This window comes from Rhodoferax sp. GW821-FHT07F03, from assembly GCF_059418745.1.
Map to the genome: position 1 here is coordinate 115,344 of NZ_JBWKQM010000014.1, position 55,407 is coordinate 170,750.

The 55,407-nt window shown below is 63.7% G+C and carries 54 protein-coding genes (2 of these 54 running past the window's edge); 20 read left to right on the forward strand and 34 right to left on the reverse strand.

What is annotated here, in order from left to right:
- The 3 genes from AC07R0_RS21120 to AC07R0_RS21130 form a co-directional block, all read right to left on the reverse strand.
- Positions 1-57, reverse strand: partial view of a hypothetical protein gene (locus AC07R0_RS21120; protein WP_495106326.1) — the start only. 318 nt of this gene lie to the left of the window's left edge; only the first 57 of its 375 coding nucleotides appear in the window; the start codon lies at positions 55-57; its stop codon lies off the left edge, out of view.
- A gap of 198 nt (positions 58-255) precedes the next feature.
- Positions 256-645, reverse strand: coding sequence for a Cu(I)-responsive transcriptional regulator (cueR, locus tag AC07R0_RS21125; protein ID WP_495097896.1), 390 nt, complete (start codon positions 643-645; stop codon positions 256-258).
- Between the two features lie 14 nt (positions 646-659).
- Entirely contained in the window at positions 660-3,050 is a 2,391-nt protein-coding gene (locus tag AC07R0_RS21130; protein ID WP_495106327.1) for a heavy metal translocating P-type ATPase, read from the reverse strand.
- Positions 3,051-3,223: 173 nt separating this feature from the next.
- Between AC07R0_RS21130 and AC07R0_RS21135 the strand changes: the two genes are divergently transcribed.
- On the forward strand, positions 3,224-3,430 hold the full coding sequence (locus AC07R0_RS21135; RefSeq protein WP_495106328.1) for a heavy-metal-associated domain-containing protein: 207 nt from the start codon (positions 3,224-3,226) through the stop codon (positions 3,428-3,430).
- Between the two features lie 13 nt (positions 3,431-3,443).
- Here AC07R0_RS21135 and AC07R0_RS21140 read toward each other — a convergent pair whose 3' ends face one another.
- Both AC07R0_RS21140 and AC07R0_RS21145 read right to left on the reverse strand, forming a co-directional pair.
- Positions 3,444-4,865, reverse strand: a complete 1,422-nt coding sequence (locus AC07R0_RS21140; protein WP_495106329.1) for an MFS transporter — start codon at positions 4,863-4,865, stop codon at positions 3,444-3,446.
- A 106-nt stretch (positions 4,866-4,971) separates the two neighbouring features.
- Entirely contained in the window at positions 4,972-5,904 is a 933-nt protein-coding gene (locus AC07R0_RS21145) for a CysB family HTH-type transcriptional regulator (protein WP_495106330.1), read from the reverse strand.
- 442 nt (positions 5,905-6,346) lie between these two features.
- On the opposite strand from AC07R0_RS21145, the gene AC07R0_RS21150 reads away from it, so the two are divergent.
- Positions 6,347-8,392 (forward strand): SPFH domain-containing protein, encoded by a 2,046-nt coding sequence (locus AC07R0_RS21150; protein ID WP_495106331.1) that lies wholly within the window; start codon positions 6,347-6,349, stop codon positions 8,390-8,392.
- Positions 8,393-8,526: 134 nt separating this feature from the next.
- Here the strand turns inward: AC07R0_RS21150 and AC07R0_RS21155 are convergent, their stop codons facing one another.
- From AC07R0_RS21155 to AC07R0_RS21170, 4 genes are all read right to left on the reverse strand, one after another.
- Positions 8,527-9,267 (reverse strand): amino acid ABC transporter ATP-binding protein, encoded by a 741-nt coding sequence (locus AC07R0_RS21155; protein ID WP_495106332.1) that lies wholly within the window; start codon positions 9,265-9,267, stop codon positions 8,527-8,529.
- Positions 9,264-9,956: an amino acid ABC transporter permease gene (locus AC07R0_RS21160; RefSeq protein ID WP_495097764.1), complete on the reverse strand. Its 693-nt coding sequence runs from the start codon at positions 9,954-9,956 to the stop codon at positions 9,264-9,266. The genes AC07R0_RS21155 and AC07R0_RS21160 overlap by 4 nt, the downstream gene beginning before the upstream one ends.
- Positions 9,957-9,972: 16 nt before the next feature.
- Entirely contained in the window at positions 9,973-10,668 is a 696-nt protein-coding gene (locus AC07R0_RS21165) for an amino acid ABC transporter permease (RefSeq protein ID WP_495097763.1), read from the reverse strand.
- 68 nt (positions 10,669-10,736) lie between these two features.
- On the reverse strand, positions 10,737-11,564 hold the full coding sequence (locus AC07R0_RS21170; protein WP_495106333.1) for an ABC transporter substrate-binding protein: 828 nt from the start codon (positions 11,562-11,564) through the stop codon (positions 10,737-10,739).
- A gap of 228 nt (positions 11,565-11,792) precedes the next feature.
- On the opposite strand from AC07R0_RS21170, the gene cysK reads away from it, so the two are divergent.
- Complete coding sequence (gene cysK, locus AC07R0_RS21175; RefSeq protein ID WP_495106334.1) at positions 11,793-12,767, forward strand: cysteine synthase A; 975 nt, start codon at positions 11,793-11,795, stop codon at positions 12,765-12,767.
- 45 nt (positions 12,768-12,812) lie between these two features.
- Here cysK and AC07R0_RS21180 read toward each other — a convergent pair whose 3' ends face one another.
- From AC07R0_RS21180 to msuE, 8 genes are all read right to left on the reverse strand, one after another.
- Positions 12,813-13,166: a FlxA-like family protein gene (locus AC07R0_RS21180; RefSeq protein WP_495106335.1), complete on the reverse strand. Its 354-nt coding sequence runs from the start codon at positions 13,164-13,166 to the stop codon at positions 12,813-12,815.
- A 51-nt stretch (positions 13,167-13,217) separates the two neighbouring features.
- Entirely contained in the window at positions 13,218-13,970 is a 753-nt protein-coding gene (locus AC07R0_RS21185) for an ABC transporter ATP-binding protein (RefSeq protein ID WP_495106336.1), read from the reverse strand.
- A gap of 16 nt (positions 13,971-13,986) precedes the next feature.
- Positions 13,987-15,303, reverse strand: a complete 1,317-nt coding sequence (locus AC07R0_RS21190; RefSeq protein ID WP_116607054.1) for an ABC transporter substrate-binding protein — start codon at positions 15,301-15,303, stop codon at positions 13,987-13,989.
- A 41-nt stretch (positions 15,304-15,344) separates the two neighbouring features.
- Complete coding sequence (locus AC07R0_RS21195) at positions 15,345-16,358, reverse strand: branched-chain amino acid ABC transporter permease (protein WP_495106337.1); 1,014 nt, start codon at positions 16,356-16,358, stop codon at positions 15,345-15,347.
- Positions 16,355-17,251 carry a branched-chain amino acid ABC transporter permease gene (locus AC07R0_RS21200; protein ID WP_490590732.1) on the reverse strand — a complete coding sequence of 299 codons (897 nt, stop codon included), beginning with the start codon at positions 17,249-17,251 and terminating at the stop codon, positions 16,355-16,357. Before AC07R0_RS21200 ends, AC07R0_RS21195 begins: the two co-directional genes overlap by 4 nt.
- Positions 17,251-18,225 carry an ABC transporter ATP-binding protein gene (locus AC07R0_RS21205; protein WP_495106338.1) on the reverse strand — a complete coding sequence of 325 codons (975 nt, stop codon included), beginning with the start codon at positions 18,223-18,225 and terminating at the stop codon, positions 17,251-17,253. Before AC07R0_RS21205 ends, AC07R0_RS21200 begins: the two co-directional genes overlap by 1 nt.
- Before the next feature lie 117 nt (positions 18,226-18,342).
- Positions 18,343-19,473: a dimethylsulfone monooxygenase SfnG gene (gene sfnG / locus AC07R0_RS21210; RefSeq protein ID WP_495106339.1), complete on the reverse strand. Its 1,131-nt coding sequence runs from the start codon at positions 19,471-19,473 to the stop codon at positions 18,343-18,345.
- A gap of 28 nt (positions 19,474-19,501) precedes the next feature.
- The gene (gene msuE, locus AC07R0_RS21215) at positions 19,502-20,077 is read right to left on the reverse strand and encodes an FMN reductase (RefSeq protein ID WP_495106340.1); all 576 of its coding nucleotides are present in this window, start codon (positions 20,075-20,077) and stop codon (positions 19,502-19,504) included.
- A 462-nt stretch (positions 20,078-20,539) separates the two neighbouring features.
- On the opposite strand from msuE, the gene AC07R0_RS21220 reads away from it, so the two are divergent.
- Positions 20,540-20,914, forward strand: coding sequence for a nuclear transport factor 2 family protein (locus AC07R0_RS21220; protein ID WP_495106341.1), 375 nt, complete (start codon positions 20,540-20,542; stop codon positions 20,912-20,914).
- Positions 20,915-21,050: 136 nt separating this feature from the next.
- On the opposite strand, the gene AC07R0_RS21225 is transcribed toward AC07R0_RS21220, so the two are convergent.
- The 3 genes from AC07R0_RS21225 to AC07R0_RS21235 are packed head-to-tail and all read right to left on the reverse strand — an operon-like array spanning position 21,051 to position 25,014.
- Entirely contained in the window at positions 21,051-22,484 is a 1,434-nt protein-coding gene (locus tag AC07R0_RS21225) for an LLM class flavin-dependent oxidoreductase (RefSeq protein ID WP_495106342.1), read from the reverse strand.
- A gap of 3 nt (positions 22,485-22,487) precedes the next feature.
- Positions 22,488-23,741, reverse strand: coding sequence for an SfnB family sulfur acquisition oxidoreductase (locus AC07R0_RS21230; RefSeq protein WP_495106343.1), 1,254 nt, complete (start codon positions 23,739-23,741; stop codon positions 22,488-22,490).
- 25 nt (positions 23,742-23,766) lie between these two features.
- Positions 23,767-25,014: an acyl-CoA dehydrogenase family protein gene (locus tag AC07R0_RS21235; RefSeq protein ID WP_495106344.1), complete on the reverse strand. Its 1,248-nt coding sequence runs from the start codon at positions 25,012-25,014 to the stop codon at positions 23,767-23,769.
- A gap of 23 nt (positions 25,015-25,037) precedes the next feature.
- Between AC07R0_RS21235 and AC07R0_RS21240 the strand changes: the two genes are divergently transcribed.
- The 3 genes from AC07R0_RS21240 (at position 25,038) to gfa (ending at position 27,308) form a co-directional block, all read left to right on the forward strand.
- Positions 25,038-25,226, forward strand: a complete 189-nt coding sequence (locus tag AC07R0_RS21240; RefSeq protein WP_495106345.1) for a hypothetical protein — start codon at positions 25,038-25,040, stop codon at positions 25,224-25,226.
- 219 nt (positions 25,227-25,445) lie between these two features.
- Positions 25,446-26,552 (forward strand): S-(hydroxymethyl)glutathione dehydrogenase/class III alcohol dehydrogenase, encoded by a 1,107-nt coding sequence (locus AC07R0_RS21245; protein WP_495076624.1) that lies wholly within the window; start codon positions 25,446-25,448, stop codon positions 26,550-26,552.
- Between the two features lie 186 nt (positions 26,553-26,738).
- Positions 26,739-27,308 (forward strand): S-(hydroxymethyl)glutathione synthase, encoded by a 570-nt coding sequence (gene gfa, locus AC07R0_RS21250; protein WP_495106346.1) that lies wholly within the window; start codon positions 26,739-26,741, stop codon positions 27,306-27,308.
- 6 nt (positions 27,309-27,314) lie between these two features.
- On the opposite strand, the gene AC07R0_RS21255 is transcribed toward gfa, so the two are convergent.
- Both AC07R0_RS21255 and AC07R0_RS21260 read right to left on the reverse strand, forming a co-directional pair.
- Complete coding sequence (locus tag AC07R0_RS21255; RefSeq protein ID WP_495097746.1) at positions 27,315-28,313, reverse strand: GlxA family transcriptional regulator; 999 nt, start codon at positions 28,311-28,313, stop codon at positions 27,315-27,317.
- On the reverse strand, positions 28,310-29,101 hold the full coding sequence (locus AC07R0_RS21260; RefSeq protein WP_495097745.1) for a hypothetical protein: 792 nt from the start codon (positions 29,099-29,101) through the stop codon (positions 28,310-28,312). Before AC07R0_RS21260 ends, AC07R0_RS21255 begins: the two co-directional genes overlap by 4 nt.
- A 32-nt stretch (positions 29,102-29,133) precedes the next feature.
- Here AC07R0_RS21260 and AC07R0_RS21265 point away from each other — a divergent pair, with 32 nt between their 5' ends.
- The 4 genes from AC07R0_RS21265 (at position 29,134) to AC07R0_RS21280 (ending at position 32,507) form a co-directional block, all read left to right on the forward strand.
- Positions 29,134-29,853 (forward strand): alpha/beta fold hydrolase, encoded by a 720-nt coding sequence (locus AC07R0_RS21265; protein WP_495106347.1) that lies wholly within the window; start codon positions 29,134-29,136, stop codon positions 29,851-29,853.
- 218 nt (positions 29,854-30,071) lie between these two features.
- On the forward strand, positions 30,072-30,476 hold the full coding sequence (locus tag AC07R0_RS21270) for a (R)-mandelonitrile lyase (RefSeq protein WP_495106348.1): 405 nt from the start codon (positions 30,072-30,074) through the stop codon (positions 30,474-30,476).
- Complete coding sequence (locus AC07R0_RS21275) at positions 30,473-31,903, forward strand: MFS transporter (RefSeq protein ID WP_495106349.1); 1,431 nt, start codon at positions 30,473-30,475, stop codon at positions 31,901-31,903. Before AC07R0_RS21270 ends, AC07R0_RS21275 begins: the two co-directional genes overlap by 4 nt.
- A 124-nt stretch (positions 31,904-32,027) precedes the next feature.
- Positions 32,028-32,507 (forward strand): VOC family protein, encoded by a 480-nt coding sequence (locus AC07R0_RS21280; RefSeq protein ID WP_495106350.1) that lies wholly within the window; start codon positions 32,028-32,030, stop codon positions 32,505-32,507.
- A 17-nt stretch (positions 32,508-32,524) separates the two neighbouring features.
- On the opposite strand, the gene AC07R0_RS21285 is transcribed toward AC07R0_RS21280, so the two are convergent.
- The 6 genes from AC07R0_RS21285 to AC07R0_RS21310 form a co-directional block, all read right to left on the reverse strand.
- Complete coding sequence (locus AC07R0_RS21285; RefSeq protein ID WP_495106351.1) at positions 32,525-33,442, reverse strand: LysR family transcriptional regulator; 918 nt, start codon at positions 33,440-33,442, stop codon at positions 32,525-32,527.
- Positions 33,443-33,742: 300 nt separating this feature from the next.
- Positions 33,743-33,886: a hypothetical protein gene (locus AC07R0_RS21290; protein WP_495106352.1), complete on the reverse strand. Its 144-nt coding sequence runs from the start codon at positions 33,884-33,886 to the stop codon at positions 33,743-33,745.
- Between the two features lie 244 nt (positions 33,887-34,130).
- On the reverse strand, positions 34,131-35,279 hold the full coding sequence (locus tag AC07R0_RS21295; RefSeq protein ID WP_495106353.1) for an ABC transporter ATP-binding protein: 1,149 nt from the start codon (positions 35,277-35,279) through the stop codon (positions 34,131-34,133).
- Positions 35,280-35,286: 7 nt separating this feature from the next.
- Positions 35,287-36,174, reverse strand: a complete 888-nt coding sequence (locus tag AC07R0_RS21300; RefSeq protein ID WP_495106354.1) for a carbohydrate ABC transporter permease — start codon at positions 36,172-36,174, stop codon at positions 35,287-35,289.
- 19 nt (positions 36,175-36,193) lie between these two features.
- A complete protein-coding gene (locus AC07R0_RS21305; RefSeq protein ID WP_495106355.1) occupies positions 36,194-37,090 on the reverse strand; it encodes a carbohydrate ABC transporter permease in 897 nt (298 codons plus the stop codon).
- 1 nt (position 37,091) lies between these two features.
- Positions 37,092-38,456 carry an ABC transporter substrate-binding protein gene (locus AC07R0_RS21310; protein ID WP_495106356.1) on the reverse strand — a complete coding sequence of 455 codons (1,365 nt, stop codon included), beginning with the start codon at positions 38,454-38,456 and terminating at the stop codon, positions 37,092-37,094.
- A 283-nt stretch (positions 38,457-38,739) separates the two neighbouring features.
- Here AC07R0_RS21310 and AC07R0_RS21315 point away from each other — a divergent pair, with 283 nt between their 5' ends.
- Both AC07R0_RS21315 and AC07R0_RS21320 read left to right on the forward strand, forming a co-directional pair.
- Positions 38,740-40,200 carry a DUF3500 domain-containing protein gene (locus tag AC07R0_RS21315; RefSeq protein ID WP_495106357.1) on the forward strand — a complete coding sequence of 487 codons (1,461 nt, stop codon included), beginning with the start codon at positions 38,740-38,742 and terminating at the stop codon, positions 40,198-40,200.
- Between the two features lie 22 nt (positions 40,201-40,222).
- Complete coding sequence (locus tag AC07R0_RS21320) at positions 40,223-41,533, forward strand: HupE/UreJ family protein (RefSeq protein WP_495106358.1); 1,311 nt, start codon at positions 40,223-40,225, stop codon at positions 41,531-41,533.
- 25 nt (positions 41,534-41,558) lie between these two features.
- Here the strand turns inward: AC07R0_RS21320 and AC07R0_RS21325 are convergent, their stop codons facing one another.
- The gene (locus AC07R0_RS21325; RefSeq protein ID WP_495106359.1) at positions 41,559-42,749 is read right to left on the reverse strand and encodes an acyl-CoA dehydrogenase family protein; all 1,191 of its coding nucleotides are present in this window, start codon (positions 42,747-42,749) and stop codon (positions 41,559-41,561) included.
- Positions 42,746-43,909 carry an FMNH2-dependent alkanesulfonate monooxygenase gene (gene ssuD / locus AC07R0_RS21330; protein WP_495106381.1) on the reverse strand — a complete coding sequence of 388 codons (1,164 nt, stop codon included), beginning with the start codon at positions 43,907-43,909 and terminating at the stop codon, positions 42,746-42,748. Before ssuD ends, AC07R0_RS21325 begins: the two co-directional genes overlap by 4 nt.
- A gap of 349 nt (positions 43,910-44,258) precedes the next feature.
- Here ssuD and AC07R0_RS21335 point away from each other — a divergent pair, with 349 nt between their 5' ends.
- The 7 genes from AC07R0_RS21335 (at position 44,259) to AC07R0_RS21365 (ending at position 51,301) form a co-directional block, all read left to right on the forward strand.
- Positions 44,259-45,458 carry an acyl-CoA dehydrogenase family protein gene (locus tag AC07R0_RS21335; RefSeq protein ID WP_495106382.1) on the forward strand — a complete coding sequence of 400 codons (1,200 nt, stop codon included), beginning with the start codon at positions 44,259-44,261 and terminating at the stop codon, positions 45,456-45,458.
- Positions 45,455-46,576, forward strand: a complete 1,122-nt coding sequence (locus AC07R0_RS21340) for a sigma-54 interaction domain-containing protein (RefSeq protein WP_495106360.1) — start codon at positions 45,455-45,457, stop codon at positions 46,574-46,576. Before AC07R0_RS21335 ends, AC07R0_RS21340 begins: the two co-directional genes overlap by 4 nt.
- A 148-nt stretch (positions 46,577-46,724) precedes the next feature.
- Positions 46,725-47,201 carry a rhodanese-like domain-containing protein gene (locus AC07R0_RS21345; protein WP_495097729.1) on the forward strand — a complete coding sequence of 159 codons (477 nt, stop codon included), beginning with the start codon at positions 46,725-46,727 and terminating at the stop codon, positions 47,199-47,201.
- Entirely contained in the window at positions 47,201-48,121 is a 921-nt protein-coding gene (epsC, locus tag AC07R0_RS21350; protein ID WP_495097728.1) for a serine O-acetyltransferase EpsC, read from the forward strand. The genes AC07R0_RS21345 and epsC overlap by 1 nt, the downstream gene beginning before the upstream one ends.
- On the forward strand, positions 48,118-48,387 hold the full coding sequence (locus AC07R0_RS21355; protein ID WP_495097727.1) for a helix-turn-helix domain-containing protein: 270 nt from the start codon (positions 48,118-48,120) through the stop codon (positions 48,385-48,387). Before epsC ends, AC07R0_RS21355 begins: the two co-directional genes overlap by 4 nt.
- Before the next feature lie 79 nt (positions 48,388-48,466).
- The gene (locus tag AC07R0_RS21360; protein WP_495106361.1) at positions 48,467-49,396 is read left to right on the forward strand and encodes a family 2A encapsulin nanocompartment shell protein; all 930 of its coding nucleotides are present in this window, start codon (positions 48,467-48,469) and stop codon (positions 49,394-49,396) included.
- 15 nt (positions 49,397-49,411) lie between these two features.
- Positions 49,412-51,301, forward strand: coding sequence for a family 2A encapsulin nanocompartment cargo protein cysteine desulfurase (locus tag AC07R0_RS21365; RefSeq protein WP_495106362.1), 1,890 nt, complete (start codon positions 49,412-49,414; stop codon positions 51,299-51,301).
- 56 nt (positions 51,302-51,357) lie between these two features.
- Here AC07R0_RS21365 and trhA read toward each other — a convergent pair whose 3' ends face one another.
- The 4 genes from trhA to AC07R0_RS21385 all read right to left on the reverse strand — a co-directional run.
- A complete protein-coding gene (trhA, locus tag AC07R0_RS21370; RefSeq protein WP_495097724.1) occupies positions 51,358-51,993 on the reverse strand; it encodes a PAQR family membrane homeostasis protein TrhA in 636 nt (211 codons plus the stop codon).
- 103 nt (positions 51,994-52,096) lie between these two features.
- Positions 52,097-53,308, reverse strand: coding sequence for an MFS transporter (locus tag AC07R0_RS21375; RefSeq protein ID WP_495106363.1), 1,212 nt, complete (start codon positions 53,306-53,308; stop codon positions 52,097-52,099).
- A 75-nt stretch (positions 53,309-53,383) separates the two neighbouring features.
- Entirely contained in the window at positions 53,384-54,832 is a 1,449-nt protein-coding gene (locus AC07R0_RS21380) for an efflux transporter outer membrane subunit (RefSeq protein WP_495106364.1), read from the reverse strand.
- Between the two features lie 15 nt (positions 54,833-54,847).
- A protein-coding gene (locus tag AC07R0_RS21385; protein ID WP_495106365.1) for an efflux RND transporter permease subunit crosses the window boundary here: on the reverse strand, positions 54,848-55,407 show its 3' portion. The gene runs 2,680 nt beyond the window's last position; 560 of the gene's 3,240 nt are visible here — the last part of the coding sequence; its start codon lies off the right edge, out of view; the stop codon is at positions 54,848-54,850.

Genomic DNA, 55,407 nt, shown 5'->3' on the forward strand with positions numbered 1-55,407 from the left:
GATGCCATCGGCAAACGAGCGTTTAACGTGGAATTCGGTGCGTGGATTAGTGCGCATATACAGATATTTACAAATGACACTGGATAGTGCAACCCGGTGCTCCAAAGTTCCATCAGCAGGATTGGGTATTTTTTGTAGGACAGTGTGCCGAGGATCGCGGCTGTGCAGCGCTTGATGGGCTTCCTGGTGCAATCAATTTTGTAGCTACTGGCGCAAGTAATACCTGCGCTAGAGGCTTAAAAAGCTTGTAGAAATTTAGCCTTTGTCCAGCTGCTCCAGGATGGGGCATTCGGGCCGGTCGTCGCCATGGCAGCAGTGCACCAGGTGCTCCAGCGTGGCTTTCATGGCCAGCAGTTCCTGGGCTTTTTGTTCCAGCTCCTGGATATGCGCCTGGGCCAGGGCCTTGACCTGGCGGCTAGGGCGCTTGCGGTTCTGCCACAGGCCTACAAGTTCGCCGATCTGCGCGATCGAGAACCCCAGGTCGCGCGCCCGACGGATGAACTGCAGGGTGTGCACCTCGGCCTCGCTGAACTGGCGGTAGCCGGCCTCGGTACGGTTGGGTTCGGGCAGCAGGCCTACTTGCTCGTAGTGGCGGATCATCTTGGCCGACACGCCCGAGGCCTTGGCGGCCATGCCGATGTTCATTGCGATGGCTGTATTCATGCTTTTTTCTCCGTGGATGCAGCGGGCCGCCAGCGGCTCAGCAGCAGGGCGTTGGCGACCACACTCACGCTGCTTAGGGCCATGGCAGCGCCAGCCACCACCGGGTTCAGCCAGCCCAGGGCCGCCAGCGGTATGCCGACCACGTTGTAGGCAAAAGCCCAGAACAGACCGCGCCGGATGGTGGCATAGGTGCGCCGCGAAATGTCCAGCGCGTCGGCCACCAGGCCGGGGTCGCCATGCATCAGGGTGATGCCGGCCGTTTCCATGGCCACATCGGTGCCGGTGGACATGGCGATGCCCACGTCGGCCGTGGCCAGGGCCGGTGCGTCGTTGATGCCGTCGCCCACCATGGCCACTACCTGGCCAGCGGTGCGCAGGGTTTGCACGGCGGTGGCCTTGTCGGCGGGCAACACCTCGGCCTGCACCTGCTGTATGCCCAGCGCCTGACCCACGGCTTCGGCGCTGCCGCGGTTGTCGCCGGTCAGCATCACCGTGGCGATGCCCTGGGCATGCAGGCGGGCCACCGCCGCACGGGCCGTGGGTTTGATGGCATCACCAAAGGCCAGCAGGCCCAGCAATGTAGGTGTGCTGTCTTGGCGCAGCAGCCAGGAAATAGTGCGTCCTTCCGCTTCCAGGCCTTGGGCCTGTGCCGCCAAGGGGCCTAAGTCCAGCCCTTGCAGCAGGCGGCTGCTGCCCAGCTGGTACAGCTGCCCGTCCACCACGGCTTCGACCCCGCGCCCCGGCAGCGCGCGGGCCTGTTGGGCAGCGGGCACCGGCAATTGCTCGGTCTGTGCCAGGCGGTCTACCGCGCGGGCTAGCGGATGTTCGCTACTGTGCTGCAAGGCGGCGGCCAGGGTCAATACCTCGTCGCGGCTCTGGCCGGTGGCGGGCAGCACCGCCACCACAGAGGGCTGGCCCTGGGTCAGAGTGCCGGTCTTGTCGAAAGTGACGGTGGTGACAGCGTGGGCCACCTCCAGTGCTTCCGCGTCCTTGATCAGAATGCCGTGCCGCGCGGCCACACCGGTGCCCGCCATGATGGCCGTGGGTGTGGCCAGGCCCAGCGCGCAGGGGCAGGCAATCACCAGCACCGCCACAGCGTTCAGAATCGCTTGGGACGCGTCGGCGCCCACCAGCAGCCAGCCCACCAATGTCAGCAGCGCAATGCCCAGCACCACGGGCACAAACACCGCGCTGACTTTGTCCACTGTGCGCTGGATCGGTGCCTTGGCTGCCTGGGCAGATTCCACCAGGCGGATGATGCGGGCCAGCCGCGTTTCCGCACCCAGGGCCCGGGTGGCTAGCGTCAGCGCGCCCTCGGCGTTGATGGCGCCGCCGGTGACATGGTCGCCCACGGTTTTGGCTAGGGGGCGGCTTTCGCCGGTGATCAGCGACTCGTCCACATGGCTGCTGCCCTCGACTACCTCGCCATCCACGGCAATGCGTTCGCCGGGGCGCACCAGCACCCGATCGCCCAGCACCAGTTGGTTTACCGGCAGCTCCAGCAGCTCGGTGCCGCGCTGCACCCGGGCCGTGGCGGGGCGCAGCGCATTCAGCGCACGGATGGCGTCGGCGGTCTGCCGCTTGGCCCGGCCCTCCAGCCATTTGCCCAGCAACACCAGGGTGATGACGGCGGCCGAGGCTTCAAAGTACAGGTGCGGCATGCCGTGGCCCGCATGCTGGAACAGCAGGTAAACCGACAGGCCATAGGCGCTGCTGGTACCCAGCGCCACCAGCAGGTCCATATTGCCGGTGCGCGCGCGCAAAGCACCCCAGCCGGCACGGTAAAAGCGTGCGCCCAGCCAGAACTGCACCGGCGTGGCCAGCGCCCACTGGGTCCAGCCGTCCAGCATGGCATCTATGCCCAGCCAGCCGAGCAGCATGGGCAAGACCAGGGGCAGGGTGAGTACCGTGGCGACGGCTACCGGCCACCAGTCCGGCAGTCGCCTGGCAGGTGCGGGTGCGGCCAGGTCTTTGGCGGTGTAACCGGCTTTGGCGATGGCGGCTTTCAGCGCCGCTGGCGTCACGCTGGACAGGGCCTGTACGGTGGCTTTCTCCGTGGCCAGATTCACCGAGGCGGACAGCACGCCGGGCAGCTTCAGCAAGGCTTTCTCGACCCGGCCCACGCAGGACGCGCAGCTCATGCCTTCAATCTGCAGGCTGCTTTCGGTGGTTTGCACCGCATAGCCGGCACGCTGCACGGCCGCTGCCAGCGTGGCGGTGCCTACCGTGGCGTCGGCCTGCACCGAGGCTTGTTCGGTGGCCAGGTTGACGCTGGCCTCGTGTACGCCCGGCACGGCTTTGAGGGCTTTTTCCACCCGCGATACGCAGGATGCGCAGCTCATGCCGGCAATGCCGAGTTGAAGGGGGGCTGCTAGGGTGGAAGACATGGTGCTTGTGTGTGGTGGAATCGGCTTCATGTTGAAGCTTCCCACCATGGCAATGTCAAGGATTTGTTCAGGAAATCAATGCAGCCAGGGCGGTTACTGAAAAATCCGGCTTGACCTTGCCATCGTGTGAAGGTCCACAGTATGCCCATCTATCCACTAACGAGGAACATTCCATGATCAGCTTCGAAGTCCAAGACATGACCTGCGGCCACTGCGCCAGCACCATCACCAAGGCCGTGCAGGCCACCGACCAGGCCGCCCAGGTGCATATCGATCTGTCGGCGCACCGCGTGGACATTGAGAGCCGCGAAGCCGATGTGCAGGCCCTGCGGGAGGCCATCAGCGACGCGGGCTATACGCCGGTCCCGTTAGCGGTCTAGTAATCGCGTCGTTTCAGCGAGCCCACAGTCGGGCAAAGCTGGCGATGGACGCCAGGCCGGCTGATGCGGCGCCCAACGACAGTGCCCAGGTGGAGCCTTGCATGCCGGCCAGGCTGAAGCACAAGGCCACCAGGGCGGCACCGACAGTCTGGCCCAGCAGCCGCGCCATGCCGATCACGCCGCTGGCGCCGCCGCTGCGCTCGGGTGGCGCGCTGGACATCAGAGCCTTCAGGTTGGGTGACTGGAAGAAGCCAAAACCCGCACCGCAGAGTGCCATGCGCAGCACGATGTCAAGCGTGTGCGGGTTGTCCGGCAGCAGCGCCAGCGACGCCATGCCCAGGGTTAGCAGCGCCAGGCCCACGCCGCCCAGCAGGCCCGGCGGGTAGCGGTCAGACATGCGGCCCGCTATCGGCGCGGCCAGTGCCACGATCACTGGCCAGGACATCATCAGAAAGCCGGTGTCGATCGGGTTGCGGTGCAGCACCTCTTCAAAGTAGAAAGGTAGCGACACAAAGGCCAGGCCCTGGGCCGCGAAAGACGCCATGGCGGTAATGGTGGACAGCGCAAACATCGGCCGGCGGAACAGATCCACCGGCAGCATGGGTGCGGGGTGGCCGGCCTGGCGCCGCAACAGCAGCAGGCCGGTGACCAGGCTTAGGCCCAGGGGCGGCAACACCACCGTCGCTGCCTCACGCTGGGCGGCTGAGCCCAAGGCGAAGATCAGCGCCGAGAAGGTCACGGCGGTCAGCGCGGCGGCCAAGGGGTCAAAGCCATGGCCACGCCGGGGCGATTGCGGCAGCGAAGTGAACGCAAACGCCAGGGCCAGCAGGCCAAGCGGCACATTGATGGCAAACAGCCAGGGCCAGGACGCCACCGCTAGCACCAGCGATGCCACCGCCGGGCCCAGGGTGAAGCCTACGCCGACCACCAGCGCGTTCATGCCCACACCACGGCCCAGGCGTGCGGGCGGGTAGATCAGCCGTATCAGCGCGATGTTCACGCTCATCACCCCGGCGCCGCCCACGCCCTGCAAGGCGCGCGCAAAAGCCAGCTGGGGCAGGGTGCTGGCAAACGCGCAGGCCAGCGAAGCGGCGGTAAACAGCGTCAGGCCGCCGATGAAGATGCGCCGTGGCCCCACCAGGTCGCCCAGGGCGGCAAACGGCAGCAGGGTCGCCACTACCGCCAGTTGGTATGCGTTGATGATCCAGATGGAGTTGGCCGCCGGCGCGTGCAAGTCCGCCGCGATGGCCGGCAGGGCGGTGTTGGCGATGGCGGTGTCCAGCGCGCTGAGCACCACGCCCAGCAGGATGGCTACTAGCGCCAGCACCTCGTGGCTTTTGGGTTGGCTGATGGCGGCTGTGTGTGCCGTGGGTGAGGTGGACGACAGGTCGGACATGGGCGAAATCAGGAGGCCCCGCAGCGCGGCCGAGGGCATGGGTAGCGGGCTTGACTAAGTAGTAACCCGAATGCAGCCGATACTAACGGCAAGCCGTAAACAGTATGGGCCGCTAGGGTACTCGCGGCTCGCGGGCCAACGGAGATCAGCCGGCGAAGTTGTTCTGGCCCAGTGCCTGTTCCACCACCTCCCGCGTCAGCGTGGGAGCAAATGAGGCGATGAAGGCGTACACATAGCTGCGCAGATAGCTGCCCCGGCGCACCGCCAGCTTGGTCAGGTTGATGCCGAACAGCTCGCCCGCGTCGATGGCGCGCAGCGACAGGTCGCGTTCTGCCTCGAAGGCGATGGACGCCACGATGCCCACGCCCATGCCCAGCTCTACATAGGTTTTGATGACGTCGGCATCCATGGCGGCCAGGGCGATGTGCGGCGTCAGTTGCTGCTGGGCGAACGCGTCGTTGATGCGCGTGCGGCCGGTAAAGCCGTTGTCGTAGGTGATCAGCGGGTAGGCGGCCAGGCGCTCCAGCGTCAGCGGTGCGTCCAGCAGCGGGTGACCGGGTGGCACGATGACCGAGTGCGTCCAGCGGTAGCAGGGCAGCACCACCAGCTCTTCATACTGGTCCAGCGCCTCGGTGGCAATGCCCACATCGGCCTCGCCGGACAGCAGCATTTCTGCCACCTGGCCGGGCGAGCCCTGGTGCAGGTGGAAGGTCACGCTGGGGAACAGCGTGCGGAATTCCTGCACCGCCGCCGGCAGCGCATAGCGGGCCTGGGAATGGGTGGCGGCGATGGCCAGTTGGCCGTTTTGCTGGGACATGTATTCCTCGCCGGCGCGGCGCAGGTTATTGCTGTCCAGCAGCATGCGTTCAATGATGGGCAGCACATGGCCGCCAGGGTCTGTCAGCCCGGTGAGCCGCTTGCCGGCGCGCACGAACAGCTCAATGCCCAGCTCTTCCTCCAACTCGCGGATCTGGCGGCTCACGCCGGGCTGCGAGGTGTGCAGCACATTGGCCACTTCGGTCAGATTGAAACCGCGCCGCACCGTCTCGCGCACGGAGCGTAATTGCTGAAAATTCATGGAGAAAAGCCCTGCCTGATAACCAAACCAGCGGCGATTATTTGGTGTAAATATTATTTCTCAAAAGAATAAATTGTTTATTTCATATAGTTAATCGATCTATTGAGTTGGTGTGAGTAGAACTTCGGGGTCTTCTCAAAATGGTGGATGGGTAGAGCCGGAGCTGACGGGATAGGGCGGCAAACTGTGCATACTAAGGTCAGCACATGATCGTTCCGCAGGCCAAGTATTCGAATAGTCGCAAGAGCACACTGAAAACCTGTCAGTACAGGCTGTTTTCCAAGCGCTTGCCAAAGCCTCGATATTTTCCCTCTAGCGGGGGCCTACCATTTGGGGTGAACCGCGAAGCTGCGTTCATCCACCTTCGTCCATCTAGACATCCTGGAATGGGTGTCTCAGAAGGCTCCGAAACTCTCAAGAAATCCAACCAAGAAAGATGAATATGGACATGGGTGATGTCGTTTTTAACCATATAGGCGTCGTGTTAACCGTTGCCGTAATACTGGCATTCTTTGCGTTCTACAAGTGGACCTTTCGGCTCTTTGGCGTGGTGATCGTGCCTGACGATTCCATTGGCACTATCACCAAAAAATTTGTGCTGTTTGGCGCCAACCGGGAACTGCCTCCAGGAAAAATTGTGGCGCTCATGGGGGAGGCGGGCCTGCAAGCCGATACCCTGGCGCCTGGGTTGCATTTTTTCTTGTGGCCCTGGCAATACACCATCGAACTGGTGAAGTTTGTGATTGTTCCCGATGGCAGTATTGCGGTCATCGAAGCTTGCGACGGGACACCATTGCCCGACGGACGGGTGATCGCCAAGCAGGTTGTGTGCGACAACTTCCAGGATGCACGTGCGTTCCTGGTCAATGGCGGTGAGCGCGGGGTACAGATGTCGGTTATTCCGCCTGGTGCATGGCGTATCAACACTTTGCTGTTCACGGTGCACATCGACACCATGACTGTGATCGAACCGGGCAAGATTGGTATTGTTGAGGCGCGGGATGGGCAGGCGCTGTCTGGCGGTCGCATTATTGGTAAGCAAGTTGCCTGTGATTCGTTCCAAGATGCACAGGCCTTCATGAGTAAAGGTGGTGAGCGTGGCCCCCAAATGACCATCATTCCGCAAGGCAAATACCGGATCAATCCACGGTTGTTCAAGGTTTCCATGGCTGCGGTGCAGGACGTGCCAGACAACAAGGTTGGCATCGTGACGACACGTGAAGGTGCGTCCTTGAAGACCGGTGAAATCGCTGGCTCCGAAGTGCCCGGCCACAACTTGTTTCAGGACCCCCAGGCGTTTGTGGACAACGGTGGTACCAAGGGCCTGCAGGAGCAGGTATTGCTTGCCGGACGCTACTTCATCAACCCCATGTTTGCGACTGTCGAGATCATCGACATGACTGAAGTGCCTATCGCGTCGGTCGGCGTTGTTGTCGCATTCGTTGGCAAGGCCGGTGACGATGTGACGGGGGTCGAATTCAAGCATGCCAATATGGTGCGCCGCGGTGAGAAAGGTGTCTGGGTAGATGTTCTCGATCCAGGAAAATACGCAGTCAATACCTATACCCACAAGGTGCGGGTGGTCCCGACCGCGAACGTCGTACTGAACTGGGCGACCGGCAAAATGGAAGCCCACAAGCTGGACGCCAACCTATCCACCATTTCGGTTCGTTCGGCTGACGGTTTCACCTTCAACCTGGATGTCAGCCAGATCATCCATATTCCGCGTAACGATGCCCCCAAGGTCATTGCGCGCTTCGGCAGCATGGAAGCGCTGGTGACACAGGTACTGGAGCCCACTATTGGCAACTACTTCCGCAATGCTGCGCAGAGTTCCGACGTCATCGACTTTCTGAAGAAGCGTACAGAGCGCCAAGCCGATGCCAAGGAAGCTATTGCCCGCGCATTGAAGGACTACGACGTGGGGGCTGTGGAGACCCTGATTGGTGATATCAGCCCGCCTGCTGACCTTATGAAAACCTTGACCGATCGCAAGATCGCCGAACAAGAGAAAGTTACCTACAACACCCAGATGGAAGCCCAGGGCGTGAAGCAGCAACTGGAGCAAGCCACCGCACTGGCCAACACCCAGGCGCAGGTTGTAGACGCTGAGCGTAAGGTTGCCATTGCCGACTTCTCTGCCCAGGCCGCCGTGAAGACGGCTGACGGCGCTGCGCGGGCGAAAAAGATCAATGCCAGCGCGGACGCAGAGGTGATCCGGGTAACCGGCGAGGCCGAAGCCGGCAAAACGCTGGCGGTCGGGCAGGCGGAGGCGACGGTGATCAAGCAGAAGATTGACTCCATGGAGTCCGGCAACTATGCAATCGTGCAGGTTGCACAGGCACTGGCTTCCGCAGGTGTGAAACTGGTACCCGAGGTAGTTGTGAATGGAGGGTCGAAGGAAGGCGGCGGTACCTTGGTGGACGTGTTGCTTGCAGGACTGGTGAGGGATCAGCGCACGGGGCATATAGCCCATACGGGCTCATAAATTGGCGGAATGCATGTGTAGCCTGCATCTGCGCTGCGGGACCGGGATTTAATCGAGAGAAATGTGCCGCTGGCGCAGATAGTACCTGTGCAGTATGCTATTTATTTAATAGCTAATCCTTGTGCATATGCCGCTCACGCTGGCGTATACGGCGAGCGGATATCGGCCAGGAACTGCTGGGCGCGTGGGTGCTGCGGCTGGCTGAAGAAGCTGTGCGGGTCGGCGCGCTCCAGCACCCGGCCGGCGTCCATGAACAGCACGCGGTCGGCCACCTCGCGGGCAAAGCCCATTTCGTGCGTGACGCAGACCATGGTCATGCCGTCCTTGGCCAGGGCGCGCATGACTTGCAATACCTCCCCCACCATCTCGGGATCGAGTGCGCTGGTGGGTTCGTCGAACAGCATCAGCGGCGGCTGCATGGCCAGGGCGCGGGCGATGGCCACGCGCTGCTGCTGGCCGCCGGATAACGCGTTGGGGTAGGCATCGGCCTTGTGCGCCAGGCCCACGCGGTCCAGCAGGGCCAGGGCTTCTTCCCGGGCAGCAGCCGGGCTCAGGCCGCGCAGGCGTACCGGCGCCAGTGTGCAGTTCTGCAGCGCTGTCAAATGCGGGAACAGGTTGAACTGCTGGAACACAAAACCTATGCCGGAGCGAAAGCGGTTCAGGTCCACGCCCCGGCGGTGGATGTCCTCACCGTTGATCAGAATCTGGCCAGACTGGATGGACTCCAGCCGGTTCAGCGTGCGTATCAGCGTGGACTTGCCTGAGCCCGACGGGCCGCAGACCACCACCACTTCACCACGTTCTATGGTTTCAGAAACGTCTACCAGCGCGTGGTAATCGCCATACCATTTTTGGACTTGTTGGAACTGGATCATGCGCTTGCTTTCACAGAGAGGGTGCTGCGCCGTTCCAGCCAGAAGGCGAAGCGCGACAGGCCGAAGCACAGCACAAAATAAGTCAGGGCCAGCAGCGTGTAGACCTGGGTGCTCTGGGTGAACACCTGGGTATTGATCTGCGCGGCAATAAAGGACACCTCGGTCAGGCCGATGATGTAGCCCAGCGAGGTGGCCTTGATAGAGTCCACAAACTGGTTCACTAGCGAGGGCAGCATGTGGCGCAGGCCCTGGGGTAGGATCACCAGGCGCATGGCGGCCAGGTAGCTGAAGCCCAGCGAACGCGCGCTCTCCATCTGCCCCTTGGGCACGCCAAGCACACCGGCCCGCACGATCTCGGCCAGGTACACGCCGTCGAACAGCACCAGCGCCATCAGCATGGTGCTGAACTGCTCGGTCTTGTGGCCGGTGATGCTAGGCAGGAAGAAGTAGGCCCAGAAGATCACCATCAGCAGCGGCACACTGCGCACCAGGAACACCAGCGCGGTAATGGGCCAGCGCAGCCAGCGCCAGGGGCTGACGCGCGCCAAGCCCAGCAGCAGCCCCAACGGCAGGGCCAGCAGCAGCGCCAGCGCCGCCAGTGAAACGGTCAGCGCCAGGCCGCCCAGAGGCCCGTTCGGGTACTGGCCGACCAGAAAGTAAATCCAGTAGGTTTGTATCAGTTCCAACATGCTTGTGGTCGCCTGCTTATATGGAACGCACCGGGTAGCGGTGCTGGTACCAGACGCCCAGGCCGGTGATCAGCAGCGCCACCGCCAGGTAGGCGCTGGTGGTGAAGGCAAAGGCCTCCATGCTGCGAAAGGTGGCCGATTCAACCTTGGCCGCCTGGTACATCATCTCGGCCACGCCGATGACGGTGGCCACGCTGGTGTCCTTCCACAGGTTCAGTGTTTGCGACAGCAGTGGCGGTATGGTCACGCGCAGCGCTTGCGGCAGTACTACCAGGCGCATGGTGGCGATGAAGCCAAAACCCAGTGCGCGGCTGGCCTCGGTCTGCACCGTGGGTACGGCGCGTATGCCGCTGCGTATGTTTTCGGCCATATAGGCTGCCGTGTACAGCGTCAGTGCGACGATGGCGCTCAGCGCCTCGATATTGCCGGCGTACAGCCATTCCTTTACCGGGTCGGGCAGCAACTCGGGTGCGCCGAAGTACCAGAACAACAGGTGCGCCAACAGCGGCACGTTGCGGATGCTCTCCACATACAGCCAGCCCAGGCTGCGCAGCAAGCGAAAGGGCGACAGGCGCAGCAGGGCGACCACCATGCCCAGCGGCAGCGCCAGCACCAGGGTGATGCTGGCCAACTGCAGTGACAGCACGAGGCCACTGAGCAGCCAATCGTGGTACTGGCCGGTCAGCAGCAGGTTCAGATCAAAATTCAGCATGTGCAGCTATAAAAAGAATCCGCACCACCCCGTGCAGAGGTGGTGCGGACAGGCACGAAAAATCGCGGTTAGATTTGGTCGCTGTCGATCTTGAAGCTGCGCTTGTCGAACTGCAGCTTGGTGGCGGGGCCATACCATTTGACGAACAGCTTGTCGGCTTCGCCCGAGCTTTCCAGTTCACGCAGCACGCCGTCCACCGTGGTCTTCAGGCTCTTTTCGCCTTTCTTCAGACCCAGGGCCAGGGGCTCCACGCTGATGCTTTGCGACAGGATGGCGTAGTCCTTCTTGGCTGCACCCAGCTTGGCGTAGTCGTTGACCAACGAGGCCTCGTCATTCACATAGCCCACGCCCTTGCCCTGCTGCAGTGCCAGAAAGGCCTGCTGCGTGGTTTCAAAGGTCACCACATCCACGCCAGGCACGGCCTTGCGGATGTTCGGCTCTTGCGTTCCGCCCTTCACGGTCAGCACCTTCTTGCCGCCCAATTGGGGCAGGTCGTTGATGCCGCTGGCGGTCTTCACCAGCACCTTCTGGCCGGTGACGAAGGTGGTGAGAGAAAAGTCCACCTGCGCTTCACGTTCCTTGTTATGCGTCAGCGACGCGGCCAGGATGTCCACCCGGCCTTGCTGCAGCTCGGGAATACGCGCAGCCACGGCCAGCTGTTTGAAGACTGGCTTGACGCCGATCTTCTTGGCGATGGCATTGGCGATGTCTACCTCGTAGCCGACGATCTCGCGGGTCTTGGCATCGACAAAGCTGTTGGGTTCGTCGGTGCCCAGTACGCCGATGACCAGCTCGCCTTTTTTCTTGATGTCATCCAATTGGTCGGCCATTGCGGCGTGGGACAACAGGGTCGCAGCGAGTGCGGTGGCAATGATTGCGGCGGGACGGAATGGCATTGTGTGGTTCGCTCAGAGAAGTAATGAGGAGGCCGACTGTAGGCATGCCGCTACATGCTGTGAACGAATGAATGGCGATATTCAAGATGGAAAAACGCATAAGCGATGTGGCAATAGGCCGTAGTCAGGTTCTCATGCATACAGCTTGTATGGAACTGATTTTTTCTTCGTTGGAGCCACCACGCTTTGATCCTAAAGTGGTCTTTTTCACCACGGAGCACGCCCACCATGACCGCGATTTACGCAGACAACTCCTTGTCCATAGGACGCACACCGTTGGTCCGCCTCAAGCGCATTACCGACGGTGCCAAGGCTACGGTGCTGGCCAAGATCGAGGGCCGTAACCCTGCCTATTCGGTCAAATGCCGTATCGGCGCGGCGCTGATTTGGGACGCGGAAAAGCGCGGTTTGCTAGGCCCCGGCAAGGAAATTGTGGAGCCCACCAGTGGCAATACCGGCATCGCCCTGGCGTTTGTGGCGGCAGCCAAAGGCATTCCCATCACCCTGACCATGCCCGAGACCATGAGCATTGAGCGGCGCAAGATTCTGCTGGCCTATGGCGCCAAGCTGGTGCTGACCGAGGGCGCCAAGGGCATGAAAGGCGCCATCGCCAAGGCCGAGGAAATAGTGGCCAGCGACCCCAAATACGTGCTGCTGCAGCAGTTCCAGAACCCGGCCAACCCGGCCATCCACGCCACCACCACCGGCCCTGAAATATGGCAGGACACCGATGGCCGCATCGACATCCTGGTGTCGGGCGTGGGGACCGGCGGCACCATCACCGGCGTGTCGCGCTACATCAAGCAGATCCAGGGCAAGGCCATTATTTCGGTGGCCGTGGAGCCATCGGCCAGCCCGGTGCTGACGCAAAAGCGCGCCGGTGAAGAGCTGAAACCCGCGCCGCACAAGATCCAGGGCATAGGCGCGGGCTTTGTGCCGGATGTGCTGGACCTGTCGCTGGTGGATGCCATAGAGCAGGTCAGCAACGACGAGGCGCTGGACTATGCGCGGCGGTTGGCGCGCGAGGAGGGTATCTTGTCCGGCATTTCCTGCGGCGCGGCGGTGGCCGCTGCTGTGCGCTGGGCCAAGAAACCGGAGAGCGAGGGCAAAACCATCGTCGTGGTGCTGCCGGATTCGGGTGAGCGCTATCTGAGCTCGGCCTTGTTTGAAGGTGTGTTTGACGCGACTGGCGCCGCTGTATAGCCGCTGCTGAGGGATCGGCTCTGAGGCTGGGGCCTCAGATATGCCTCAAGCGTAGGTGTCGATCAACTCACCCAGCCCCGGCGTACGTTTTTTGGGCGCAGTTGGCGCTTGCGCAGCAGCGTCGGCTGCGTCTGGCTTGGAACTTTTCTGGATTTTCAGCGCGTCAGCTTGTTGGCGCTGTTGCTGCAGGGCGGCGATTTGCGCCTGCAGCATCTGGATCTCATTCTGCAGCAACTGGCTTTGGGTTTCCTTGGCCTTGGCATCCATGTCGCTGGCGGCCAGGTTTTTCAGCTCGGTCGTCACTGCCTGGATCTGCTTTTGCAGCTTGGCGATGGCGTCAGAAGTCCCGCTGCCTGACGAGGCGGAGGACGACGTTGCGCTGATGGATGAGACGTTCATGCTTACTTTATCGGCCGCCAGCGCGCGGACTTGAGGAAGAAATGGGCGGTATTAGCCTGCCAATTCCTCCGCTATGGCCTCACCAAAGTAGAACGACTGGATATCGGAGCGCTGCCGTAGTTCTGCGGTGGTGCCCGTCAGTACGGCTACCCCTGTGTCCAGTACCGTGGCCCGGTCTGCATATTGCAGGGCGACAGTGGAGTTCTGCTCGGCAACCAGAATGGTCAAGCCCTCGTCCTGGTTCAGCCGTTTCAGTTGCCGGAAGATGTCTTGCACCACCAGCGGCGCCAGGCCCATGGAGGGTTCGTCCAGCACCAGCAGGCGGGAGCGTGACATCAGCGCGCGACCAATGGCTGTCATCTGCTGTTCCCCGCCGGAGGTCAGCCCTGCCAGTGCGCGGCGCTTGTCCCGCAGGTGCGGAAAGATGGCGTAGACGCGCTCCAGATCCTGGGCCAACTCGGCCCGGCTGGCGCTGCGGCCCAGGCCACCGGTCAGCAGGTTTTCTTCTACCGTTAGGCTGCGGAAGCAGTGGCGGCCTTCCAGTACCGGTACCAAACCCTGCCGCACCAGGGCGGCAGGGCTGGTGCGGGATACGTCGTGCCCGTCAAACACAATGCTGCCCGCCGTCACCTTGCCACGCTCGGCCGGCAGCAGGTTGGACACTGCCTTCAGGGTGGTGGACTTGCCCGCGCCGTTGGCGCCCAGCAGGGCGTGGATTTCGCCCGCCCGTACATCGAGGCTGACGCCGCGCAGAGCGACGATGGCGTTTTGGTAGATCGCCTCTACGGCTTGGAGCTGCAGCATATGTGTGTCGTCAGGCTCAGTCGTTGATGCTGGTGCGTACCTTGATGTTCTTCTCCTTGGCGTAGGCCAGGGACGACTTTTCAATGATGGGGCGCAGCAGTTTCCAGTCGGGGGCGATCCAGTCGGACACCACATTCCATTTGCTGCCATCCCATTGCTGGAAGGCCACGCGGCCATCGCCTTCGTGGTTGTCCCAGGTCACGTTGATCGAATGGAACAAGCCCTTGGCACCCAGTGCGGCGGCGCGGGCTTCGTCGATCTTCAGGTTTTCCAGGCCCCAGCGGATTTCGTCACCGGTCAGCGTGCGTTTGCCGAACTTGGCCTGGGCGATGCGGATGGCTTCCACGTTCAGGATGCCGTTCAAAATGCCCAGGTTGTGGTAGCGCGTACCGATGCGCTTCTTGTCTTCCAGATTGCCCTTGCCGGCGTCGTACACCGTCTTCACGATGTCCTGCACCACGGGAAACTGCGTGCCGGCGGCCACGCTGGTGATGGCCACATAGCCCTTGGCGGCGTCGCCAGCGGGGATCACGTCTTCTTCGGAGTTGGACCACACATTGCCGATGATGTGGTCGGCCGGGAAGCCGGTCTTCTGCGCGGTCTTCAGCGCCACCGGGTTCATCACGCCCCAGCCACGCAGCACCACGTAATCGGGCTTGGCGCGGCGGATGGTCAGCCACTGTGACTGCTGTTCATTGCCAGGGTGTGGCACTTCGATTTGCTGCACCGTGAAGCCGTATTTCTTGGCCAGCAGCTCATAAATTGGGATGGTCTCTTTGCCGTAGGGCGAGCCGTGGTACAGCACTACGATCTTCTTACCCTTGAGCTTGTCTTCACCACCCACCTTGCCGGCGATGTAGTTCACTATCCCTGAGGTTTCGCTGTAGGGGTTCAGCAGCAGCGGGAAGATGTACTTGAAGACCCGGCCGTCGGTGGTGTCGGTGCGGCCGTGGTTGATGGTCAGCAGGGGTACCTTGTCGGCCGTCACGCGGTCGATCAGCGCGTAGGCAATGCCGACCGACAGCGGGTTCCAGGCGGCGATGCCGGGTTTGGTTTTCAGGCGCTCGTACACCTCCACGCCGCGTTCGACCTCGTACTGGGTTTCGCCTTCTTCCCAGGTGAGCTTGACGCCACCCACCCCGCCATCGCGGGTGTTGACCAGGTTCAGATAGTCAATGAAGCCGCCGAAGAAGCCGGTGCCGCCGGCAGCATACGGGCCTACGCGGTAGCTTTGCAGCGGAAAGAATTGTTCGTCGGCCTGGGCCGCTTGCAGGCCGCTGATGGCCAGCGTAGCGGCGATGGCCGCAGTACGCAGGTTTTTGATGAAAGACATGGATGAAAACTCCCGTGTATTTTTGAATTGAAATGCTGTTTTCAGACAGCCGGAGACAGCTTTTTCCGTAGGCGACTCCCGAGGGCGGCCAGGCCTTGTGGTTCCACGATGAGGAAAAAGATGATCAGTGCGCCCAGCACGATGCGCTGGGTCATGTCGAGTACGCCGGAGTCGAACCAGCCGCCAAATAGCAGGGCGCCCACGCGTGACAGCAGCAGCGGGAACACCACGATCAGCGCGGCACCCAGAAAAGCCCCGCGTATGGTGGCCAGGCCACCGATGATGACGATGAACAGAAGCTGGAACGAGCGGTCCAGGTTGAAGCCCGCGGGCTCCACCGTGCGCAGGTACACAAAGGCCCACAGCACACCCGCCACGCCAACGATGAAGGACGAAATCGCAAACGCCAGCAGCTTGGTACGCAGCACCGGCACACCGATCACGCGGGCGGCCAGCTCGTTGTCGCGGATGGCGATGAAGTTATGCCCGGTCTGCGTACCCACCAGGCGCCAGACCAGCGCAGTCAACACCGCCACCAGGGTCAGCGCAAACAGGTAGCGGCCTACGGGCGTGTCAAAGCTGAAGCCCAGCACCTGCAGCGGCGGTGCGTCGATCACGCCGGATGCGTTGTCATTGGTGAACCAGCTGAACTTGGTCAAAGCCCACTGCACAAAAAACTGCGCTGCCAGCGTGGACACGGCCAGGTAGAAGCCGCGCAAACGCAGGCTGGGCAGGCCAAACACCAGGCCGATGGCGGTGGCCGACAGGCCCGCCAGTGCAATGCTGGCCAACAGCGGCAGGCCGGGCAGGCGCAGGTTGAAGTTGTATGCCGCGAACGCACCTACGGCCATGAAGGCGGCAGAACCCAGTGACAACTGGCCGGCGTAGCCCGTCAACAGGTTCAGCCCCACGGCCGCCAGGGACAGCGCCAGGAACGGGATCAGGATGGCGTCGAACAAATAGGCGCTGCCCAGCGCGGGGACCACGCCATAGGCGACCAATAGCAAGGCCAATGGTGCGACCCACACCTTAGCGGGGAATGTTGCGGTGCTCATGCGCGCTCCACCAGCTTCTGGCCAAACAGGCCGGCAGGCCGCACCAGCAAAAAGGCCAGTGCTGCCACATAGGCAAACCAGCTTTCAATGCCGCCACCGACGAAGGGACCCAGATACACCTCGGCCAGCTTCTCCAGCGCACCGATCAGCAGGCCGCCGACGATGGCGCCCAGGATGGAATCAAAGCCACCCAGCATCAGTACCGGCAGCGCCTTCAGCACCACCAGCGACAGCGAAAACTGCACACCCAGCCGGGCGCCCCACAGCAGGCCCGCCACCAGGGCGATGGTGCCGGCGGTGGCCCACACCGTGGCCCAGATGCGCGGCAGGCGCAGGCCTACGGCGATAGCCGCATAGGTATCGTCGGCCACGGCGCGAAAGGCCAGGCCCACATGGGTGTAGCGGAAGAAGGCCGACAGCAGCGCCACCATGGTGCCGGCAATGGCAGCGGCAAACAGGTCGAAGGTGGAGATGAGAATGCCCCAGACCTCTATCGGCTCGTCGGCAATGCCCAGGTCCAGCGCATGCACCTGTGTGCCCCACAGCATTTGGGCCACACCTTCGATCACATACGACAGACCCAGCGTGGCCATGAATAGGGTGATGGGCGGCTGGTTCACCAGCGGGCGCAGTACGACGCGCTCCACCGCCAGGCCCAGCAGCACCATCAGTGCAAAAGTGGCCAGCAGCGCCAGCGGAAAGCTGATGCCCCGCTCCACCAGGCTCACAAAGGTCAGCGCCGCAAACAGCAGTTGCGCACCTTGCGCAAAATTCAGCGCACCCGAGGTTTTGTAGATCAACACAAAGCCGATGGCTACTAGCGAATACATCACACCGGAAAGCAGGCCGCCGACCAGCACTTCGGCAAAAAAGGCGAAATCAAATCCGTCCATCACAGGCTTTCTTCTGCATGGGCTACGCCCAGATAGGCGTCAATGACGGCCGGGTCGTCGCGCACCTGGGCGGGTGTGCCGTCGGCGATCTTGCGGCCGTAGTCCAGTACCGCCACGCGGTTCGACAGGGCCAGCACCACGCCAATGTCATGCTCGATCAACAGGATGGTGGTGCCGAACTGGTCGCGCGCGACGCGCACGAAATGCGCCATCTCGCTCTTCTCGGTCACGGTCATGCCAGCCATGGGTTCGTCCAGCAACAGCAGTTGGGGGCGTGCCACTAGGGCGCGTGCCAGCTCCACCCGTTTTTGCAGGCCGTAGGGCAGGGTGCCGGCCAGGCGCTCGCGCACGCTGTGCAGGCCCAGGAAGCCTATGATCTCGTCGGTGCGGGCCTGCGCGTCGTCGCGCTCGCGTCGTGCACGGCCCAGGCCTATCCATTGCTCGATGAATGTGGAGCGCACGGTATCCACCCGGCCCATCACGATGTTGTCGCGCACCGTCAGCCCCTTGAACAGCGCCAGGTTCTGGAAGGTACGCGCTACGCCCAGCCGCGCCAGCCGTGGCGTGGGCACCTGGGCAAAGTCTTTGCCGCCTATCCATACGCGTCCCCGGTCGGGACGGTACAGACCGCTGATCACATTCACCAGCGAGCTTTTACCCGCGCCATTCGGCCCGATCACGGCGCGGATTTCGCCAGCCGCAATCGACAGCTCCACGCCCGCCAAGGCGGTCACGCCGCCAAAGGACAAATGGATGTCTTCCAGACGCAGCACGGGCGTCGTTGCCGTGGCAGCGGCGGGCGCGGTGTGGGCCGGCCGTGCCGGGCGGGGCTGCTCGGTGCTTTGCCTGAGCGTGGTGGTGGGTGGCGGCGAGACCGGCGTGAGCCGGTCCAGGCTGAGGAGTCCGTCGGACTTGGAAAGCGTCGGCTGCAAATCGACCGCAGCGGTCCATTTTTCACCGTTTTTTTGCCCCATAGCGGCGCTATGGGCCTGCAAATCCGGCAAAAACTGTCCTCGCTGGGGCCGATTTTCGCTTTCGACGTTCCAAGCCCGACGGGCTCCTAGGCTGGCGCTGGTCATGTTGTGCAGTCCTTAGGCCACGGCTTCCAGCGCAGGCTCGGCCTGCTTTTCTGCCTGGGCTGCTTCAAGGGCGCGCACCAGGGGCAGCACCTTCTGGCCGAAGTACTCCACCTCTTCGATGAAGTGCAAAAAGCCGGTCAGCACCAGGTCCACGCCAATCGCCTTCAGCGCCACGATGCGCTCGGCGATCTGCTGCGGTGTGCCTATCAGGTTGGTGCGGAAGCCGTCGTTGTACTGCACCAGGTCTTCAAACGTGGACTTGGCCCAGTTGCCTTCACCTTCGGGCGACGCCTTGCCGGCCTGCTTCACCGCGTCGCCAAAGGCGTGCACGGCTTCCACATGGGCATGTTTGATGATGTCGGCCAGCACGGCCTTGGCTTCTTCCTCGGTGTCGCGGGCGATGACGAAGGCGTTCACGCCGATGCGCACTTTGTGGCCGTTCTGGGCCGCCTTGGTCTGGATGTCGTCGATCTGCTCCTTCAGCTTGTCGGGCGTGTTGCCGTTGGTGAAGTACCAGTCGGACACGCTGGCCGCGTTGTCGCGTGCCGCGCGCGAGCTGCCGCCCTGGAAGATTTCCGGGTGCGGCTTTTGCACGGGCTTGGGGCTCAGCGTGTAGTCGGTGAAACGGTAGAAGTCGCCCTTGAAGCTGAAGTTGTCCTGCGTCCAGATGCCCTTGAGCGCGCGGATGAATTCGTTGGTGCGGCGGTAGCGCTCGTCGTGCTCCAGCCATGGTTCGCCAATCGCCTGGAACTCGCCCTTGAACCAGCCGCTCACCATGTTGACGGCAATGCGCCCGCTGGAGATGTGGTCGATGGTGGCGATCTGCTTGGCCACTACGGCCGGGTTCCAGGGGCCGGGCAGGATGGCGGCTATCACTTTCAGCTTGGTCGTGGCATGCAACAGCGCCTGGCTGAAGGACACGGACTCGTGCTGGTACTCGGCACCGTAGCCGGCGGTAAAGCGGATCTGGCTCAGCGCGTACTCAAAACCGGCTTTCTCGGCCGTGAGCGCCAGCTTCTGGTTGTATTCCAGGCTCCAGTCTGTGCGCTGCTTGATGGTGCTGACCACCAGGCCGCCGCTGACGTTGGGGACCCAGTAGGCGAATTTGACTTCTGCAGGTGTGGTGCTGGATGCGTTGCTCATGGGAAGACTCCTGTGCGGTAGATGTGGATCAGGCGGCGACGGCTTCTGCAGCCGTGGCCGGTGCCGCGCGATGCGACAGCTGGGGAACGGCGCGGGCAATCGCCAGTGCAATGCGCTCGCGCAGTGCGGGGCTGCTGATCTCGTAGCCTTCGAAGTCCTTCTCCGTCGCATATACGCCGATGGGCAGCGTGCGCGACTGGAAGAAGCTGAACAGCGGGCGCAGTTGGTGGTCGATCACCAGCGCATGGCGGTCGCTACCACCTGTGGCGGCCAGCAGCACTGGCACATCGGTCAGCGCCTCGTGGTGCACGAAGTCGAACAGGTGCTTGAACAGGCCGGTGTACGAGCCACGGTACACGGGGCTTGCCACGATCAGCAGGTCGGCCGATTCAATGGCGGCCACCTCGGCCTCCACGGCGGCGGGCAGCTGGCTGCGGTACAGCGTGCCGGCAAACTGCGGGCCGATGTTGCCCAGCTCGATCAGATGCACGTCGATAGGCAGAGCATCGCCCAGCGCGGCCAACAGTTCTTGAACCAGCACCAGCGTGCGGGAGGGGCGCTGCAAACCACCGGATACAGCCACGACTTTGAGTTTCTTCACCATGTTGATAGGACCTCTGTTTGGAAGCCGCAACCTATTTGCAGCACAGTGGCTTTATGCGAATGGCGTGCCAGAGAAAATATTGATGTAAATCAAAGGTTTAGTGTGTTTTTATGGGGCGTGTGAGTGCTGGGTTTCCAACATGCTGCGGATGTGTTGCTGCTGGAGCAGCAGTGCCTGCGGCATAGTCGGTTTGCGCGCATGCATATGCTGTTTTTGGATGCTGGTGGGGCAGCAGATGTGGGTGGTGTTGCTGCCCCGGCAGCAAGAAGCATTGCGGGCCGGTACGGTGTGGGATGGTCTTTGCCGAACCACTGGCCTGACTTATCGCGGGGGGGAGACCGGCTGCTGAATCGACGGCTAACATTGCCATCCAAGCCCTACGGGGTTTGGTAGAGCCTTTAGATACCTGGGCACTTGCCCAGGTATACAAAGCGTCAACGATATAAGTGAAATGCAATCGCCATGAATTCCCTTCTTTCCACCATTCAAGCCCTAGAGGTCGAGCTACACCATGCGGGTGTTCCTTGTGAAGTCGGTCGCCTAGAGGAGTTGCTACACAAAGACTTCTCCGAAGTAGGCCGCTCAGGGCGCGAATACGATCGCGCAACCGTCCTTCGTTTCCTGGGCGCGCAGCAGACTTCTCCGCCTGTGGTCTCAAGTGACTTCTCGGTGTACGAACCTGCAGCCGGGGTGGCATTGCTCACTTACCGCTCGGCGCACCGCCAACAACACGGTGGTCTGGAGAATCACACGCTGCGTTCATCTATCTGGATGCAGGTAGATGGCCAGTGGCAGCTGCGCTACCACCAGGGAACGCCAGCCGCAGAGGCCTGGTAAGCGCGACCTCGCAGAATGCGACTCGCGGCACCGACGGTTGTTCACGTATTCCGATTCACAAGAAAAAATAGCCACCAGCGCAGAAGAGCCCTGCGCTGGCAGCTATCAAAAATGAAGCAAACGCCAATATGACGGTTTAAGACAGAGCAGCCTCCCGCTCTGTCTCCGCCGCCGCTGGCGCGCTTCTTTGCCCACCCTCTCTCTTCACCTTTTCAATATCGCGGTACTGCTGCGCCGGGTGCGTGGCGGGCAGCAGGGGGCCGTCGCCAAACAGCTTTTCGCGCAGCGTGCCGGGTTTGTAGGCCGTGGGGTAGACGCCGCGGCGCTGCAGTTCGGGCACCAGGTGGGTGACGACATCTTCAAAGGTTTCGTGGGCGATGGCGTAGGCCAGGTTGAAGCCGTCGATATCGGTGGCCTCCACCCACTGTTGCAGGATGTCGGCCACGGTGGCAGCCGAGCCTACGAAGACCGGGCCCAGGCCGCCCACGCCGCCCCACTTTGCCAATTCCTCGATGGTCCAGGACCGGTCGCCGCCGGCCAGCACTTCCACGGCGGACAGGATGGCGTTGGTGTCCACCTTGCGCACCAGCTCGGTGGGCGCGTACTGGCCGAAGTCGATGCCGGTCCAGCCAGACATGAAGACCAGCGCGCCGTCGTAGGAGGCGTAGCGCTGGTATTCCTCGAACTTGGCCTGGGCCTTGGCATCGGTCTCGTCCACGATGACCGTCACCAGGTTGTAGACCAGCAGCTTGCGCGGGTCGCGCCCGGCCAGTGCCGCTTGCGCGCGTACATCGCGCACATAGTTCTTCAGCACGTTCTGCGTGGGTGCGGCGACGAATACGCATTCGGCATGCTGGGCCGCAAAGCTCTTGCCGGGGCCGGAGGCACCGGCCTGGTACAGCACCGGTGTGCGCTGGGGCGAGGGCTCGCTCAGGTGGTAGCCGGGCACGTCGAAGTACTTGCCCTTGTGGGCGATTTCGTGGATTTTTTCCGGGTGGGCGAAGATGCCCTTGGCGCGGTCACGCACCACGGCGTCGGCCTCCCAGCTGCCTTCCAGCAGCTTGTACAGCACCTCCACGTATTCGTTGGCCACCTCGTAGCGGTTGTCGTGGCGGCGCAGGCCGCCCTGGCTGATGTTCTTGGCGCCGCTCTCCAGGTAGGAGGTGACGATGTTCCAGCCCAGCCGGCCCTGGGTGTGGTGGTCGGCGGTGGAGAGGCGCCGCGCAAAGGTGTAGGGGTGCTCAAAGGATGTGGACGCGGTGATGCCTATGCCCAGGTGCTCGGTCACCATGGCGATGGGCGCGGCCAGCTGCAGCGGGTCGTTTACCGGGATCTGCGCGCCCTGTTGCAGCGCGTGGTAGTTGCTGCCCTTGTAGACGTCGTAGTAGCCGATCACGTCGGCGATGAAGATGCCGTCGAAGAAGCCCTTCTCCAGCGTCTTGGCCAGGTCGGTCCAGTAGCGCAGGTCCTTGTATTCCCAGGACCTGTCGCGCGGGTGGGCCCACAGCCCGGGGGACTGGTGGGCCACGCAGTTCATTTCGAACGCGTTGAAGCGGATGTGTCGGACCATTGCCTAGCTCCACGCGTGGCGCGGGGCGTGCACACCGTTCAGGTGGTAGTTGCCCAGGTGGAAGTACTTCCAGCGCACCGGGTCGTGCAGGGTGTGCACGCGGGCGTTGCGCCAGTGGCGGTCGAGGTTGTGCTCGGCCAGGGTGGAACGGGTGCCGGCCAGCTCGAACAGCTTGTTGGTGGCGGCAATCGCGGCTTCGGTGGTCAGCACCTTGGCTTCGGCAGTGGCTAGGGTGGCGGCGTTGACCGTGGCCTCGTTGGGCTCGGCCAGGGCCAGGTCGATGGCACGGCCTGCGCGTTCCAGCAGGGCCTCGGCGGCGTGCAGGCGCAGCGTCAGGTCGCCGATGGCGCTGATGGTGAAAGGGTCTTCGGCAGCGGTTTCCTTGCCGCTGTCAATCCACGGGCGGCTGCGGTTCTTCACGAAGGCGATGGTCTCGGCAATCGCGCCAGCGGCAATGCCGCCGTCGATCGCGGCCTGGATGATTTGCGAGATGGCGCCCGCTGCCGTGGGGCGGTCGAATGCGGCCACGGGCACCAGCCGGCTCAGCGGCACGCGCACATCGACGATCTGGATCGAACCGGAGGCCGTGGTGCGCTGGCCGAAGCTGGACCAGTCGTTCAGCACCGTCAGCCCGTCGGCATTGCGGTCGGCAAAGGCCAGGTAGCCCTTGCCCTCCAGCGGGTCCACCGTGACGATGGGCACGATGTGTGCCAGCAGCGCGCCGGTGGTGTAGAACTTCTGGCCGTTCACCACAGCGGTGTCGCCCTCGATCTTGAAGGTGGTCTCGAACGCGGCCACGTTCTTGCTGTTTTTTTCTGAGAACGCATTGCCGAAACGTATGCCCTGTAGTACCAGGCCGAACAGCTCGGCCTGCTGGGCCGGTGTGCCATCCAGCCCGATGTGGGCGACCAGGGCCAGGTGGTTCTGCGTGATCTGGGCCAGGCTGGAGTCACCCTCGGCCAGGATGCGTATCACCTGCGCCAGCGTAGCGTAGGAGACGCCTGCGCCGCCATAGGCTTTGGGCACGTTAATGCCCCACAGCCCGCTTTGCGAGTACGCGTCCAGCTCTGAAAGTGGTAGCAGGCCTTCGCGGTCGCGCAGTGCGGATTCGGTGCGGAACTCGGCCGCCAGGCGGTGCGCCACGGTGATGGCTTCGGCATCGTCGCGGATCACGTGGGCCGGTTGACTGGGGCGGGGGCGGGCGGTGAACGGTGCGGTGGAGTTGACGCGGGGGCGGTCCAGGGTGGCAGTGCTCATGGTGATTCCTTGGAAGATGTTTGACTCAAACCTTGCGGCCTGTGCCGTTGCCGATTTGCCAGACGTAGGGCGGCTCGGTGCCGTTGATGCGCCAGTCGCCCACGATGCGCGACTTGTAGACGATGGGGTTGTGCGATGCCACGGTGCGGGCGTTGCGCCAGTGGCGGTCCAGCGACTTGCTGGTGCTGGCGGCGGATGCGCCCAGCGCGTTGAACAGGTCGGTGCCCGCGCGCAGCACCAGCTCGGACACAACGATCTGGCCCTGGGCGGATTCGATCTCGGCGTCAATATTGGCCTGGCGTTCGGCCTCGGCGTTGTCGCCCTGCAGCCGCGCTTCGAACGCGCGCTGGGCGGGCAGGGTGGCACGCAGGGCCGTGGCCTCGGCGGCATAGACCAGGGCCGATATCTGGCCCACCACCTGCTGGATTTGCGCGTCCTGGCTGACATGCGATGCGTTGCCGTTGCTGTAGACGCGCTGGCGATCCCGCACTTGCTGGGCCACGTCGCGCTCGATGGCGCGGCCAATGCCGGCCAGCGTGGCCAGGTGGAACAGCTGGTAGTAGGCGGTCTGGTACCTGAAGCGGGTCTCGAAGGGGAAGATGTTTTCTTCGGCAATCTTGGCGTCGGTGTACACCGATGTGCCGCTGCCGGTGGTGCGCTGGCCAAAGCCGTCCCAGTCGTCTTTCTGCTGCACGCCCGGCTGGTGGGTGCTGACCGCCGCGATGATGTCCGCGTTGTTGTCGGCACGGCGCGCGTACAGGTCGATCCAGTCGGCAAAGATGCTGCCGGTGCTGTAGAACTTGCGGCCATTGGCCACCCATTCGCCGTCCTTCTGCGACACCTTGGTGATCACGTCACCAATCGCCACGCTGCCCACTTCCGACCAGGCGTTGCCCACCAGCTCGCCCGCCACAAAGCGCTTAAGCCACACATCACGCTGGGGGCTGGCAGGCGCGTTGAGCCGGTCTTCGACAAACGCGAAATGTCCGCGTAGCGCCTGGGTGACGTTGGAGTCGGCCTCCGACAGTTCGATCAACAGCTGGAACAACTGCGGAATCGACGCGCCGCCGCCGCCATGCTCCACCGGCACCCGCACCGCGCCAAAGCCGGCCTGCTTCAGCCAGGTGATGGGCTCATGCGGCAGGGTGCGCGTGCGCTCGCGTTCCAGCACGGTGTCTGCTATGCGCTGGAAGATGGGGCGGAACTTGTCGGCCAGGGTGGGGTGGTCGTAGGGGCTCCAAGCAGCGGTGGCCGGCGTGGGGTGGGGGTTCATGGCGATTCTCCTGGAATGTTGATATGTCCACTGCATTGAAGCTGCAGCGGTTTGATCGCATATTCCATATATGCCAGGACTGTGCCAATATTTTTATGAACAAAATCAAGGGCTTAGCGGTTTTGTGGCGCACTGCTGCTGCTGGTTTTGCAGCAGGCTGCGGGCCAGGTGCTGCGCTGGCAGCAGGGGCGGCTGTGGGGTTTGCGTTTTGAAAATTCAAGTGTTTTAGGGCTCTGGCGCACGAATTACCTGCGCGAGTAGCTATGTTTTATATAGCGAATGGCGCGCAGGGGTGCAATCCGGCCAAGATGCGCCCCAACACGGCCATTCATGCTGGATGGGCCCGATTGCAGCGCGGCGCGGGCCGGCGCAGCATTACATTCGCGTCCATATTTCATCCCCGCGCGTAGACCGCAAGAGAGACACACACCATGAAAACCAAAGCCGCAGTCGCCTGGAAAGCAGGCGCCCCCCTGACCATAGAAACCGTGGACCTGCAAGGCCCCAAGTTCGGCGAAGTGCTGGTCGAGATCAAAGCCACCGGCATTTGCCACACCGACTACTACACCCTCAGCGGCGCCGACCCCGAAGGCATCTTCCCCGCCATCCTGGGCCACGAAGGCGCCGGCATCGTGGTCGATGTCGGCCCCGGTGTCACCACGCTGCAAAAGGGCGACCACGTCATTCCCCTCTACACCCCCGAATGCCGCCAGTGCAAGTTCTGCCTCAGCCGCAAGACCAATCTGTGCCAGCTCATCCGTGGCACCCAGGGCAAAGGCCTGATGCCCGACGCCACCAGCCGCTTCAGCCTGGACGGCCAACCCATCTTCCACTACATGGGCACCAGCACCTTCAGCAACTACACCGTGGCCCCCGAGATCAGCTTGGCCAAGATCCGCAAGGACGCCCCGTTTGACAAGGTCTGCTACATCGGCTGCGGCGTCACCACCGGCATCGGTGCCGTGCTGTTCACCGCCAAGGTCGAAGCCGGCGCCAATGTGGTGGTCTTCGGCCTGGGCGGTATCGGCCTGAACGTGATCCAGGGCGCCAAGATGGTCGGTGCCGACAAGATCATCGGCGTGGACATCAACCCCGAGCGCCAGGCCATGGCCCGCCAGTTCGGCATGACCCACTTCATCAACCCCAAAGAGGTACCGAACGTCGTAGACGCCATCGTGCAACTCACCGACGGCGGTGCCGACTACAGCTTCGAATGCATAGGCAACACCCAGGTCATGCGCCAGGCGCTGGAATGCACCCACAAGGGCTGGGGCCGCAGCATCATCATCGGCGTGGCCGAGGCCGGTGCCGAGATCAGCACCCGCCCATTCCAACTGGTCACCGGCCGCAAATGGGAAGGCTCGGCCTTTGGCGGCGCGCGTGGCCGCACCGACGTGCCCAAGATCGTCGACTGGTACATGGAAGGCAAGATCAGCATCGACCCGCTGATCACCCACACCATGCCGCTGGAGGACATCAACAAGGGCTTTGATTTGATGAAGCGTGGCGAATCCATTCGTGGCGTGGTGCTGTACTGACGTTTCCAGCCGGTGCGCATGGGGCCTATACACGCTCCACCCCGTTCGCACTGAGCCTGTCGAAGTGCCTGGTGCGGATAGAGGCTTCGACAAGCCCAGCCCGAACGGTTGTAGGCACTGACTGACCACCTGCAAACGTGTTGTTTTCGGTGCGCGGCCGTTCCGCGCGACTTTTAGGAGACAAACATGAGCACATCCGTATTGCATCCCGCTTTGGGCCAAAGCAAGAAACCGGGCGCACCGGGTTTCAGCGGCGGCACGTTGACCTGCCACTGCAGCAGCGATCCTGTGGTGGTGAAGGTCGATGCGCAGGTGGCGCACAACCATGCTTGCGGCTGCAGCAAATGCTGGAAGCCGGCCAACGCGCTGTTCTCCATCGTCGGCGTGGTGTCGCGCGACAAGGTGCATGTCACCGCACACCCTGAAAAGCTGCACATCGTCGACCCCAGCGCCACCATCCAGCGCCATGCCTGCAAGGCCTGTGGCGTGCACATGTTTGGCCCCGTCGAGAACAAGGACCATGCGTTCTATGGGCTGGCCTTCATCCACACCGAGCTGTCGAAAGATGCCGGTTGGGCCGGGCCGGAGTTCGCGGCTTTTGTCTCGTCCATCATCGAAACCGGCACACCGCCCGAGCAGATGGCCGGCATCCGCAAAGAGCTGCATGACGCCGGGCTGGAGACCTACGACTGCCTGTCGCCCACGCTGATGGACGTGTTGGCTACGCAGGTTTTCAAGTTGCGCAAAGCGGCTTAAAAAACTTCAAGGCCGCGCCCCGCCAAAGCGTTCGCGGTATGCCTGCGGCCCCACGCCGAGGCGCTTGATGAACAGCTTGCGCAGCGACTGCTCGGACGCAAAACCTATGCGCCCGGCAATCGATTTCAGGGGCAGCTCGCCTTCTTCCAGCAGGCGTCGGCCGGCTTCCAACCGGGCCGACTCGATGAACTGCAGCGGGCTGCTGCCCACCTCTTTGGCAAACACGCGGCGGAAGTTGCGCTCGCTCATCGCGGCGCGGTCGGCCAGCATGGCCACGTCAAGTGGCAACGATAGATTCGACAGCACCCAGTCCTGCACCTCGCGGATGCCGGGGTGGCTGGTGCTTTGGCTGTTCAGGTGCACGCTGAACTGCGACTGCCCACCGGGCCGCTTTAGGTACACCACCAGATCGCGCGCTACCTGCAGCGCCAGGCTGCGGCCGTAGTCTTCTTCCACCAGGGCCAGGGCCAGGTCGATGCCGGCTGTGACCCCGGCCGATGTCCACAAGCGGCCCGAGCGCAGGTAGATTGCGTCGGCCTGTACCTGCACCGCCGGAAACTTTTCTTGCAGCAGTGTCGCCACGCTCCAGTGCGTGGTGGCGGGCAGGCCGTCCAGCACACCGGCTGCCGCCAGGAAGAAGCAGCCCGAGCACAGGGCCACCAGGCGCTCGATGCGCGGCGCTACCGCCGCCGCCCAGTCCACGATGCTGCTGTGCGCCGCCATTGCTTTTTCAATCTGCCGTGCGCCCACGATGATGGCGGTGTGTGGCAGGTCGTTGGCGTCTACCGCGCTGGCGGCCTGCAGCAGCATATGGGTGTCCGAGGCCACTGGGCCGGCGGCGACGGACACGATGTTCAGTGCATAGCCCGCTGGCCGGCCTTCTTGCAGCAGATGCAGGTTGGCGTATTCGAATACGCTCATGGCACCAATTGCCTCTATCGCCTTGAAGCCGGCGTAGACCACCACGTCGACTCGGCGCGGGGTTTGAGTGGGAAGGTTCGTCATGGAAGCTGGGGGCGCTGAGTGCTGTGTGGAGGGGCGATTGTCGGCGAGCCATCGGGGCTGGCCGCGCGCCACTGGCCGGTGTCTGGGCAAACCTGGGCCGGTGCGCCTCGCCACCAGATTTGCTCGGCATCCAGTCTTTGGGCGCTAGTGGTGTCTACGTCAAAGTTCAATTGCAGTGCCTGCGCGACATGCGCATCTTCGATGGGGAGTTCCCAGGTCAGGAACAGCTGGCTGCAGTCCTGCCCAGGTCCAAAGTCGGCCGCCTGGAAGGCATTGCGGTGTCGTGGAATCACGGCATGCGGCTGGCCGGTGTCGAACACCAAGGCCGTGCCCCGGCGCAGCGGGATGCGTTGGCCGGTGTGCGGAAAGTGCACGTCCAGCCCTTTGTCTTCGCTCAGAAACAGGTTGCAGAAAGCGGCGCTGCCGTAATGGGCTGCATCATGGTGGTAGCGAGCGCCCAGGCAGGCCATGAGGGCGACGTCGCTACCGGCCAGTGCGTTGTGCAGCCCAAAGCTGCGGAGCCAATCGGACATGGCTTGCACCCAGGCCGGGTAGCCCGGCCAGCGCGCCCGTGCACGCGCCCAGGGCAGGGGCTCCACGTCGCCAGCCTCCAGGCCCTGGTGCAGGATTTCCCGCTCGCAGTCCGCCAGTAGCCTTAGGGGCAGCACCGGCAGGTCCACCGTGCCGGCCAGCACATGCGCACCCACGCTGCGGCTGCGCAGGGCGTCGCCGCTCCAGTAGTAGCTGGTCAGATGATTTTGCGCGCTGTGCTTTGGGGGGAGAGGCATGCTCCGCAGTGTAGTCAGGCTACTATCTGCGCATGACACTCGTTCTGCTTCCCGGCCTGTTGTGCGATGCCAGCGTTTGGCAAGACATGTTGCCCGCGCTGCAACAGCGCAGTCCCTGCATGGTGGCCAGCTACGGCATGTTGGACAGCATCGAATCCATGGCCCAGCATGTGCTGCAGACCGCGCCCCCGGGGCCGCTGGCGCTGGCCGGCCATTCCATGGGCGGGCGCGTGGCCTTGGAGGTGCTGCGCCAGCAGTCGGATCGCATTGAGCGCTTGGCTTTGCTGGATACAGGTTTTGAAGCCCTGGCAGCCGGCGCGGCTGGCGACAAGGAGCGCGCCGGCCGCATGGCGCTGCTGCAGACCGCGCGCCAGGACGGCATGCGTGCCATGGGCCGCGACTGGGCGCGCGGCATGGTGCACCCGTCGCGGCTGGACAGCCCGCTGTTTGAGCAGATTCTGGACATGATTGAACGCAGCACGCCCGAGGTGTTTGCCGCGCAAATCCAGGCACTGCTGCACCGCCCGGACGCCACCGCGCTGCTGGGCCGGATCCGCTGCCCCACGCTGCTGCTGTGCGGCCGCGAAGATACCTGGAGCCCCGTGGCCCGGCACGCGCAGATGCAGGCGCTGCTGCGGGCGGCGCCGGTGCAGTTGCACGTGGTTGAGCAGTCCGGCCATATGAGCACTATGGAGCAGGCCGATGCCGTGTGCCAGGCGCTGCTGCAGTGGCTGGACTGGAGCCCGGCATAAGCCCTCTGTACAGCGCTACTACACTTTTCATAGCTGCTTGCGCAGGTAGATTCTGCGCTAGAGCCTGTTTTTTGCTGAATTTTTAGCAGTGATGGATTCGTGAGCCAATCTCATAGGTTCATGCCAATTTAACCGTCTTATCAAGGGCGGCCTCCATGGATAAAGTTCTTTTCGTCGCAGTGCACCCCACTGCACCCACGAAACTTAGGAACCTCACCATGGACATCCAACGCAGCGGCGCACAAGCTTCCGCCAAAGGCCCCACCGACTATTTCACCGGCACGGTGCAGGTGGACTATCTGTTTCCCGCCCACCCGCCGGCACGTGCGCTGGGCGCCAGCGTCACCTTCGAGCCCGGTGCCCGCACCGCCTGGCACCAGCATCCACTGGGCCAGACGCTGATCGTCACCGCCGGTGCCGGCTGGGTGCAACGCCGTGGCGGCCCGCGCGAAGAGATTCACCCCGGCGACGTGGTGTGGATTGCCGCCGGTGAAGAGCACTGGCACGGCGCCCAGGCCCATGTGGCCATGACGCACACCGCCATCCAGGAGGAGCTGGACGGCAGCACGGCCGCCTGGATGGAGCAGGTCAGCGAAGCGCAGTACATGGCGGACAACATATGAAACATGCAGGCACGGCGGGCGCCGCCACACACCGCACGGCCGTGATGGCGATCGTGCTGGTCAGCTATTTGATGACCTTGCTGGACGTGTCTATCGTCATCACTGCGCTGCCCAAGATCCAGCAAAGCCTGCAGTTCAGCGCCACCGAACTCAGTTGGGTGCAGAACGCCTACACCCTGGCCTTTGGCGGCCTGCTGCTGCTGGGCGCGCGGGCCGGCGACATTCTGGGCCGGCGCCGCATGTTTCTGTGGGGTATGTCGCTGTTTACTTTTGCCTCGCTGGCGATAGGCCTGGCGCAGTCTCCCGAATGGCTGCTGGGCGCCCGCGCGGTGCAGGGCATAGGCTCGGCGATCTTGGCGCCTTCGACATTGGCCTTGCTGTCCACCAACTTTGCCGAGGGCCCGGAGCGCACCCGGGCCCTGAGCCTGTACGGTGCCACCGCCGGTGTGGGTGCCAGCATAGGCCTGGTGCTGGGCGGCGTGATTGCCGACTGGCTGTCCTGGCGCGTGGGCTTCTTCATCAACCTGCCCATAGGCCTGGCGGTGATATGGGGTGCGCGGCGCTACATCCAGGAAACGGAGCGCCATGCATCGGGCCAGTTTGATGTGCTGGGTGCCGTGGCCTCCACGCTGGGCATGGGCGCGCTGGTCTACGGCCTGGTGCGTTCCGCCAGCACGGGCTGGGGCGATGGGTTGACTGTGGCTGCCTTGGCTGCGGGCCTGCTGCTGCTGGCCCTGCTGGTGTGGCACGAGGCGCGGGTGCAGCAGCCCATCATGCCGCTACGCCTGTTTGCCCACCGCGAGCGGGCCGGGGCGTATGTGGCGCGGGTGCTGTTCCTGGGGGCGATGGTGGGCTTCTGGTTTTTCACCACGCAGTTTCTGCAGGGTGTGCTGGGCTTCAGCCCGTTCGAGGCGGGCCTGGCGTACTTGCCCACCACCATTTCTAACTTCGCCGCGGCCATGGCCGTTCCCCGGCTGACCCAGCGCTTTGGCAATGGCCGTGTGCTGGCAGCGGGCCTGGCTACCACCGTGCTGGGCATGGTCTGGCTCAGCTGGGTGTCGGTGAATTCGCTATACCTGACCGGTATCGCCTTGCCCATGGTGCTGCTGGGCCTGGGCCAGGGCTGCACGCTGAGCCCGCTGACGGTAGCGGGCATCGCCGGTGTGCGCCGGGAGGATGCGGGTGCCGCGTCCGGCCTGGTGAATGCGGCCCACCAGTTGGGCGGTTCGCTGGGGTTGGCGATTCTGGTGGTGGTGTTTGCGGCGGTGGACCAGGGCACGCTGGATGCGCGGGCGCTGCAGGCCCACCGGATTGCTGCAGCGTTTGCTGCGGGCTCGGTGATGCTGGTGCTGGCCTTGGCTGCAGTGCTCTGGCTGATCGTGCTGCCGCAGCGGCGCCGCGGGTCGGTGGCTTGCCGGACCCTATGACGGCTATCGCTGTTACGGTTGTTTCAGGGCGGTACTGCTGATATGAGCAGGGTCTTGTCGGTGGGTTCGTGTTCCGTAGCTTGCGCGATAGGATGCAAGGCCTGCAACCGATTGGAGAGCGAGCATGGTCCCTAAAAACACGATCTGTCTCTGGTACAACGGCACAGCCCTGGACGCCGCGCAGTTTTACGCCAAGACCTTTCCGGACAGCGCGGTGGGTGCCGTCCATCGCGCGCCCGGTGACTATCCTGCTGGTAAGCAGGGCGATGTGCTGACGGTCGAGTTCACCGTGATCGGCATTCCATGTGTTGGCCTGAACGGCGGGCCGGGGATCCAGCAGTCTGAAGCCTTTTCGTTCCAGGTTGCGACCGATGACCAGGCCGAAACCGACCGTTTGTGGGATGCGGTGGTGGGCAACGGCGGCCAGGAAAGCGCCTGTGGCTGGTGCAAGGATAAGTGGGGCCTGTCGTGGCAGATCACGCCACGCGCCCTGACTGCCGCGTTCACCCACCCTGACCGTGCCGCGGCCAAGCGGGCTTTTGATGCGATGATGAAGATGAGAAAGATCGACATCGCGAAGATCGAAGCGGCCTTTCGCGGCTGATACCCGCCAGCAGTTTCTTAGACTGTCAACAGGTCCTCAGTTGCGGGCCGGTGGCGCAGAGCGTCCACCACCAGGGCCAGCGCCGGCAGCGACTGGCGACGTCGGGGGAAGTACAGGTGGTAGCCCTGAAAGTAGGGGCACCACTCCTGCAGCACGCGCACCAGGCGGTCCTGGGCGATGTGCGCATCGACCATGTCCTCGGGCACACAGGCCACGCCGAATCCTTCCAAGGCCGCCTGCAGCATGGGCACGCTGTCGCTGAACACCAGTTGGCCTTCTACGTGCACTTTGAGCGGTTGGCCGTCTTTCTCGAACTCCCAGGCATAGATGCCACCCAGCGTGGCCAGCCGCAGATTGATGCAGTTGTGCCCGGCCAGGTCGTGCGGCGTTTGTGGCAGGCTGCGCGCTGCAAAATAGGCCGGCGTGGCGACGATGGCCATGCGCAGATCGGACGAGATGCGCACCGCCACCATGTCTTTTTCTACCTGGTCACCCAAGCGCACACCCATGTCAAAACGCTCGGCCGCGAGGTCCACGAAGCGCGATTCGGTGACGATCTCGACCTTGATGTCCGGGTAGTGCGGCAGCAGCTTGGCCAGCTTGGGCCACAACACGGTGCGGGCGGCATGGTGGGCGGCGGTGATGCGCACCGTGCCGGCGGGCTTGTCGCGCAGCTCGCTCAGCGCGGCCAGTTCGGCCTCGATCTCTTCAAAGCGGGAGCTGAGGGTGCGCAGCAGGCGCTGCCCGGCTTCGGTGGGCGACACGCTGCGCGTGGTGCGGGTCAGCAGGCGTATGCCCAGCCGGGTTTCGAGGCCGCGAATCGTGTGGCTCAGCGCCGACTGTGACACCCGTAGCTGAGCGGCAGCCCGGGTAAAGCTGCCTTCGCGCGCAACCAGTACGAAGGCATGCAGATCGTTGAAGTTCTCGCGGGCCATGGGTGGGCAGCTTGTATCGGTATTCGTATGTGCCGATTCTGCCAGCCTGCGGCATACGCAGCCGCTCAGTGGGATACTATATTTTCTATAGCTGCTTGTGCAGATGCTGCCTGCGCTAGAGGCTTTTTCTTATGTGGCTATTTGCAGCACGGCTGTACACGCAAAGCCAGCATCGTGCCCGTGGGCCGGACAGGTGACGCAAACCAAAAATCAGACCTGCGCGTGCCGCTTTGCGTTGCGGATCAGTGCGCATTCGCGCTCCTGGGCAGACTCGGAAGCCCGTAACATCCCGGGCACTTGCTAGCGCGGGTTTGCCGCTGTGTACTGTGCAGTCAGGGTGTTTCCTTTGGCGATGCTGGCGTCATCATCCTGTGCCGCATAGGCCGCGATGCACGCGATGATGATGGCTGCCATACGCCACTTGGTACTTTTGGTCTGCTTCATGTGTCCGCCAATCTGCTTACTACCTAGCGCACTTTTGCGCCGGATTGTGTACAAATTATGTAAGAGATGTGCGGATTGCATACTATCGCTTGTGCCTACGTAGTACTACCGCCCCGGCAAGCAGGCACGGGCTATATGCCAAGCGCCGCTTTCACACACGCGGCGATTTTTGCCATCTTCAAAGGGCGAATTACTATGTTTTTAATAGCTGTTTGCGAAGGTGCGACCTGCGTTACAGCCATTTTTATGCAGATATCTGCAACGCCGCCGTATCCCGGTAGCGGCTGGGCGCATCCAGCGCGGGCCAGCGCAGGCCGCTGCGCGGGTCGAACAGGCGGCTGCGTTCCAGGTCCCAGGTCAGGGTGACTTCGTCCCCCGCTTGGGCGAAGTAGCGGCCGGTTAAGCGGGCCAGCCAGGGCGTTGGGTCGTCCGCGCCGACCACGCTGCCATATAGCTCGGTGGCGGCGCCCAGGTGGTCTAGGCTGTGCACGCGCAGGCGTAGCCGGGGTGCGTCGGCCGGCAGCGGGGTGTCGCCAGTCCACAGCAGCAGATGTTCGGGCCGCACGCCTAGGCGCACGGCGGCGCCTTCGAGGCCGGTGTGGCCGGGCGGCGCGGGCAGCAGCAGGCCACGGCCCAGGGCCAGGCAGTGGCTGGACCAGCGGGCGTCCAGCATATTCATCGGCGGCGAACCTATGAAGCGGGCCACGAATTCATTCGCCGGCTCGTCGTACAGCGCCAGCGGGCTGCCCACCTGCTCGATGCGGCCGGCGCGCAGCACCACGATGCGATCGGCCATGGTCATGGCTTCTTCCTGGTCGTGGGTGACGTAGACGGTGGTGGTGCCGAGCTGGCGCTGCAGGGCGCGGATCTCGGCGCGCATTTGCACGCGCAGCTGGGCGTCCAGGTTGGACAGGGGTTCGTCGAACAAAAAGGCCACCGGCTCGCGCACCATGGCCCGGCCCATGGCCGCGCGTTGGCGCTGGCCGCCGGAGAGCTGGCGCGGATAGCGCTCCAGGTAGTCGTCCAGGTGCAGGGCGGTAGATGCTTTGGCGATGCGCTCCTGAATCAGCGCCTCGGGCGCGCGCTGTTCGCGCAGGCCAAAGGCCATGTTGTTGCGTACCGTCATATGCGGGTAGAGCGCATAGCTTTGGAACACCATGGCCACGCGGCGTTGCTGTGGTGGCAGGTGGTCTACCGGCGTGCCGTTGAAGGCGATGCTGCCCCGGTCGGTGGTCTCCAGCCCGGCGATGGCGCGCAGCAGGGTGGATTTGCCGCAGCCAGAAGGGCCGACCAGTACGACGAATTCGCCTTCGGGGATTTGCAGCTGGATGTCGTGCAGCACGGCGGTGTCGCCATAGGCCTTGTGCAGGCCGGTGATGTGGATGTTTGCCATAGGATTTCTAACGGCTGGCGCCAGCGCTGAGGCCGCCGATCAGGTATTTCTGGAAAGCCAGCGCCAGCAGGTAGACCGGCGCAATGCCGACCAGGGATGCGGCGGCCATCTGGCCGAAGTTGACAATGCGCTCGCCCTGGAACAGCGAGATGGCGACGGTGATGGTGCGCATATCGGGTCGGCTGTTCAGCACCGAGGCCAGCAGGAATTCGTTGTACGACAGGATCAGGCAGATCAACCCGGTGGACACCAGGCCGGGCCAGATCAGCGGCAGGTTGATGCGCCACAGCGTGCGCCAGTAGCCCACGCCGTCCAGCCAGGCAGCCTCGTCCAGCGCCAGTGGTATCTGCTTGAAGAAGCTGCGCAGCAGCCAGAAGGCCACCGGCACGTTCATCAGCCCGTCCACCAGGCCCAGGCCGACGATGCTGTTGTTCAGCCCCAGCTGGCGCAGCAAAAAGAACAGTGGCAGCAGCGCCACCACCGGCGGCGCCACATAGCTCGACAGCAGCGCACCGGCCAGCAGCGGGCCGCGCCGCAGCTTGACCACCGCGTACACCGCCGGCACGGCCAGGGCCAGCGTGACCAGCACGCTGAGCACCGCTACTGCCAGAGAGTTCAGCAGGTGCCAGTGTAGCGGCGCAATCTCGAACACCTTGGGCCAGTTGGCCAGCGTGGGGTGCACGGGCAGGAACTGGCCGGACAGCACCTCGTCCCGCGTCTTGAACGAGGTGGCCACCAGGAAGGCCAGCGGCAGAATGAAGAAGGCCAGCACCGCCAGCAGCGCGGCGCGCAGCCAGATGCGCTGGCGTGGCCAGGGCAGGCGCAGCTTCTTCAGGCTGGGCAGTAGCTGCCACAGTGGCAGCGTGGCGGTGGGCGTGTTGGGCAGGTAGGACATGGGGGCTCCAGGTGCGGTGTCAGCCGGTGCGGCGTTCCACCCATTGCAGGGCTTTCAGAATGGGCCAGGTCACGGCGGCCACGGCGAACGAGAACAGCAGGGTTTGCGCGGCGGCTGCGCCTATGTCGAAGTTTTGCAGCCCGGTCTTCCACACCTCGTAACTGGCCAGGGCGGTGGCACGGCCCGGACCGCCCGCGGTGAGGATGTAGACCAGGTCAAAGGTCTTGAGCGACATCACCACCCGCAGCAGGAAGATGCCCAGCAGCGCGGGTGCCAGCAGCGGCAGAGTGATTTTCAAGAAGATGCCGCGCGTGCCCGCGCCGTCCAGTGCGGCGGCCTCAAACACATCGGCCGGCAGGGTCTGCAGCGCGGCAAAGCACAGGATGACCACAAACGGCAGCCACTGCCAGGTGTCGGCCAGCGCCAGCGCGGGCAGGGCCCAGCTGTCCGAGCCCAGTAGCGACACCGGCTCGGCGATCCAACCCAGGCGTAGCAGCGTGCCGTTGACCAAGCCGCCCGCAGGCGCCAGCAGCAGCTTCCAGGCCACGCCCACCAGTACCGGCGGCGTCATCAATGGCAGCAGCACCAAGCTGCGCACGAACTGGCCCTGGCGCAGTGCCTGCAGCAGCAGGGCGATCAGCAAGCCCAGGCTGAGCTGGATGAAGCTGGCGGGCAGGGCGTACAGCACGGTGCGCAGCAGGGTCTGGGCAAACTCCGGGTTCTGGAACAGAGAGTTGAAGTTGCCCAGCCCGCTCCAGGCGGCCAGTGGCTGGCCCAGGCTGGAATGCGTGAAGGCCAGCGCCAGCGTGTACAGCCCGGGGACGATGCACACCACCGCCAGGCCGAAGCTGGCCGGGGTCAGCATTAGCAGCGGGCTGGCGCGCAGCAGGTGGGCGGTGGCGGACCTAGTGCTCACCTCATGCCTTTAGCAACTGTTCCCAGCTGGCTTGGGCTGAAGCCAGGGCGTCCTTGGGTTTCTTCTTGCCGGCCACGATCAGCGCCAGCTGCTCGGTCAGTGCGTCCATCAGCTTGGGGCTTTGCGCCTGCAGCGGCCAGGCCAGCGCATTGCCGATGGCGGCCTTCAGCTGAGGCTGCAGCAGCGGTGCGGCCTTGATGTAGTCGGGGTGGTTCAGAACGGACGTGCGGTTGGGGTCGATGCCACTGCCGGGCAGCACGTCTTGCTGCAGCGAGATGTCCTTGCTGGTGGCCCATTTGACGAACTCCCAGGCCAGCGCGGTCTTCTGTGTGCCGGTGGTGATGCCCAGGCCGAAGCCGGCGTTCAGCGCGGCACGCGGCGTGGTGTTCTTGCCGCCCACGGGCAGCTGCACCAGTGACCATTTGTCCACGATCTGCGAAGACTTGGGGTCTTGCGCGGTGACGCCCAGGTCGGTCCAGAAGTCGATCATCGCGGCCTTGCCCGACAGGAAGGCGGGCAGAGCGTGTTCGAACGCGGTCTCTGCCGGAGTGGGCAGGGCATAGGGCACGATGCGCAACAGCTCTTCGGCGGCGGCCACCGCTTCGGGGCTGGTCAGCGCGGGCTTGCCATCGGCGGTGAAGAAGCTGCCGCCAAAGCCGGCCAGCCGGTTGGCATAGGACGAGCCCACGATCACCGGGATCTTGAAGCCTTGCACGGCCGCGCCGTAGATGCCGTTGGCTGACTCCTTTTCTGTGATCAGTTTGGCGGCCTGGTAGTAGTCCTCCCAGGTCTTGGGCGCGGCGAGCTTGTGGCGGGCGAAGATTTCCGTGTTGTAGAACAGTACATGGGTATCGCCGTCATACGGTAGGCCCCAGCGGCGGCCATCGCGCAGGGTGTAGGTGTCGTACAGCGAGGGCAGGAAGTCGGCTGGCTGGATTTGCGCTTTGTCGCGCTCTATCCAGTCGGTTACGTCCAGCACCACCTTGTCAGCCACCAGTGCGCCCAGCGTGTGGTAGAAATAATCGATCACGTCGAACTGGTGGGCACCGGACTGCACGTCCAGCGTGGCCTGGGCATGCAGCTGGTCATAGGGCACGGGCGTGACCGTCACCTTGGCGCCGGTCAGCGCTTCAAATTCTTCCGCCAGCAGCTTGCCGGCCACGGCGTGGGGCTGATTGAACAGCAGGTTCAGCGACTGGCCTGCGTACTTTTTGGCATCTGCTGCGGGGGCAGGTGCCGATGCCGGCGCGGCCGTTACAGGCACCGGGTCCTTGCCGCAGGCGGCCAGCACGCCAGCTGCGCCCAGGGCCGATGCCGTGCCCAGGAAGCGGCGGCGGTTGAAGGGGGTGAAGTCTTTGGAATCCATGGTGTTCTTGCGGTAATTGGTTTGATATGCCATCTGCGTAGAAGCTGCAAAAAGATTGCTGCGTATTGCATATAAGCGATTGCCATGCCAAGAGCTTTTTACTTATGAATCAATGGCTTAGGAAATATTTTCGCTTGGAGCCTGCTGTGTCTGCAGCACGGTGCAGACAGATTGCTGCGGCATAAGCACGTGGGCTGCTGGAGGTGATGCATACTTCTTTACAACATTAATGGGAAAAATTCCCATTAATGTTGTAAATTCCGCCGAAACAACGGAGGAAGAGATGCTTGGAAAAACGCCCAACTTGGCCCTGGTTCTTTTGCTATCCCTAGGCTGCGCAGCGCTGCCTGGTTGCGGCGGAGGGGGGAGCTCGGATTCCTCCAGCTCTTCCAGTTCGGTTTCTGCGCCCAGCATCACAGCCCAGCCTTCGTCCCTGTCGCTGGCTTCTGGCGATTCCGGAACGTTTTCGGTTACCGCAAGTGGAAGTGGCACGCTGACCTACCAGTGGTACAAGGACTCGAGTGCGATTTCCGGGGCCACTTCCTCCACGTACACCATCTCCAGCGCCAGCAGCAGCGATGCTGGTAGCTACTACGTCATTGTTTCGAACAGTGGTGGCAGCACGACCAGCAGCACGGCCACTTTGACGCTGACCAGCACCACGACGGCCTCCTGCGATACGACATACGTGGATAGCGTGCTCAGCGCCATTTCCACCTTCGAGACGGCGTTGGGAACATCGCTTACCGCGTCGGCAAGCTATAGCGCGTCGTCCTATACGACGGCACAGCTCAATGTCTACAAGACCAATTGGTCCAATCTGCCGCCGGGCGCCATCAGCTTTAGCCGGCCTGGCATCACGCTTTCGCAGCTGAGCACTTCTAGCCAGATTTCTGCATTCAACGCACTGGCTTCGGTCGCGCTCAGTACGGCGGGATACACCGACTTTCAAGGGGTGCTGGCCGCAGACGACTATTTGGGCTACACAAAGAACGCCAGCGGCTACGGTGCCGATCTGTACCACGTGGCGGTGGTGGGAACGCCATCGCAAACCGGCTCCTGGACCCTGATGCTGGGCGGGCACCACATGGCGTTCAACATCAACTTCAATGGCGCCTGTTCGTATCCTACGCCCCACCACATCGGCGTGGAGCCGCGCACATCGTTCGCTTCGAACAGCCACACCAGCTACAACTATTACAGCTCCGGGACCTACCAGGTGCTGGCCAACAAGGCTGCGGCCATGGTGTCCATTTTCAGTGGCATGGACAGCACCACACTGAACAGCGCCTTTCTTTCGGGATCGACGTTCTCTGACATTCTGATTGGCCCGGTGGAAGCCAATACGGGCAGCTACTCGAACGTCACCACCAAATTCACTGCGGTCGCCGCGCTCAGCAACCGGGGTGTGCTGGTGTCCAGCCTGTCGTCAAGCTTGCAGGCCTATGTCAGCGCGGCCATTGAGGAATTCACCGACGACTACGACAGCACCACGGCCAGCCGCCTGTTGTCTGCTTACCAGGCGGGCTACGGCAGCACCTATGTGGCCTGGGCCAACTCGTCGGGTTCGTTCAGCAGCTCGGGTCCGGATGTGTCTGCGAACGGCACCTATATGCGTATCGACGGCCCGCGCGTGTGGATCGAAATCGCGGTGCAGAACGGCATCGTGATCTCCAGCCAGACCCACTACCACATGATGTTTCGCGACAAGTCCTACGACTACTACAACCAGCTGAGCAACTGATCAAGCAGGAAGGGGCTGGACCATGGGTCTGTGCAGGGTATTGGCGATAGTGCTGGTGCTGTGTTGGGGCGGCGTGGGCCGTCCGGCATACGCACACGATGTTCCGCCCAGCATCGTGATGCTGGATATCGGTCGCGATGTGCTGGACATCGAGATGCAGCTACCCTTGAGCGAGCTGGGCGCCGCCTTGGGGCTGCCGCTGGCGGCCAATCCTGGCGCGGTGATTCCGCACTACGGTTTTCGCATCGAGCAGTACATCCGGAACACGTTGCAGGTACGCAGTCCAGATGGCCGGGCGTACGAGCGGCACTTTGACTCACTGGACATCAAGGCCACCAACAACACCAACTGGAGTAGCAACGATTGGCTGGTCGTGCACGCTTCGCTCCAAGCCCCGAGCGGCACCTCGCCGGAAACCTTCGCGCTGGACTATGCGGTCATCCTGCAGCGGGTGGTGTCGCATGAGGCGTTGGTCTATGTCCGGCGCGACATCCGCAACGGCCTTTTGGGCGATAAGCCCATGCTGATTTCCACGGCAGGTTTTGGTAACACGCATATTGCGGTGGATGGCTCCGGTGGCAGCTGGTGGCAGGGCTTGGAAAAGCTGTTCATGCTGGGTATGTCGCATATTGCCGAGGGTACGGACCATGTATTGTTTTTGCTGGCCATGCTGCTTAGCGCACCGCGGGTAGCCCGTGCTGGACGCTGGCAGGAGCGCAAGAGCACCAGGTCCTGCATACGTGGCATTGTGGGCATCGTCAGCGGCTTCACGCTGGGCCATTCGATCAGCCTGGCCATGGCGTCTGCGGGCTGGGTCGAGGTGCCGACCCGTGCGGTGGAGGTCCTGGTGGCGGTATCCATCCTGGTGTCCTGCATCCACGTGTGGCGCCCGGTGTTTGCGGGGCGAGAGATGTGGGTTGCCTCGGCTTTTGGCCTGGTGCATGGATTGGCGTTTGCCGAGATGCTGACCGGCTTGAACTTTGACGGCATGACGCTGGCGTTAAGTCTGCTGGGTTTCAATCTGGGCATAGAAACCATGCAACTGCTGGTGATTGCGGTTGCGCTGCCCATGCTGCTGGCATGCAGATCGGATCGCCACTACCAGCTTCTGAGCCGGGCAGGGGCCGGGTTTGCAGCAGCCTGCGCCATTGGCTGGATTTTGGAGCGCGCATTCGATATGGCCAACCCGCTGGACCCAGTGGCCAACTGGCTGGCACCACCACCGCCCTGGTTTACGACCAGTCTGTGCGTGCTCAGCGGGGTGTTGCTCAGCCTGCAGCTATGGGACTTGCTGCGCCGCAAGGCCGCAGAGCTGCTGACCGGTGTGCATTGAAGGGCCAGACCTTTCGTCTTGAAAATCAGGAATAGAAGCTGGGTTTGGGCAGCTGCTCGTTCAGTACCCAGTCGCCCAGCTCGCGCACCTTGTAGTCCACCGGGTCGTGCAGGGTGTGCACGCGCAGATTGCGCCAGTAGCGGTCCAGCCGCAGGGCGGCGGTGGTAGCGCGTGCGCCGGTGACTTCGAACATCTTGTGCACCACGTCTAGGCTGGCGCGGGTGGTGGCGACCTTGGCTGCGGCAACCGCGATGGCGACGCTGCCGCGATCACTTTCGGTCAGGGCCGTGCCACGCTGCCAGGCCTGATCAAAGGCCAGGGCGGCGTGCTGCAGCAGCACGCGCGCGCCTTCCAGGCCCAGCCAGAATTCGCCATAGTGCGCCAGGATGTAGGGGTCCTGGTTGGCGGACGTGGCGCTGGATGCCATCCAGGGCCGGCCCTGCTGCAGGGTGAACTGGCGTGCTTCTGCCAGTGCGCCTTCGCCCAGGCCCTGGTAGATATGGGCCAGTATCAGTTGTGCCAGCAACGGGCGCAGACAGGCATAGGGGGTGGAGAGCGGGCCGGGGTCGGTCAGCAGCTCGGCCTGGCGCACCTCGACCTGGTCGAACACTACGCTGCCGCTGTCGGTCTGGCGCTGGCCCATGTTGTCCCAGTCGTTCAGCACGGTGATACCCGTGCGCCCCGTGGGCACCACGGCTATCAACAGGCGACCTGCAGGGTCGAGCGCCGAGGCCAACAGCATGTCCGAATCACTGGCACCGGAGCAAAAGCTTTTGCGCCCGTGGAATACGTAGCCCCCGTCTTGCGGCTCGGCGCGGGTGGATTTGTCCAGCGGGTTCAGAGCATTGCCCCAGAACCAGCGTTGTGCCAGCGTCTGCTCCACCCAGGGCTGCCACTGTGCCGGTTTGCCAAACAACTGGGTGGTGGCCAGCAGCAGGTGGTGGAAGGCGAACAGGTGGGCGACGGAGCTGTCCACACGCGCGAACTGGCGCACCACCTCCAGCGTCTCTTGCCAGGTGGCGCCCAGGCCACCCAGTGCGTTGGGAATACTCAGGCCCAGCAGGCCGCTGGCGCGCAGCAGGTCACGTTCGACCTTGGCGGTGCCGCCGCGTTGGTCGCGCTCCACGGCGGTGGCGGCCAGAGCCTGTGTGGCGGCTTCTACCTGGGTTTGCCAGGGCGCGTGCGCGTTGCCTGTTTCGGACCGGAAATGCTTCATGCAGTCGTCTCCTCTGGCTTGGGTGCGCGTGATGCCGGCGGCACGATGTCGTTGGCAATCACTTCGCCAAACGGGCCGGTGAGGTTGGCTGTGCCGGCCGGGCGCACGTGGGCCAATGGTAGCAAGGGGAACAGCAGCTCTGCTACGCGGTACGACTCCTCCAGATGCGGGTAGCCCGAGAAGATGAAGGTCTCGATCCCCAGTGCCGCGTATTCCTTGATGCGCTCCGCCACCTCTTTAGCGCTGCCCACCAGCGCCGTACCCGCACCGCCGCGCACCAGGCCCACGCCGGCCCACAGATTCGGTGAGACTTCAAGCTTGTCGCGGCGCCCACCGTGCAGCGCAGCCATGCGCTGTTGGCCCACCGAGTCGAAACGTGCGAAGGCCTTTTGCGCTGCGGCAATGGTTTCATCCGTGACGTGGGATATCAGTTCGTCCGCCGCGCGCCAGGCGGCCTCACTGGTTTCGCGCACGATCACATGCAGGCGTATGCCGAAGCGCAGGGTACGGCCGTGCTGGGCGGCGGCGGCACGCGCCTTGGCTATTTTGTCGGCCACATCGGCCGGGGGCTCGCCCCAGGTCAGGTATACGTCCACTTGTTCTCCGGCGAGGGCAATTGCCGCGTCGGATGAGCCACCGAACCACAGCGGTGGGTAGGGCTTCTGCACCGGCGGGTACAGGGTCTTGGCGTTCTCCACACGCAGGTGCTTGCCACTGAAGTTGACGGTTTCGCCGGCCGCCACGCCGCGCCAGATGCGCAGGAATTCGTCCGTCACTTCATAGCGTTCGGCATGTGTCAAAAAGCTGCCGTCGCCGTGCTGCTCGTCCGGGTCGCCGCCGGTAACGACATTGATCAGCAGGCGGCCGTTGGAGAAGCGGTCCAGTGTGGCTGCCTGGCGTGCCGACACGGTGGGCGAGATGATGCCGGGGCGTATCGCCACCAGGAATTTCAGGCGCTCGGTGAAGGGCGCCAGCGATGCCGCCACTACCCACGAGTCTTCACAAGAGCGGCCGGTGGGTATCAAGACACCTTCAAAACCTAGCTCGTCGGCGGCCTGCGCCACCTGGCGCAGATAGTGGTGGCTGACGGTGCGCGCACCGTGCGCAGTGCCCAGGTAGCGGCTGTCACCGTGCGTGGGAAGAAACCAGAAGATCTGCATGCTTGTGCCTTTGGAGTGGATGTCGTCAATCATGCAAATCAGCAGATAGCGTGCCAGTGCCCAGTGCCTGTGCTGCTTGCTGGATTCACTTGTTTTGTGCTGCTGTAGCAGCAGCGTATCACCAGTTGTGCTGGGTTTTTGCGGGTCATGCTGTGCTGATTTGCTGGCTCAGAAGCAGGCCGTGTATGCATATGCGAAACCCTTCCAAGCGCGAGCTCTTGCAGCCCACAGAATATGTTGGCAGAGCAGCAATGCTGCTGCCGCTGCTGGTGTTCAGACACTTTGCAGTTTCTTGTTTTGACCGCAGCAACCGAGGTTTCCGATCGTGGCTCTTGCTTCAACGGTGCAGATGGCACCAGACAGTCTTGAAACGGATGGCGTGCCCGATCTGTCTGCTGGGCCGCAGACCGTGCAAAGCCTGGTGGAGGCCTTTTCCGCAACCGCGGCCGAGCGCGATGCACGCGGCGGAACACCCAAGGCCGAGCGTGATGCCCTGCGTGCCAGCGGCCTATTGGCACTGAGCATTCCGCAGGAGTTTGGCGGTATGGGCGCCAGCTGGCGGCAGACCTTGGACACGGTACGGCAATTGGCCCAGGCCGATAGTTCCCTGGCCCATGTGTTTGGCTTCCACCATCTGATGCTGGCCACCGTGCGCTTGTTTTCCCGGCCGCAACAGTGGCAGCCCTGGTTTGAGCAGACCGCGCGCCGCCATTGGTTCTGGGGCAACGCGCTGAACCCGTTGGACGATCGCACCATCAGCAGCGTGCAAGGCGGTTGGCGTGAGTTCACCGGGCAGAAGAGCTTTTGCTCGGGTGCGCTGGACTCCGAGATGCTGGTCGCTTCGGCGCGCGAGGAGGGCAGCGGTGCGCTGTTGGTGGCGGCCTTGCCCACCGGCCGCAGCGGCATTTCGGTGGCGCCAGACTGGAACAACATCGGCCAGCGCCAGACGGACAGCGGCAGCGTCACGTTCGAGAAGGTGCGGGTGGAGCAGCATGAGATGTTGTTGGACCCCGGGCCTCTATCCACCCCTTTTGCCTGCCTGCGCCCACTGGTGTCCCAGCTCATTCTGGCGAACGTCTATCTGGGTATCTCCGAGGCGGCCTTCAGCGATGCACGCCGCTACACCTTGCAGGAGTCGCGGCCCTGGCATGCGGCCAAGGTCGCGCATGTGGACGAAGACCCTTATGTGCTGGGCCACTACGGTGATTTCTGGGTGGGTTTGGAGGCCGTGCGCGTGCTGGCAGACCGCGCTGCAGACCGGCTGGACGAAGCCTGGCAGCGCGGCGATGCGCTGACCGCGTCCGAGCGCGGGCATGTGGCGCTGGCGGTGGCGACGGCCAAGGTGGCTGCCACACATACCGGGTTGGACATTTGTACCCGCATGTTCGATGTGGCCGGTGCCCGCGCCACCCACGGCGGCCTGCGGCTGGACCGCCACTGGCGCAACCTGCGCACCCACACCCTGCACGATCCCGTGGCCTACAAGCTGCGCGAGATCGGTGAATGGGCCCTCAAACAGCAATTTCCTGTGCCGAGCTTTTACTCATGAACTCCTACTCCCGCCATGTGTACAGTGTGTCTGCCACCGAAGAGCCGGACGCCGATTGGGATGCGCCGCGCCTGCTGACCCTGCCCGACCCGCGCAAGCACACCACCTCCATCCGCGCCACGGCCCAGGTGTTTGAAGACCCGCTCTCGGTAGCCTTGCTGGAGCGCATCCGCATGGTGGCGCCCAGCGATGCGAACGTGCTCATCATCGGTGAGACCGGCACCGGCAAGGAGCTGATTGCCCGCCATGTGCATGACCTGAGCAGCCGGCGTGGCCGCCCGTTTGTGGCCGTCAACTGCGGGGCGTTTTCGGAAACGCTGGTGGAGAGCGAGCTGTTCGGCCATGAGAAGGGCGCGTTCACAGGTGCGTTTACCGCCAAGACGGGTTGGTTTGAAGCGGCCAATGGCGGCACCCTGTTCCTGGATGAAATCGGCGACCTGCCGCTGTCCATCCAGGTCAAGCTGCTGCGTGTCTTGCAGGAGCGCGAGGTGGTGCGCCTGGGCTCGCGTAAGAGCATACCCATAGACGTGCGGGTGGTGGCGGCTACCAATGTGCGCCTGCAGGATGCGGTGGCCGCCGGGCACTTCCGCGAAGACTTGTTCTACCGTCTGCACGTGGTGCAGCTGGCCCTGCCGACCTTGCGCGAGCGGCCGGGCGACATCCTGCCGCTGGCGCGGCACTTCATCGAGGAATACCGCAACCGCCTGGGCTACGGTCCCGTGCGCATGGACTCTAGCGCCGAACGCAAGCTGCGCGAACACAACTGGCCCGGCAATATCCGCGAGCTGGAAAACGTGATCCACCACGGCCTGCTGATCTGCCGCCACGATGTCTTGGGTGCCGACGATCTGCAAATGTCCACCCTGGGCCTGCAACGGCGCAACCACGAGGTCGAGCCGGCCGCTGAAGGGCCGCAGCAGGCGCTAGAGGCAGTGTTGCGTCAGCTGTTCAACGAGCCACACGAGAACCTGTTCGAGCAGATCGAAGACACGGTGATGCGCACGGCCTTTGACTTTTGCCACCGCAACCAGGTACAGGCCGCCAAGCTGCTGGGTATCAGCCGCAACATCTTGCGCTCGCGCTTGATCAAGAGCCGGGAGATCTCGGCGCTGAAATGAGCCGGCTTTGGCTCTATAGATGTTTTTCGTGTTTAGAACTGACTTTTTAGTAGTTCGCCTTTGGTGGCTATCGCCATAAAGTGGCTCCACAAAGATGCCTGCAGACGGTTTTTGCAGGCGCACGGTGATTGTTAGAACAGGAGTTGCTATGTCTTCCGCTACCGCTGATGTGATCAGTCTCCCCCCCGAATTGGCTGCTGCGCAAGCCTTGGCGCGCGCTGCCGGCCTGCCGTACGCCGGAGGCGTTTCTCCCCAGGTGGCCTGGCAGCTGCTGGCTGCTGAGCAGGTGCAGCTGGTAGATGTGCGTACCTTCGAAGAACGCAAGTTTGTGGGCCATGTGCCGGGTAGCGTGCACGTGCCCTGGGCCACCGGCACCAGCCTGACGCGCAACCCGCGTTTTGTGCGCGAGCTGGAGGCCAAGCTGGCAGGCGGCAAGGAGGCCGTGGTTTTGCTGCTGTGCCGCAGCGGCAAGCGCTCGGCCCTGGCCGCGGAAGCCGCCACCAAGGCCGGCTTTACGACGGTGTTCAACGTGCTGGAAGGTTTTGAGGGCGAGATCGACGCGCAGCAGCACCGTGGCGGCAGTGACGGCTGGCGCTTTCACCAACTACCCTGGGTGCAAGACTGATGGCTGGCCCCGTGTTTGATACCAGCAGCGTGGTGCAGGCCCTGCATGGCGTGCGCAGCGAATGGCGGGCGGCACAAAAACGCTCCAGCGAGCCCGGTGGCCGCGAGTTCCCGTCGCGCGATGCGCTGGCAGGTATTGTGGAGTCGCTCAAAGGTGTGCTGTTTCCCATGCGCCTCGGCCCGGTGGATCTGCGCCAGGAGAGCGAAGACTTCTACGTAGGCTATACCTTGGATGCGGCCCTGCATGCACTGCTGACGCAGGTACGCCTGGAGCTGCGCTTGGTGGAGGGCGTGCCCGCAGGCACCCAGCCGACCCAGGTGGTGCAGCAGTTCGCACTGGCCTTGCCTGCGATACGCCGACTGCTCGACAGCGATGTGCTGGCCGCCTTCCATGGTGACCCAGCCGCACGCAGCGTGGACGAGGTGCTGCTTTGCTACCCCGGTGTGTTGGCCATGGTGCACCACCGTCTGGCGCACCAGCTGTACCGCCAGGGCTTGCCTTTGCTGGCGCGCATCGTGGCCGAGCTGGCACACAGCACCACGGGCATCGACATACATCCCGGTGCCAGCATAGGCGCCGGCTTTTTCATCGACCACGGCACGGGCGTGGTGATTGGCGAAACCGCCGTCATAGGCGAGCGCGTGCGGCTGTACCAGAACGTCACGCTGGGCGCCAAGCGCTTCCATACCGATGCCCAGGGTCACCTGGAAAAAGGCCAGCCGCGCCATCCCATCGTGGAAGACGACGTGGTGATCTACGCCGGGGCTACCGTGCTCGGCCGTGTAACCCTGGGCCAGGGCGCCACCATCGGCGGCAATGTGTGGGTCACGCAGGACGTACCGCCCGGCGCCCATGTGACGCAGGCCAACTCGCGGCAGGAGCCGCGTGCGGTGCCCCAGGCCGCTCGGTTCGCTGCATGAGTGCCATCGTCGAAAGCCTGGGTCTGGCCGTGCGGCAGTTGCGCGAGGGCCGTGGCTGGTCGCAGGAGCAACTGGCAGAGCATGCGGACCTGAACCGATCCTATGTGGGTGAGATCGAGCGGGGCCGCGCGATTGCCTCCATCGTCACCACCGAAAAACTGGCCAGCGCACTGGGCGTTTCATTGCCCGTGTTGATGGCCGACTGCGACCGCCTGACCGAGCGGCGCGCGCTGCAGGGTTTGCGTTTGACGGCTATAGCATGTTGATGGATGCCTATGGGCATCTGACACTGCGGGCCGTTGCTTTTTACCTGTTTCCTTTTACTTTTTCTAACGGAGTTTCTCGATGAGCACCAGTGTGACCCTCAGTACCCTCGGCGACAGCGCCGCACGCCAGCTAGCCAATGCGACCAAGACTGCGCCCCAGCTGGAAACCATCTCGCCGCGCTGGCTGACCCATCTGCTGCAGTGGACGCCGGTGGAAGCCGGCATCTACCGCCTGAACAAGGTGAAGAACCCCGAATCCATCAAGGTCACCTGCACCGCCCGCCAGTCGGAAAACCAGTTGCCGCGTACCTTTGTGGACTACGAAGATCAGCCGCGCGAATACTTCCTGAACGCCGTCAGCACCATCCTCGACGTGCACACCCGCATCTCCGACCTGTACAGCAGCCCGCATGACCAGATCAAAGAGCAGCTGCGCCTGACCATCGAGACCATCAAGGAAAACCAGGAAAGCGAACTGATCAACAACCCCGACTACGGCCTGCTGGCCCAGGTGACGGACGAGCAGCGCATCTTCCCGTTGACTGGCGCCCCCACCCCCGACGACCTGGACGAGCTGCTGACCAAGGTCTGGAAAGAGCCTGCTTTCTTCCTGGCCCACCCTCTGGCCATCGCCGCCTTTGGCCGCGAAGCCACGCGCCGCGGCACGCCGCCGCCTACCGTCAGCCTGTTCGGTTCGCAATTCATCACCTGGCGCGGCATTCCGCTGATCCCTAGCAACAAGGTGCCGGTGGCCGATGGCAAGAGCAAGATTTTGCTGCTGCGCGTGGGCGACAAGCGCCAGGGCGTGGTCGGCCTGTTCCAGCCCGGCCTGCCAGGCGAGCAGGCTCCCGGCTTGTCGGTGCGCTTCATGGGCATCAATGACCAGGCGATTGCCTCCTACCTGATCTCGCTGTACTGCTCGCTGGCGGTGTTGACCACCGACGCGCTGGCCGTGCTGGACGATGTGGAAATCGGCAAGTACCACGACTATCCGGACACCTACAAGTAAAGCGGTACTGTCCCTATGACTACCGTTGTTCCACAACCCACGTTGCCGGCGGGCCTGCCCGACCCGGCCACGCTGGCCCGCATGGCGACTGCGCTGTTCTCGGCCCTGCCGGGCGAGTCGGCTGCCGTGCCTGGCGTGCAAGCGCCGGGCAATATTGCGCCGCCGGGTTCGCCGCTGGCCAGCCCGGCCGGCTTCGGCCCCAGCGTGCCGGGCACGCCGATTCCCATCGGGCAGGTGCCGGGCAGCAATCTGATCCCGGCATCGCCCACCTCGGTACTGAGCCTGGCCAACCGGGCTCCGGCCTTGCAACCGCACGCCCAGGCCAGCAATGGCCTGCCGGACCGCGTGGTCAGCGAGCTGCCGGCCTACGAGCCGCGCAGTGGCGGTGCCGTGCAGGGCGTGCCGGAAAGCGCGTCGCCGTTCTACTTCCTGAACCCGGGTGCCGGCCATCCTGCGCCCTCGGCGCCGCAGGCCGGTGGCTCCAGTCTGGACGACCTGAGCCGTTTGCCGTTCGCGCCGCCTACGGATGTCGCACCGCCCCGCGCCTTGCCGACACCTCCGGTGCCGCAGACCACGCCAGCGTTCTACTTTGTCGATGCGGTGACTTTGCCGAATGGCTATGTCACCCCCGCCAAAGCCGGCCGTGACGACGTGCCTGCGTATGCCGGTTCGGCCCATCCGGCCTTCGACGTCCATGCCGTGCGCCGCGACTTCCCTATCCTGCAGGAGCGGGTCAACGGCAAGCAGCTGGTGTGGTTCGACAACGCAGCCACCACGCACAAGCCGCAGTCGGTGATCGACCGCATCGCCTATTTCTACGAGCACGAGAACTCGAACATCCACCGTGCCGCCCATGAACTGGCTGCCCGCGCCACTGACGCCTACGAAGGCGCGCGGGAGCGGGTGAAGAAGTTCATCAACGCGCCGGATGTGAACGAGGTGATCTTCGTGCGCGGCACCACCGAGGCCATCAACCTGGTGGCCAAGAGCTGGGGCGGCCAGCATGTGGGCGAGGGCGACGAGATCATCGTGTCGAACCTGGAACACCACGCCAACATCGTGCCCTGGCAGCAGCTGGCTGCCGCCAAGGGCGCCAAGCTGCGCGTGATTCCGGTGGACGACAAGGGCCAGGTGCTGCTGGACGAGTACCGCAAGCTACTCAATGACCGCACCAAGATCGTTGCCGTGACGCAGGTGTCGAACGCCCTCGGTTCCGTGGTGCCGGTGAAGGAAATCGTCGAACTGGCGCACCGCGCCGGCGCCAAGGCACTGGTCGATGGCGCGCAGTCGATCTCGCACATGCGGGTCGACGTGCAGGACATAGGCGCCGACTTCTTCGTGTTCTCTGGCCACAAGGTGTTCGGCCCGACCGGCATCGGCGTGGTCTGGGGCAAGCGCGAAGTGCTGGAAGACATGCCGCCCTGGCAGGGCGGCGGCAACATGATTGCCGACGTGACCTTCGAGAAAACCGTGTTCCAGCCGATCCCGAACAAGTTCGAGGCCGGTACCGGCAACATCGCCGACGCGGTAGGCCTGGGCGCGGCCATCGACTACGTGAACAAGGTGGGCATTGAGAACATCGCCCGCTACGAACACGAGTTGCTGGTCTACGGCATGCAGCAGCTGGGTGCGATCCCCGGCGTGCGTCTCATCGGTACCGCAGCCGACAAGGCCAGTGTGATGTCCTTCACCCTGGCCGGTTACAGCACCGAAGAGGTTGGCAAGGCCTTGAACGAGGAAGGCATTGCCGTGCGTACCGGTCATCACTGCGCGCAGCCGATCTTGCGGCGCATGGGTGTGGAGACCACGGTGCGGCCGTCGCTGGCCTTCTACAACACCTTTGCCGAGATCGACCTGCTGGTCACGGTGGTGAAACGCTTGGCATCGGCCCGTCGCAACGGCTGATGCTATTGAATTAAGAGCTGCCAGCGCAGGTACTACCTGCGCTGGCAGCTCTTTTTTTATGAGGAGTAGTTCAGCACCGCGAAGAAGTGGAAGCCGGTGCCAGCAACCACAAAGCCGTGCCACACGGCGTGGGCGTAGCGCACTTTGTGGTCCAGCGCAAAGAACACCACGCCCAGGGTGTAGGCCAGGCCGCCGGCCACCAGCAGCGCAATGCCCATGGTGGGCACGTTTTGCACCAGCGGCACGGCGGCAATCAACACCAGCCAGCCCATGGCCAGGTACAGGCCGGTGGAGAGCCAGGGGTGTGTCAAGCGGTTGAAGGACTTCAGCGCCACGCCCATGACCGCCATCGACCACACCAGGCCGAACAGCGTCCAGCCCCAGGGGCCGGACAAGGCGCCCAGTGCAAACGGCGTGTAGCTGCCGGCGATGAAGAGATAGATGGCGCCGTGGTCCAGCTTCATGAACACACGCTTGGCCCGGCCCTGCGGCAGGGCGTGGTACAGCGTGGACGCGGCATACAGCAGCACCATGGTGACGGCGAAGACGATGGCGCCCACCAGGTTGGCGGCCGACAGCTGGCTGGCCGCCGCTATCAAAAACGGTGCAGCCACCAGCGCAGCCACCAGGCCCACGCCGTGGCTCACGCTATTGGCGATCTCCTCGCCCAGGGTTTGGATTCGATCTTGCATTGCAGCATTTTTACACCCAGGTGTGACACCCGTGTAAAGCACCCGGTGTTTAGAACGTGTTTACGATCTTCTTAGGGGCCCTAAGAAGATCGCAAACACGTTCTTAGATGTCGGTGTCTTGGTGGCCAAACAGACCTAGCACGCCTGCTGCGGCCCAGGCCATGGCCCCACCCAACACCATGGCGCTGGGCACGCCGTAGCCGTCTACGGCCAGTCCGCCGAGTAGCGCGCCGCTGGCCAGGGCGATCTGGAGCACGCTGACCAGCACGGCCTGGCCGGCGTCGGGTGCGTCCGGCACGGCTTGGATCATCCAGGCCGTCAACGCCACCGGCAGCGCGCCGAAAGCCAGGCCCCAGGCGGCCACCACCATGTCGGCGCTGACGGCGCCGGGGCTACTCACTGCCGCGGCCAGCAATGCCATTCCCAGCAGGGCCGCTGGTGCGATCAAGGCCAGGCGCAGGTTCCACGCCACCAGCTTGCCGCCGATGAAGTTGCCGGCAATGCCCACCACGCCGTAGACCAGCAGCAAGACGACCACCACGGCGGGTTCCAGCCCGAAGACCTTCTCCAGCAGCGGCTTGAGGTAGGTGTAGGCGGCAAAGTGCCCCACGATCAGGAACGCTATGGCCAGCAGGCCGACCTGCGCCATGCGTAGCCGCAGGGGCTTGAGCAGGTCTGCCGCACGCAATGCACGCGCGGCGGGCAGGGACGGCAGCAGCCACCACTGGGCCAGCGTCACCAGCGCGGCCAGCACCGCCGTCGTGGCAAAGGCGCTGCGCCAACCGGCTAGGCTGCCCAGCAGTGCACCGGTGGGCACGCCTGCCACCGTGCCCACCGAAATACCCGCCAGGATGATGGCCATGGCGCGCGCTTGCGAGGCGGCCGGTACCAGCTGCCTGCCTATGCCCGGCGCAAAGGTCCAGAAGCCGCCCACGCAGATGCCCAGCAGCACCCGTGCGGCCAGCATCACGCCAAAGCTGGGTGCCAGTGCCCCGACAAGGTTGACCAAGGTCAGCAGCACGGTCAGGGCGATCATCACCAGGCGCCGGTCCAGCCGGCCCGAGGCTACGATCAGCGCGGGGCCGGCCACGGCAGCGACCAGGCCCGGCACGGTGACCATCAGGCCAGCATGGCCTACCGACACCTGCAGGTCCGCTGCGATATCGGTCAGCAGGCCTACGGGCAGGAACTCGGTGGTCACCATCGCGAAAGTGCCCACGGCGATGGAGCCTACGGCCAACCAGTTGCGGGCCAGGCTGTGCGGGTTCCCGCCGGCCAGGCCGCGCGGGGCGGCAGGAGATGTGGATGGATGCATATTGCTATTTATTTAATAGCTGCTAGCGCAGGTATTGATTGCGCTACAGCCATTTTTTGTTTGAATGCTGGGGACTCAAAGCGTTTTCGCCAGCACCGGTGGCACCACTTCCACGGCGGATTTGTTGGCTGCATCCCAGCCGCCGCCGAGTGCACGCACCAGCCCCACCGTGGCTTGGTACTGGGCAGAGCGCACACCCAAGGCCTGGCGGCGGTTAAGCAGCTCGCTGCGGCGTGCCTCCAGCAGGTCCAGCTGGCTGACCAGACCATTGCGGTAACGCGAATCCGACAGCACCGTGGCCCGGCTGGCCGACGCCACCGCACGGTCCTGCGCCTGGGCTTGCTGGTCTAGCAGGCGCAGGGCGGACAGCTGGTCTTCTACCTCCTGGAACGCTGTCAGCACCTGGCCGCGGTACTGGGCGGTGGCACCGTCCAGTTGGGCATTGGCGGCCTGCACGCCGGCTTCGCGCCGGCCACCGTCCAGCAGCGGTACCGACAGCAAAGCGCCGATGCCCCAGGCGCGGGCCGACCACTTGAACACGTCGCCGAGCTCGGGCGATGCATAGCCGCCGGTGGCGGTCAGCGACACGCTGGGGAACCAGGCCGTCTGCGCCACGCCCACGCGGGCTTGCGCTGCCAGCAGATTGCTTTGTGCGGCGGCTACGTCGGGCCTGCGCGCCAGTACCGTGCCGGGTACGCCAGCGGGTATCACCGGCAGGGCGGTGCGCCAGTCGGACGTATCCAGGTGGAAGCTAGACGCCGCGTCGCCCACCAGCACGGCCAGTGCATGTTCCAGCGTGGCGCGCTGGCGGTCCAGTGCCAGGGCATCGGACTCGGTGGCGGCTACCTCGGTCTGTACGCGCACCACTTCCAGCTCGGCCACGTCACCGGCGCGGAAGCGGCTTTGCGTGAGCTGCAGCGTGTCCTGGTAGGCATCCACCGTGGCGCGCACCAGGGCACGCTCGGTGTCCAGCGCCCGCAGCGACAAATAGGTCTGCGCCACATTCGCCTGCACCAGCAGACGCGTGCTCTGCAGCAGCGCGGCGCGGGCCTGGGCGTCCAGACTGGCGGCGTCGGTGGCGTGCGCCAGCTTGCCGAACAGGTCCACCTCATAGGACAGCTGCGCGTTGGCGCTGATCAGCGTGCTGGGTACGCTGCCATTGGTGGTATTGGCGCCGGCCTGGCGGGTGGCGCCCGCGCCTAGGCCTAGCTGTACCGATTTGTCGGCCTGGCTGCTTTGCAGCAGTGCCTGGGCCTGGGCCAGGCGGGCGGCGGCTTCGGCAATGCTGGTGTTGTGCAGGCTGGCGCGTTCGACCAGCGTGTCCAGCGTGGGGTCGGCAAAGGCCTTCCACCAGGTGCCGCGGTCGCGGGCTTCGGCCGGGCTCAGGGCCGTCCACTGCGCGCCTTCTTTGAAGGCCGCGGGCGCGGCGGCGATGGCAACCGGGTCCACTGCGGGGACGCTGGCGCAACCGGCCAGCACCAGGGCGGCTAGCAGCGGTGCCAATGCATGGTTCAAAAGTTTCATGGTGTTTCTCCGTTCTTACAGGGGCGCGGCAGGCAGTGGGCGGGCCGAGCCACCACCGCCATGGGGCAGCGTGGGCAGGGACGCAGCTGTTTCGATGTGGCCGACTTCGCCGTGGTGTTTCAGGGCGCGGTTGCCGGCCAGGCGGCGCATCAGCACATAGAACACCGGCGTCAGGAACAGGCCAAAGGCCGTCACGCCAATCATCCCGGCGAACACCGCCACACCCATGGCCGAGCGCATCTCTGCGCCCGCACCGGTGGACAGCACCAGGGGCAGCACGCCCATGATGAAGGCCAGCGAGGTCATCAGAATGGGGCGCAAGCGCAGGCGGCTGGCTTCGATGGCGGCCTGCACCGGCGTGCGGCCTTCAAACTCCAGCTCGCGGGCGAATTCGACGATCAGGATGGCGTTCTTGGCGCTTAAGCCCACCAGCACGATCAGCCCGATCTGGGTGAACACATTGTTGTCACCACCGTGTATCCACACGCCGGTCATTGCGGCCAGGATGCCCATGGGCACGATCAGGATGATGGCCAGCGGCAGCGTCAGGCTTTCATATTGCGCGGCCAGTACCA

Excerpts from the sequence above, each read along its gene's own strand:
- AC07R0_RS21180 (WP_495106335.1), bottom strand. The coding sequence starts at position 13,166 with ATGAACGTCTCATCCATCAGCGCAACGTCGTCCTCCGCCTCGTCAGGC.
- cysK (WP_495106334.1), top strand. The coding sequence starts at position 11,793 with ATGACCGCGATTTACGCAGACAACTCCTTGTCCATAGGACGCACACCG.
- AC07R0_RS21235 (WP_495106344.1), bottom strand. The coding sequence starts at position 25,014 with ATGAACCCCCACCCCACGCCGGCCACCGCTGCTTGGAGCCCCTACGAC.
- AC07R0_RS21320 (WP_495106358.1), top strand. The coding sequence starts at position 40,223 with ATGGGTCTGTGCAGGGTATTGGCGATAGTGCTGGTGCTGTGTTGGGGC.
- cueR (WP_495097896.1), bottom strand. The coding sequence starts at position 645 with ATGAACATCGGCATGGCCGCCAAGGCCTCGGGCGTGTCGGCCAAGATG.
- AC07R0_RS21270 (WP_495106348.1), top strand. The coding sequence starts at position 30,072 with ATGGACATCCAACGCAGCGGCGCACAAGCTTCCGCCAAAGGCCCCACC.
- AC07R0_RS21160 (WP_495097764.1), bottom strand. The coding sequence starts at position 9,956 with ATGTTGGAACTGATACAAACCTACTGGATTTACTTTCTGGTCGGCCAG.
- AC07R0_RS21245 (WP_495076624.1), top strand. The coding sequence starts at position 25,446 with ATGAAAACCAAAGCCGCAGTCGCCTGGAAAGCAGGCGCCCCCCTGACC.
- AC07R0_RS21360 (WP_495106361.1), top strand. The coding sequence starts at position 48,467 with ATGAGCACCAGTGTGACCCTCAGTACCCTCGGCGACAGCGCCGCACGC.
- AC07R0_RS21145 (WP_495106330.1), bottom strand. The coding sequence starts at position 5,904 with ATGAATTTTCAGCAATTACGCTCCGTGCGCGAGACGGTGCGGCGCGGT.
- AC07R0_RS21290 (WP_495106352.1), bottom strand. The coding sequence starts at position 33,886 with ATGAAGCAGACCAAAAGTACCAAGTGGCGTATGGCAGCCATCATCATC.
- AC07R0_RS21200 (WP_490590732.1), bottom strand. The coding sequence starts at position 17,251 with ATGGACGGATTTGATTTCGCCTTTTTTGCCGAAGTGCTGGTCGGCGGC.
- AC07R0_RS21255 (WP_495097746.1), bottom strand. The coding sequence starts at position 28,313 with ATGACGAACCTTCCCACTCAAACCCCGCGCCGAGTCGACGTGGTGGTC.
- msuE (WP_495106340.1), bottom strand. The coding sequence starts at position 20,077 with ATGGTGAAGAAACTCAAAGTCGTGGCTGTATCCGGTGGTTTGCAGCGC.
- AC07R0_RS21335 (WP_495106382.1), top strand. The coding sequence starts at position 44,259 with ATGGCACCAGACAGTCTTGAAACGGATGGCGTGCCCGATCTGTCTGCT.
- AC07R0_RS21355 (WP_495097727.1), top strand. The coding sequence starts at position 48,118 with ATGAGTGCCATCGTCGAAAGCCTGGGTCTGGCCGTGCGGCAGTTGCGC.
- AC07R0_RS21280 (WP_495106350.1), top strand. The coding sequence starts at position 32,028 with ATGGTCCCTAAAAACACGATCTGTCTCTGGTACAACGGCACAGCCCTG.
- AC07R0_RS21230 (WP_495106343.1), bottom strand. The coding sequence starts at position 23,741 with ATGAGCACTGCCACCCTGGACCGCCCCCGCGTCAACTCCACCGCACCG.
- AC07R0_RS21365 (WP_495106362.1), top strand. The coding sequence starts at position 49,412 with ATGACTACCGTTGTTCCACAACCCACGTTGCCGGCGGGCCTGCCCGAC.
- AC07R0_RS21205 (WP_495106338.1), bottom strand. The coding sequence starts at position 18,225 with ATGGGGCAAAAAAACGGTGAAAAATGGACCGCTGCGGTCGATTTGCAG.
- AC07R0_RS21300 (WP_495106354.1), bottom strand. The coding sequence starts at position 36,174 with ATGTCCTACCTGCCCAACACGCCCACCGCCACGCTGCCACTGTGGCAG.
- AC07R0_RS21225 (WP_495106342.1), bottom strand. The coding sequence starts at position 22,484 with ATGGTCCGACACATCCGCTTCAACGCGTTCGAAATGAACTGCGTGGCC.
- AC07R0_RS21150 (WP_495106331.1), top strand. The coding sequence starts at position 6,347 with ATGGACATGGGTGATGTCGTTTTTAACCATATAGGCGTCGTGTTAACC.
- AC07R0_RS21340 (WP_495106360.1), top strand. The coding sequence starts at position 45,455 with ATGAACTCCTACTCCCGCCATGTGTACAGTGTGTCTGCCACCGAAGAG.
- AC07R0_RS21140 (WP_495106329.1), bottom strand. The coding sequence starts at position 4,865 with ATGCCCTCGGCCGCGCTGCGGGGCCTCCTGATTTCGCCCATGTCCGAC.
- AC07R0_RS21275 (WP_495106349.1), top strand. The coding sequence starts at position 30,473 with ATGAAACATGCAGGCACGGCGGGCGCCGCCACACACCGCACGGCCGTG.
- AC07R0_RS21190 (WP_116607054.1), bottom strand. The coding sequence starts at position 15,303 with ATGTCTTTCATCAAAAACCTGCGTACTGCGGCCATCGCCGCTACGCTG.
- AC07R0_RS21265 (WP_495106347.1), top strand. The coding sequence starts at position 29,134 with ATGACACTCGTTCTGCTTCCCGGCCTGTTGTGCGATGCCAGCGTTTGG.
- AC07R0_RS21285 (WP_495106351.1), bottom strand. The coding sequence starts at position 33,442 with ATGGCCCGCGAGAACTTCAACGATCTGCATGCCTTCGTACTGGTTGCG.
- AC07R0_RS21165 (WP_495097763.1), bottom strand. The coding sequence starts at position 10,668 with ATGCTGAATTTTGATCTGAACCTGCTGCTGACCGGCCAGTACCACGAT.
- AC07R0_RS21185 (WP_495106336.1), bottom strand. The coding sequence starts at position 13,970 with ATGCTGCAGCTCCAAGCCGTAGAGGCGATCTACCAAAACGCCATCGTC.
- AC07R0_RS21310 (WP_495106356.1), bottom strand. The coding sequence starts at position 38,456 with ATGGATTCCAAAGACTTCACCCCCTTCAACCGCCGCCGCTTCCTGGGC.
- AC07R0_RS21220 (WP_495106341.1), top strand. The coding sequence starts at position 20,540 with ATGAATTCCCTTCTTTCCACCATTCAAGCCCTAGAGGTCGAGCTACAC.
- AC07R0_RS21345 (WP_495097729.1), top strand. The coding sequence starts at position 46,725 with ATGTCTTCCGCTACCGCTGATGTGATCAGTCTCCCCCCCGAATTGGCT.
- AC07R0_RS21155 (WP_495106332.1), bottom strand. The coding sequence starts at position 9,267 with ATGATCCAGTTCCAACAAGTCCAAAAATGGTATGGCGATTACCACGCG.
- sfnG (WP_495106339.1), bottom strand. The coding sequence starts at position 19,473 with ATGAGCAACGCATCCAGCACCACACCTGCAGAAGTCAAATTCGCCTAC.
- AC07R0_RS21380 (WP_495106364.1), bottom strand. The coding sequence starts at position 54,832 with ATGAAACTTTTGAACCATGCATTGGCACCGCTGCTAGCCGCCCTGGTG.
- ssuD (WP_495106381.1), bottom strand. The coding sequence starts at position 43,909 with ATGCAGATCTTCTGGTTTCTTCCCACGCACGGTGACAGCCGCTACCTG.
- AC07R0_RS21135 (WP_495106328.1), top strand. The coding sequence starts at position 3,224 with ATGATCAGCTTCGAAGTCCAAGACATGACCTGCGGCCACTGCGCCAGC.
- AC07R0_RS21315 (WP_495106357.1), top strand. The coding sequence starts at position 38,740 with ATGCTTGGAAAAACGCCCAACTTGGCCCTGGTTCTTTTGCTATCCCTA.
- AC07R0_RS21325 (WP_495106359.1), bottom strand. The coding sequence starts at position 42,749 with ATGAAGCATTTCCGGTCCGAAACAGGCAACGCGCACGCGCCCTGGCAA.
- AC07R0_RS21375 (WP_495106363.1), bottom strand. The coding sequence starts at position 53,308 with ATGCATCCATCCACATCTCCTGCCGCCCCGCGCGGCCTGGCCGGCGGG.
- AC07R0_RS21240 (WP_495106345.1), top strand. The coding sequence starts at position 25,038 with ATGTCCACTGCATTGAAGCTGCAGCGGTTTGATCGCATATTCCATATA.
- gfa (WP_495106346.1), top strand. The coding sequence starts at position 26,739 with ATGAGCACATCCGTATTGCATCCCGCTTTGGGCCAAAGCAAGAAACCG.
- AC07R0_RS21195 (WP_495106337.1), bottom strand. The coding sequence starts at position 16,358 with ATGAGCACCGCAACATTCCCCGCTAAGGTGTGGGTCGCACCATTGGCC.
- AC07R0_RS21130 (WP_495106327.1), bottom strand. The coding sequence starts at position 3,050 with ATGTCTTCCACCCTAGCAGCCCCCCTTCAACTCGGCATTGCCGGCATG.
- trhA (WP_495097724.1), bottom strand. The coding sequence starts at position 51,993 with ATGCAAGATCGAATCCAAACCCTGGGCGAGGAGATCGCCAATAGCGTG.
- AC07R0_RS21295 (WP_495106353.1), bottom strand. The coding sequence starts at position 35,279 with ATGGCAAACATCCACATCACCGGCCTGCACAAGGCCTATGGCGACACC.
- epsC (WP_495097728.1), top strand. The coding sequence starts at position 47,201 with ATGGCTGGCCCCGTGTTTGATACCAGCAGCGTGGTGCAGGCCCTGCAT.
- AC07R0_RS21170 (WP_495106333.1), bottom strand. The coding sequence starts at position 11,564 with ATGCCATTCCGTCCCGCCGCAATCATTGCCACCGCACTCGCTGCGACC.
- AC07R0_RS21260 (WP_495097745.1), bottom strand. The coding sequence starts at position 29,101 with ATGCCTCTCCCCCCAAAGCACAGCGCGCAAAATCATCTGACCAGCTAC.